General features: G+C 68.2%; 47 protein-coding genes and 1 tRNA gene (2 of these 48 cut by a window edge). 17 read left to right on the top strand and 31 right to left on the bottom strand.

Features of this window, described 5'->3' with window-relative positions; genetic code table 11:
* The 5 genes in view from mtgA to AC0IZS_RS04110 are tightly spaced (at most 45 nt apart) and all read right to left on the bottom strand, a layout consistent with a single transcriptional unit that may run on beyond the window.
* Positions 1 to 325: the beginning of a monofunctional biosynthetic peptidoglycan transglycosylase gene (mtgA, locus tag AC0IZS_RS04130; RefSeq protein WP_471634481.1), read on the bottom strand. The gene continues 410 nt to the left of window position 1, outside the view; 325 of the gene's 735 nt are visible here — the first part of the coding sequence; the start codon lies at positions 323 to 325; the stop codon falls past the left edge of the window.
* 26 nt (positions 326 to 351) lie between these two features.
* Positions 352 to 1212, bottom strand: a complete 861-nt coding sequence (aroE, locus tag AC0IZS_RS04125; protein ID WP_471634480.1) for a shikimate dehydrogenase — start codon at positions 1210 to 1212, stop codon at positions 352 to 354.
* Between the two features lie 12 nt (positions 1213 to 1224).
* Positions 1225 to 2085, bottom strand: coding sequence for an energy transducer TonB (locus AC0IZS_RS04120; RefSeq protein ID WP_471634479.1), 861 nt, complete (start codon positions 2083 to 2085; stop codon positions 1225 to 1227).
* The gene (locus tag AC0IZS_RS04115; RefSeq protein WP_471634478.1) at positions 2082 to 4154 is read right to left on the bottom strand and encodes a ribonuclease catalytic domain-containing protein; all 2073 of its coding nucleotides are present in this window, start codon (positions 4152 to 4154) and stop codon (positions 2082 to 2084) included. Before AC0IZS_RS04115 ends, AC0IZS_RS04120 begins: the two co-directional genes overlap by 4 nt.
* Before the next feature lie 45 nt (positions 4155 to 4199).
* Complete coding sequence (locus tag AC0IZS_RS04110; protein ID WP_471634477.1) at positions 4200 to 4724, bottom strand: pilin; 525 nt, start codon at positions 4722 to 4724, stop codon at positions 4200 to 4202.
* Positions 4725 to 4902: 178 nt separating this feature from the next.
* Between AC0IZS_RS04110 and AC0IZS_RS04105 the strand changes: the two genes are divergently transcribed.
* On the top strand, positions 4903 to 6489 hold the full coding sequence (locus AC0IZS_RS04105; RefSeq protein ID WP_471634476.1) for a PglL family O-oligosaccharyltransferase: 1587 nt from the start codon (positions 4903 to 4905) through the stop codon (positions 6487 to 6489).
* Here AC0IZS_RS04105 and AC0IZS_RS04100 read toward each other — a convergent pair.
* The gene (locus AC0IZS_RS04100; protein WP_471634475.1) at positions 6472 to 7056 is read right to left on the bottom strand and encodes a YqiA/YcfP family alpha/beta fold hydrolase; all 585 of its coding nucleotides are present in this window, start codon (positions 7054 to 7056) and stop codon (positions 6472 to 6474) included. The genes AC0IZS_RS04105 and AC0IZS_RS04100 overlap by 18 nt on opposite strands.
* Positions 7057 to 7182: 126 nt before the next feature.
* On the opposite strand from AC0IZS_RS04100, the gene AC0IZS_RS04095 reads away from it, so the two are divergent.
* From AC0IZS_RS04095 to AC0IZS_RS04065, 7 genes are all read left to right on the top strand, one after another.
* Positions 7183 to 9540 (top strand): HDOD domain-containing protein, encoded by a 2358-nt coding sequence (locus tag AC0IZS_RS04095; protein ID WP_471634474.1) that lies wholly within the window; start codon positions 7183 to 7185, stop codon positions 9538 to 9540.
* A 46-nt stretch (positions 9541 to 9586) separates the two neighbouring features.
* Positions 9587 to 10768, top strand: coding sequence for a rod shape-determining protein RodA (rodA, locus tag AC0IZS_RS04090; protein WP_471634473.1), 1182 nt, complete (start codon positions 9587 to 9589; stop codon positions 10766 to 10768).
* A 157-nt stretch (positions 10769 to 10925) separates the two neighbouring features.
* Positions 10926 to 11261 (top strand): YegP family protein, encoded by a 336-nt coding sequence (locus tag AC0IZS_RS04085; RefSeq protein WP_007854175.1) that lies wholly within the window; start codon positions 10926 to 10928, stop codon positions 11259 to 11261.
* Between the two features lie 66 nt (positions 11262 to 11327).
* Positions 11328 to 12812, top strand: coding sequence for a metalloprotease TldD (gene tldD, locus AC0IZS_RS04080; protein ID WP_322594644.1), 1485 nt, complete (start codon positions 11328 to 11330; stop codon positions 12810 to 12812).
* A 169-nt stretch (positions 12813 to 12981) separates the two neighbouring features.
* Positions 12982 to 13518: a hypothetical protein gene (locus AC0IZS_RS04075; RefSeq protein WP_471634472.1), complete on the top strand. Its 537-nt coding sequence runs from the start codon at positions 12982 to 12984 to the stop codon at positions 13516 to 13518.
* A gap of 281 nt (positions 13519 to 13799) precedes the next feature.
* The gene (locus tag AC0IZS_RS04070) at positions 13800 to 14921 is read left to right on the top strand and encodes a 3-deoxy-7-phosphoheptulonate synthase (RefSeq protein WP_471634471.1); all 1122 of its coding nucleotides are present in this window, start codon (positions 13800 to 13802) and stop codon (positions 14919 to 14921) included.
* A gap of 99 nt (positions 14922 to 15020) precedes the next feature.
* Positions 15021 to 15332, top strand: a complete 312-nt coding sequence (locus AC0IZS_RS04065) for a hypothetical protein (protein ID WP_057201705.1) — start codon at positions 15021 to 15023, stop codon at positions 15330 to 15332.
* Positions 15333 to 15335: 3 nt separating this feature from the next.
* Here AC0IZS_RS04065 and mpl read toward each other — a convergent pair whose 3' ends face one another.
* Complete coding sequence (mpl, locus tag AC0IZS_RS04060) at positions 15336 to 16757, bottom strand: UDP-N-acetylmuramate:L-alanyl-gamma-D-glutamyl-meso-diaminopimelate ligase (RefSeq protein ID WP_471634470.1); 1422 nt, start codon at positions 16755 to 16757, stop codon at positions 15336 to 15338.
* Positions 16758 to 16940: 183 nt separating this feature from the next.
* On the opposite strand from mpl, the gene AC0IZS_RS04055 reads away from it, so the two are divergent.
* From AC0IZS_RS04055 to AC0IZS_RS04025, 7 genes are all read left to right on the top strand, one after another.
* On the top strand, positions 16941 to 17546 hold the full coding sequence (locus AC0IZS_RS04055) for a hypothetical protein (RefSeq protein WP_471634469.1): 606 nt from the start codon (positions 16941 to 16943) through the stop codon (positions 17544 to 17546).
* Entirely contained in the window at positions 17543 to 18121 is a 579-nt protein-coding gene (locus tag AC0IZS_RS04050) for a TlpA family protein disulfide reductase (RefSeq protein WP_471634468.1), read from the top strand. The genes AC0IZS_RS04055 and AC0IZS_RS04050 overlap by 4 nt, the downstream gene beginning before the upstream one ends.
* 147 nt (positions 18122 to 18268) lie before the next feature.
* The gene (accB, locus tag AC0IZS_RS04045; protein ID WP_007861134.1) at positions 18269 to 18724 is read left to right on the top strand and encodes an acetyl-CoA carboxylase biotin carboxyl carrier protein; all 456 of its coding nucleotides are present in this window, start codon (positions 18269 to 18271) and stop codon (positions 18722 to 18724) included.
* 116 nt (positions 18725 to 18840) lie between these two features.
* Complete coding sequence (gene accC / locus AC0IZS_RS04040; protein ID WP_007861132.1) at positions 18841 to 20190, top strand: acetyl-CoA carboxylase biotin carboxylase subunit; 1350 nt, start codon at positions 18841 to 18843, stop codon at positions 20188 to 20190.
* Between the two features lie 82 nt (positions 20191 to 20272).
* On the top strand, positions 20273 to 21172 hold the full coding sequence (prmA, locus tag AC0IZS_RS04035; RefSeq protein WP_471634467.1) for a 50S ribosomal protein L11 methyltransferase: 900 nt from the start codon (positions 20273 to 20275) through the stop codon (positions 21170 to 21172).
* Positions 21173 to 21217: 45 nt separating this feature from the next.
* A complete protein-coding gene (locus AC0IZS_RS04030; RefSeq protein WP_471634466.1) occupies positions 21218 to 22981 on the top strand; it encodes a zinc-ribbon and DUF3426 domain-containing protein in 1764 nt (587 codons plus the stop codon).
* 51 nt (positions 22982 to 23032) lie between these two features.
* On the top strand, positions 23033 to 23929 hold the full coding sequence (locus AC0IZS_RS04025) for a carbohydrate kinase family protein (RefSeq protein ID WP_471634465.1): 897 nt from the start codon (positions 23033 to 23035) through the stop codon (positions 23927 to 23929).
* A gap of 135 nt (positions 23930 to 24064) precedes the next feature.
* On the opposite strand, the gene AC0IZS_RS04020 is transcribed toward AC0IZS_RS04025, so the two are convergent.
* From AC0IZS_RS04020 to AC0IZS_RS03985, 8 genes are all read right to left on the bottom strand, one after another.
* A complete protein-coding gene (locus tag AC0IZS_RS04020) occupies positions 24065 to 24691 on the bottom strand; it encodes a histone (RefSeq protein WP_471634464.1) in 627 nt (208 codons plus the stop codon).
* A 182-nt stretch (positions 24692 to 24873) separates the two neighbouring features.
* Positions 24874 to 26073: a ribonucleotide-diphosphate reductase subunit beta gene (locus AC0IZS_RS04015; RefSeq protein WP_471634463.1), complete on the bottom strand. Its 1200-nt coding sequence runs from the start codon at positions 26071 to 26073 to the stop codon at positions 24874 to 24876.
* Positions 26074 to 26208: 135 nt separating this feature from the next.
* Positions 26209 to 29145: a ribonucleoside-diphosphate reductase subunit alpha gene (locus AC0IZS_RS04010; protein WP_471634462.1), complete on the bottom strand. Its 2937-nt coding sequence runs from the start codon at positions 29143 to 29145 to the stop codon at positions 26209 to 26211.
* A gap of 424 nt (positions 29146 to 29569) precedes the next feature.
* A complete protein-coding gene (gene ampD, locus AC0IZS_RS04005; RefSeq protein WP_471634461.1) occupies positions 29570 to 30193 on the bottom strand; it encodes a 1,6-anhydro-N-acetylmuramyl-L-alanine amidase AmpD in 624 nt (207 codons plus the stop codon).
* A complete protein-coding gene (locus tag AC0IZS_RS04000; RefSeq protein WP_471634460.1) occupies positions 30177 to 31748 on the bottom strand; it encodes a sigma-54-dependent transcriptional regulator in 1572 nt (523 codons plus the stop codon). The genes ampD and AC0IZS_RS04000 overlap by 17 nt, the downstream gene beginning before the upstream one ends.
* Positions 31749 to 31764: 16 nt before the next feature.
* On the bottom strand, positions 31765 to 33468 hold the full coding sequence (locus AC0IZS_RS03995; RefSeq protein WP_471634459.1) for a sensor histidine kinase: 1704 nt from the start codon (positions 33466 to 33468) through the stop codon (positions 31765 to 31767).
* A gap of 10 nt (positions 33469 to 33478) precedes the next feature.
* On the bottom strand, positions 33479 to 33706 hold the full coding sequence (locus AC0IZS_RS03990; RefSeq protein WP_471634458.1) for a PP0621 family protein: 228 nt from the start codon (positions 33704 to 33706) through the stop codon (positions 33479 to 33481).
* Positions 33703 to 34500 carry a cytochrome C assembly family protein gene (locus AC0IZS_RS03985; RefSeq protein WP_471634457.1) on the bottom strand — a complete coding sequence of 266 codons (798 nt, stop codon included), beginning with the start codon at positions 34498 to 34500 and terminating at the stop codon, positions 33703 to 33705. The genes AC0IZS_RS03990 and AC0IZS_RS03985 overlap by 4 nt, the downstream gene beginning before the upstream one ends.
* A 90-nt stretch (positions 34501 to 34590) precedes the next feature.
* On the opposite strand from AC0IZS_RS03985, the gene ffh reads away from it, so the two are divergent.
* Positions 34591 to 35970: a signal recognition particle protein gene (ffh, locus tag AC0IZS_RS03980; RefSeq protein ID WP_057201719.1), complete on the top strand. Its 1380-nt coding sequence runs from the start codon at positions 34591 to 34593 to the stop codon at positions 35968 to 35970.
* Positions 35971 to 36019: 49 nt separating this feature from the next.
* On the opposite strand, the gene AC0IZS_RS03975 is transcribed toward ffh, so the two are convergent.
* The 16 genes from AC0IZS_RS03975 to AC0IZS_RS03900 all read right to left on the bottom strand — a co-directional run bounded on the left by AC0IZS_RS03975 (position 36020) and on the right by AC0IZS_RS03900 (position 55573).
* A complete protein-coding gene (locus tag AC0IZS_RS03975) occupies positions 36020 to 36721 on the bottom strand; it encodes a DUF1266 domain-containing protein (protein WP_471634456.1) in 702 nt (233 codons plus the stop codon).
* Positions 36718 to 37872, bottom strand: coding sequence for a hypothetical protein (locus AC0IZS_RS03970; RefSeq protein WP_471634455.1), 1155 nt, complete (start codon positions 37870 to 37872; stop codon positions 36718 to 36720). Before AC0IZS_RS03970 ends, AC0IZS_RS03975 begins: the two co-directional genes overlap by 4 nt.
* Entirely contained in the window at positions 37857 to 40181 is a 2325-nt protein-coding gene (locus AC0IZS_RS03965; protein WP_471634454.1) for a hypothetical protein, read from the bottom strand. The genes AC0IZS_RS03970 and AC0IZS_RS03965 overlap by 16 nt, the downstream gene beginning before the upstream one ends.
* Before the next feature lie 116 nt (positions 40182 to 40297).
* On the bottom strand, positions 40298 to 41149 hold the full coding sequence (locus AC0IZS_RS03960) for a C13 family peptidase (protein WP_471634453.1): 852 nt from the start codon (positions 41147 to 41149) through the stop codon (positions 40298 to 40300).
* A gap of 246 nt (positions 41150 to 41395) precedes the next feature.
* Positions 41396 to 43429, bottom strand: a complete 2034-nt coding sequence (gene mdoH, locus AC0IZS_RS03955) for a glucans biosynthesis glucosyltransferase MdoH (protein WP_471634452.1) — start codon at positions 43427 to 43429, stop codon at positions 41396 to 41398.
* Complete coding sequence (locus AC0IZS_RS03950) at positions 43402 to 44970, bottom strand: glucan biosynthesis protein G (protein ID WP_471634451.1); 1569 nt, start codon at positions 44968 to 44970, stop codon at positions 43402 to 43404. Before AC0IZS_RS03950 ends, mdoH begins: the two co-directional genes overlap by 28 nt.
* A 182-nt stretch (positions 44971 to 45152) precedes the next feature.
* Positions 45153 to 46586: a sigma 54-interacting transcriptional regulator gene (locus AC0IZS_RS03945; RefSeq protein ID WP_471634450.1), complete on the bottom strand. Its 1434-nt coding sequence runs from the start codon at positions 46584 to 46586 to the stop codon at positions 45153 to 45155.
* Between the two features lie 3 nt (positions 46587 to 46589).
* Positions 46590 to 47234 carry a hypothetical protein gene (locus AC0IZS_RS03940; RefSeq protein WP_471634449.1) on the bottom strand — a complete coding sequence of 215 codons (645 nt, stop codon included), beginning with the start codon at positions 47232 to 47234 and terminating at the stop codon, positions 46590 to 46592.
* Positions 47224 to 48684: a sensor histidine kinase gene (locus tag AC0IZS_RS03935; protein ID WP_471634448.1), complete on the bottom strand. Its 1461-nt coding sequence runs from the start codon at positions 48682 to 48684 to the stop codon at positions 47224 to 47226. The genes AC0IZS_RS03940 and AC0IZS_RS03935 overlap by 11 nt, the downstream gene beginning before the upstream one ends.
* Before the next feature lie 22 nt (positions 48685 to 48706).
* On the bottom strand, positions 48707 to 50047 hold the full coding sequence (gene miaB, locus AC0IZS_RS03930) for a tRNA (N6-isopentenyl adenosine(37)-C2)-methylthiotransferase MiaB (RefSeq protein WP_471634447.1): 1341 nt from the start codon (positions 50045 to 50047) through the stop codon (positions 48707 to 48709).
* 100 nt (positions 50048 to 50147) lie between these two features.
* A complete protein-coding gene (locus tag AC0IZS_RS03925; protein WP_471634446.1) occupies positions 50148 to 50600 on the bottom strand; it encodes a hypothetical protein in 453 nt (150 codons plus the stop codon).
* A gap of 165 nt (positions 50601 to 50765) precedes the next feature.
* Positions 50766 to 50842: transfer RNA gene (locus AC0IZS_RS03920), tRNA-Met, on the bottom strand.
* Between the two features lie 25 nt (positions 50843 to 50867).
* Positions 50868 to 51647 (bottom strand): enoyl-CoA hydratase, encoded by a 780-nt coding sequence (locus AC0IZS_RS03915; protein WP_057269027.1) that lies wholly within the window; start codon positions 51645 to 51647, stop codon positions 50868 to 50870.
* 92 nt (positions 51648 to 51739) lie between these two features.
* Positions 51740 to 53527: a M61 family metallopeptidase gene (locus AC0IZS_RS03910; RefSeq protein ID WP_471634445.1), complete on the bottom strand. Its 1788-nt coding sequence runs from the start codon at positions 53525 to 53527 to the stop codon at positions 51740 to 51742.
* A gap of 114 nt (positions 53528 to 53641) precedes the next feature.
* Positions 53642 to 54373 (bottom strand): DsbC family protein, encoded by a 732-nt coding sequence (locus AC0IZS_RS03905; protein ID WP_471634444.1) that lies wholly within the window; start codon positions 54371 to 54373, stop codon positions 53642 to 53644.
* A 66-nt stretch (positions 54374 to 54439) separates the two neighbouring features.
* Positions 54440 to 55573, bottom strand: coding sequence for an FAD-dependent monooxygenase (locus AC0IZS_RS03900; RefSeq protein ID WP_471634443.1), 1134 nt, complete (start codon positions 55571 to 55573; stop codon positions 54440 to 54442).
* A 91-nt stretch (positions 55574 to 55664) separates the two neighbouring features.
* On the opposite strand from AC0IZS_RS03900, the gene AC0IZS_RS03895 reads away from it, so the two are divergent.
* Positions 55665 to 56099: the 5' end (the start) of an MOSC domain-containing protein gene (locus tag AC0IZS_RS03895; RefSeq protein ID WP_471634442.1), read on the top strand. The gene runs 435 nt beyond the window's last position; 435 of the gene's 870 nt are visible here — the first part of the coding sequence; the start codon lies at positions 55665 to 55667; its stop codon lies beyond the right edge, outside the window.

Raw genomic sequence — 56099 nt, 5'->3', positions numbered from 1 at the left:
TGGCGGCCTGGGCTTCGGCCTTGGCATTGCGCTCCCAGGCTTTCTCGATGGCGGCCCAGTCCACGCCGTCGTGGTTGGCGAAGCCGTCGTCCTCCGAGGCGATCACGGCGCGCTTCAAGTGGTCAGATATCTCGCCATAGGGCATCCACTGCTGGCGCCAGCGCACCTGGCCGCTGCTGGACAGTTGCACCCAGGCCTCGGAGCGCTGGAAGCTGGTGGATTCGGGGTTGACCACCACCATGGCGGCAATGCGCAGCACGAAGAACAGCTGCAGCGCCACGGCGGCGAACACCACCAGGCACAGCCAGCGCAGCACGGCTTTCATGTGCGGGTTCTTTTTCTTGCCAGGGTTCAGTGCTGGGGCTGCAGCGCCAGTTGCGCCTGCAGCTCGGCCAGCACCTGGGCCGAAGGCGGGCGCACGCCGCGCCAGAACGCGAAGGCCTCGGCCGCCTGCTCCACCAGCATGCCCAGTCCATCGCGCGGCACCGCCCCATGGGCGGCAGCCCAGTCCAGAAAACCCTGGGCCGCGGGGCCGTACATCATGTCGTAGGCCAGGCCGCCGGGGCGCAGCACGCTGGCCGCCACGGGCACGGCATCGCCCGCCAGGCTGCTGGCCGTGGCGTTGATCACCACGTCGAAGTCGCCGGCCACGGCATCCAGGGTGCTGGCCGCCAGTTGCGCGCCCAGCTGTGTGGCCAGGGCCTGGTGCGACTGCACCAGCGCCTGGGCCTTGGCCAGGGTGCGGTTGGCAATGGCGATGCGCCGCGCGCCGGCCTGCAGCAGCGGGCCCAGCACGCCGGCCGCCGCGCCGCCGGCACCCACCAGCAGCACATCGCGGCCCTGCAGGGCCACACCGGCATTGCGCGTGATGTCGGCCACCAGGCCCAGGCCATCGGTGTTGTCGGCGTGGATGCTGCCGTCCGGGCGAAACGCCAGGGTATTGGCCGCACCGGCCAGTTGCACGCGCTCGCTGCACTGCGTGGCCAGCAAGGGCGCCTCGATCTTGAACGGCACGGTGACGTTGCAGCCGCACCCGCCTTGGGCCGCGAACGCGCGCACACCCTGGGCAAAGCCGTCCAGCGCCACCAGGCGCCGCTCATAGGCCAGTCGCTCGCCAGTCAGTTCGGCAAAGCGGGCGTGGATGGCCGGCGAGCGGCTGTGCGCCACCGGGTTGCCCATCACGCAATACAGGTCGACGGTGGCTTGGCTCATCTCGAAGGGGGTTCAGCGAACAGTGGTTTCCAGCGTCTGGTCACGGGTGAAGCGAAAGCGCGCCACCATGGCGATCTGGTCGGCCTTGGCGCGCATTTCCTGGTTGAAGGCGCCGAACGGGCCGGCGGCGCGCGCGATGGCCTCGGCGCGGCGGTCCAGCGTGGCATTGCCAGAACCCTGCACGATCTCGGTCTCCAGCACGCGGCCGTCGTGGTTCACGGTGACGATCATCGTCAGCTCGCCATAGAGTTTGCGGCCGGCCTGCTCGGGGAAGTTCTCGGTGCCCTTGTCCTCGACCTTGCGGCGCAGCGCGTCGTAGTAGATCGCGTAGGCCTCTTCGCGCGTGGCGGGGCTGATGTAGCGCTTCTTGGGGCGCGAGTTCTCTTCGTTGATGCGCTTTTCGATCTCGGCCAGCAACTTGACCAGTTGGCGGCGCTTTTCGTCCTGTGCCGACTGCTCGGCGCTCTGGCTGGGCTTGCGCGGATCGGGGGGCGGCATGCTGGCCAACTGCTTGCGCAGCTGCGTGAGCAACTGGGTCTGCTGCTCCTGCATCGCGTCCATCTTGCGCTGGGCTTCCTCGAAGTCGTCGCCCAGGGCGGTCAGCGCCGAGTAGGGCAGGGGGCTGGTGGCCCGGCCCTTTTCCGCATCGCCGCCGCCCGCCAGGTTGGACTGGGCGATGGCCTGGGCTTTCTCCGGCCGTTCGTTGGACTTGGCATTCACCAGGATGACTTCGAGCGGCGTGTCCTGGAACACGCGGTTGAAGCCCTCCGGGTCGATGAAGCGCACGGTGATGAGCGCCGCGTGCACGGCAATCGATACGCCGAGCGCAAGCTGCAGCGTGCTGAAGGTGCGAAGGAGGGCGGGCAGTTTCACGGCGTCAGATTATCAGCGCTGGCGGGCGCTTCGGCTTCGTTCATGTCCACGGCAATGGCGATCGGGCCGGCCACGGTCTCGTCATCCTCCTCCGCCGCCTCGTCGGCACCGGCCTCGGGCTCGTCGCTATCGAGGCGTTCCAGCACCGTGCCATGGATGTCCAGCGTGATCTCGTCGATCTCGCCGAGCTTCACGCGCAGGCGCGCACCGCGCGGCAGGTTCTGCGCGCCCAGCACCGGGAACACCAGCGGAATGTCGTCGGCCCGCACCAGAAAGCTTCCGCCCGGGCCTTCCTTGAAGACCGTGGCGGTCAGCTCGGTCAGGCCGTTCTGCTGCACGTACTTCAGGGTCCAGAAGCGCTCCATGCCGGCCTGGTAGCCGTTGTAGGCGCTGTAGGCGCCGTCGAAACTGCTGATGATGGAGAACAGGTCGGCATCCTTGGGCTTGAACGGCGCCGCCAGCGCCGCCGTCTTGCCGTGGCGCGCGCAGGCAATGATCTGCCACTGGTTCACGAGGTCGGTGTAGCGGCGCAGCGGCGAGGTGGCCCAGGAGTAGCTCTTCACGCCGATGCCGGCATGCGGCAGCGCCTTGGTGCCCATGCGCACCTTCACGCCCGGGGCCATGCTGGCCTGGCTGCGGTAGATGCCGGGCACACCCAGCTCGGCCATCCAGCTGCCCCAGGTGCTGTTGGCCACAATGGCGGCTTCGGCCACGATCAGGTCCAGCGGGGCGCCGCGCTGGCGCGTGGTGATCTGCACCGTCTCCGAACCGTTCGGCTCGCCGCGGTCGTTGCCCACCAGGCGGAAGTTGTAGTCCGGGCGGTTGAAGTTCTCGGGCTTGCCACGCACGACCTCGCGCTGCGCCTTGAGGCTCTTGGCCAGGCGGAACAGGAAGGACAGCTGCTCGCGCAGCTCAGATACGCGCTGCGGCGTGCCCTCGACCTGCACCGCCGGGTCGGTCAGCCAGGCCTCGGTCACGATGTGGTCGAGCTGGTCGTGGCGCAGGTTGGCCAGCACGGGCACCCGCTCCAGGCGGGTTTCGGTGGCAAGGATCTCCAGCGTCGTCTCGTTGACGGTGACGTACAGCGAGACCGCCGGGTTGGCGCGGCCTTCGTCCAGCGTGTAGATCTGCACCACCTCGTCGGGCAGCATGGTGATCTTGTAGCCCGGCATGTACACCGTGGACAGGCGGGCGCGGCCCAGCTGGTCGATGGCGCTGCCCGGCTGCACGGCCAGCCCTGGGGCGGCGATGTGGATGCCCAGCACCACGGTACCGGTGCCCAGGCCCTGGACGGAGAGCGCATCGTCGATTTCCGTGGTCTGCGAATCGTCGATGGAATAGGCCTGCACGCTGGCCAGCGGCAGGTCGTCCGGCGGCTGGGGGGCGGTCAGGGCCGGGAAGCCTGTGCCCTTGGGGAAGTTCTCGAACAGGAAGCGCTTCCAATGGAACTGGTAGGCCGAGTCGATGGCGCCGGCCTTTTGCAGCAGATCCAGCGGCGCAGTGTGCGTGGCGCGGCTGGCGTCGACCACGGCCTTGTACTCGGGCGCGTTCTTGTCGGGCTTGAACAATATCTTGTAGAGCTGGTCACGGATGGGCTGCGGGCATTCGCCCAGGCCCAGGGCTGCGGCCCATTCGTCGATCTGCGCCAGCACGGCCTTTTTCTTCTCGATGGCAGCCAGCGCCTGCTGCAGGATCTCGGCGGGTGCCTTCTTGAAGCGGCCCTTGCCCGCGCGGCGGAAGTAATGCGGCGCCTCGTACAGGCGGAACAGCGCGCCGGCCTGCTGGACCAGCGTGGCATTCTCGGAAAAATAGTCGCGCGCCAGGTCGGCAAAGCCGAAATCGTCCTCGGGCGCGAATTCCCAGGCCAGGTCCAGCTCGATGGTCTCGGCCACGGCCTGCGCCTGGGCCAACAACTCGGCGGGGGCGGGCTTTTCGAACTTCAACAGGACGTTGGCGGCCTTGACCTTGACCCGCTTGCCCGAATCGAGCTCGACTTGGGCCGAGCTCTCGGCTTCGGACAGGATACGGCCGGCCATGAACTTGCCGGCTTCTTCAAACAATGCATGCATGGGCGGCATTCTCCCATGGGTGCCTGGGCGTCTGCGGCGGCGGTGTCAGGACTTTGCCACGCCCATGCAGTCCAGGGGGGTGGCGATGGCCGGAATGTTGGTGGCGTCCGCGCCCTGGGCGGTCATCTTGTCCGGTACCTTGGCCTTGCCGCAGACCCAGGCAATGGGCACCTGGGGAAAATCCGGCACGATGGCCGGCCGCAGGGTCAGGACCTTGCCCGCGATGGCCTTGTTGGCCTTGTTGCCGTAGACGATGTTCACCGCCCCGCCGGCCACGGTGACCTTGGCCACGTGGGTGCTGACGATGCGGTCCTCGGGCGGCAGGCCGGCGGCGGCATTGTCGGCGGGCATGGTTTTCTTGAGCGCGTAGTGCACAGCCACGGCCTGTTTGACGAACTCCACCATGGCCTGGCCCTCCTTGACCTGGGTGCGCAGCACCCGGTCCTGGTACGAGGGCAGGGCCATCAGGGCCAGCACGGCGATGACGGCGACGACCATCATCATCTCGATCATCGTGAAGCCCCGCGGGCGAAGGGGGCGTGAAAAGGCTGTGCGCTGCGGGTGGGTCATGTCGGTGGTGCGTGCCGGGAGGTCAGGTGCTGCAGGAGGCATCGGTGGGGTGAATATAAGGGCTGCGCCCCGGCCCTGGGGGGCAAGCCCTGCGCGCGGCCGGCACGCCACGGGGCGGGGGCTCTATGATTCGCGGCTTCCTTCCCTGCGCAAACCGCCCTCTCGCCCCGCCTTCCCGATGCCGATCGATGCCATTGCTGCACCGCTGACTTTGCTGGCAGTGGCCCTGCCCTTCCTGTTCTCCATCACCACGCCGCCGTCCACCAATGTCTGGCCGTTGCTGGCCTCGTGGTCGTGCATCGCGCTGCTGGGGGCTCTGGCGTGGCTGCGGGCCCTGCGCTCGCGCCGCCACCCGGACCTGTGCGATGGCGGCGCCACGGCGGCGACCCGGCTGGCGCTGGGCTTGCTGCTGGCCGCAGTCGTGGGGGGCGTGATCTGCCTCGTGCAGTACTTCGGGGGCGATGTGGGCCTGGCGCCCTGGATCAATGCCTCCACCCCGGGCCAGGCGGTGGGCAACCTGCGCCAGCGCAACCAGCAGGCCACGCTGGTGGCGCTGGGGGCCTGGGCGCTGGCCTGGTCGGTGGCGCGGTGGCAAGCGCGTGCGCAGGCAGGGGCATCCCGGCGCCTGCCGCTGCCCGAGAGCCTGGTGGGAATGGCCTTCGGCATGGCATTGACCGTGCTGGCATTGGCCAGCGCCGCCACGTCCTCGCGCACCGGTGCCGTGCAGTGGCTGGTCATCGTGGTGCTGCTGCTGTGGTGGCGCCGCTCCCTGGGACGCATGGCGCTGGCCGTGGCGCTGGGCGGGGCAGTGCTGTACATCGCGGCGGCCTGGCTGCTGCCGCTGGCTTTGCACAGCTTCAGCGGCGTGCAGGCCGAGGGCCTGTTCAACCGGTTCTCCGGCGACTCCCACCAATGCACCAGCCGGCGCGTGCTCTGGTCCAACGTGCTGACCCTGATCGCGCAGAAGCCCTGGACAGGCTGGGGATGGAACGAACTCGACTACGCGCACTACATCACCCTGTTCCCCGGGGAGCGCTTTTGCGTGCTGCTGGACAACGCCCACAACCTGCCCCTGCACCTGGCCGTGGAGCTGGGCCTGCCGGCCGCTGTGCTGCTGTGCGGCGCTGCGATGGCCTTCATCGTGAAAGCACGGCCCTGGCGCGAGACGGACGCGGTGCGCCAGCTGGCCTGGGGTATCCTGGCCCTCATCGGCGCGCACAGCATGCTGGAGTTTCCACTCTGGTACGGGCCGTTCCAATTGGCGGCCCTGCTGGCACTGGCGCTGCTGTGGCCGCGCCGGCACCCGGCCTTGCAACCCCCCTCTGCGGCGGTGCTGGGTGCCACGGCCACGGTCCTGGTGGCGGGTGCCCTGCTGATCGCCTGGACAGCGCACGACTACCACCGCATCAGCCAGCTCTACAAGGTGCCGGAGCGGCGCGACCCGGTGTACCGTGACATGACCCCGGCGACCACGGCCCCCACGCTGCTGTTCTCGGACCAGGTGGATTTCGCCCGGCTGCCAGCCATGGTCCTCACCCGCGCCACAGCGCAGGAGGTGTACACCCTCTCAGGTGAACTGCTGCACTACTCGCCCGAGCCGCGTGTGATCGAGAAGCGCATCGAAAGCGCGCTCATGCTCGGCCGCGACGATGAGGCCGCCTACCACCTGCGCCGCTACCGCATCGCCTACCCCAAGGACCATGCGCGCTGGCTGAACAAGACACCGCCGGCCTCGCGCGCAACCGCATCAGAGCCGCAGGAATGAGTCCACCAGCGGCAGATGCACCTCGAAACCGGTGAGCGCATGGTCGCCGCCTTCGAGCAGCAGCAGCTGCGCGGCGGGGTAGCGCGCCACCATCTCGCGCCAGTCCAGCACCTCGTCGCCCTTGGCGATGATGGCCAGCTCCGGGCCTGCCGGCGGGCGGCCGCGCACAACCAGCGCCTGCAGCTCGTCGATGTACCCGGGCAGGAAGAAAAAGCGCTCGGCCGGGTCGTGCCAACTGGTCTGCTCGCCGATGTAGCGCGCCAGATCGCGCGCCGGGTCCACTGCGGGGTTGAGCATCACGCTCGGGCAGGAGAGCTGCTGCGCCACCCAGCTGGCATAAAAACCGCCCAACGAGGAGCCCACCACGGCACTCGACTCCCGGGGCCAGTGCGCCACCGCCTTGGCCACCAGGGCCATGGCCTCGCGGGGCGAGGGCGGCAGTTGCGGGCAGCAGAAATGCACGCCGGGGTGCTCGGCCGCGACGTGGGCGGCCATTTGCCGCGCCTTGGCCGACTGGGGGGAGGAGCGGAAGCCGTGCAGGTACAGAAGGTGGGTGGTGCGGTTCATGGCAAAGGCGTAACAGGCGTCGGGGGCAGGGGAATTACTGCCTTGGCAGGCCTTGCACAGGCATAAGATGTTGCAAAGTGTATGTCGCAGCCTGCGGTACCACGCCCAGTACTGATTCTCCCGACCATGACCGATTTTGCGCCGCTTTCCCCCGCCCGCCGTTCCGCCTGGGTGGTCGGAGACCGGGTGCCTGCGCCCCAGGGGCGCTTCGAGCTGCAGCAGGCGCTGGTGGCCAACGGGCAGTTCACCCAGTGGCGGGCGCTGGACCGGCGCGGGCAGCGCCCGGTCACCATCCGGCAGTGGGTGGCGGCACCGCCGCAAGCGGCGGCCGCGCTCGAGCGCTGGCTTGAGGCCGCCGAACGGGCCACCCGCCTGAGCCATGCCTTCATCGTGCCCGTGCTGGAGGCCGACGTCCTCGCGCGCCAGCCCTACATCGTGCACGAGCAGATGCACGGCCCCACGCTGGCCGAGCACCTGGCCCGCCAGGGCCGCTGCACGCCGCACGACGCGGTGGCGCTGGTGGTTGATGTGCTCGACGCACTGGAGGCTGCGCATGCGGCGGGCCTGGTGCATGGCCGGGTGGACCTGGACCATGTCGCCATGGACCCGCAACGCCACGCCCGGCTGCTGGGCCTGGGCTGGCATGCCCCGGCCTTTGTCGCCGGGGCGGTGGAGGCCAGCGCTGCGGACGACGTGCGCTCGGCCGCCCAGGTGCTGGTCCACCTGCTGACCGGCAGCCCCTGGGTAGGGGCCGCCGAGGCGGGGCGCGCCTTGCCCGCAGTGCTCGCAGACGCCCTGGACGAGGGCTTGCGCACCCTGCTGCAGCGCGCCCTGGGCCAGGACGGAGCGACCCCTTTCGCCGGCGCGACCGAGCTGCGCGATGCCCTGCGCGCCTGGGCTGCGCCCGCGAGCGCGCCGACGGCCGCCAGCAATGCCACGCTCGATTTTTTGCTGCGGCGCATGCGCCACAAGAGCGATTTTCCGGCCCTGTCCGACTCGGTGGCGCGCATCCAGCGCGTGGCGCATTCCGAGGACGACAGCATCAGTGACCTCACGCACGAGATCCTCAAGGACGTGGCGCTGACCCACAAGCTGCTGCGCCTGGTCAACAGCGTGCACTACGCCCACGCGGGGCGCGGCACCATCAGCACGGTATCGCGCGCGGTGAGCCTGGTGGGCTTCAACGCTGTGCGCAACATGGCCATGAGCCTGGTGCTGCTCGACCACATGCAGGACAAGGCCCATGCCGAGCAGATGCGCGAGGAGTTCCTGCGTTCCATGATGGCCGGCTCGGTGGCGGCCGAGCTGTGCGGGCCGGGGCAGGGGGCCGAGGAGGCCTTCATCGGCGCCATGTTCCAGAACCTCGGGCGCATGCTGTGCAGCTTCTACTTCCCCGAAGAGGCGCAGCAGGTGCGCAGCATCGTGGCCGGCGGCCGGCTCGAAGGCGGGGAGGAAGCCGCTGCCATGCAGGTGCTGGGCCTGGGCTTCGAGGACCTGGGTACCGGGGTGGCCCGTGTCTGGGGCCTGCCCGAGAGCCTGCAGCGCTGCATGCGCAAGCCCTTGGGATCGCCCGCCCAGCGCCCTCCCGAGCAGGGGGTGGAGCGCCTGCGCTGGGTGGCGCTGGCCGCCAATGAGGTGGCCGACATCCTGCTGCACAGCGACCCGGCCCGGCTCGACGAGCGCATGCAGGGCGTGGGCACGCGCTATAGCCGCACCCTGGCCCTGACGCCCGCCGCCATTGCCGAGGCCACGCTGCGCGCGCGCCACAAGCTGGTGTCGCTGGCCGAAACCCTGGAGCTGCGCGTGCCGCCGGGCACGCCCGCCGCCCGCCTGCTCCAACTGCCGCCTGCGGCAGACGATGGCGCAGCCGTGCCGGAGGATGCCCTGGCGCCCCATGAACTCAAGAGTGGCGAGGTGGACCCTCTGCCCGCCGTGCTGGCCTCGCAGGCCGGCGGGTCAGTGTCGGTGGCCCAGGTCAACGAAGTGCTGTCCGCCGGGGTGCAGGACGTGACCAATGCCATGGTGGACACGTTTGCGCTCAATGACGTGCTGCGCATGATCCTGGAGACCATGTTCCGCGCGCTGGGCTTTCGGCGCATGGTGTTCTGCCTGCGCGACGCCCGCACCGAGGTCCTGGTTGGGCGCTTTGGCCTGGGCGAGGGCAGCGAGGTCGCCGTGCGTGCCATGCGGGTACCGCTCAAGGTGCCCGGTGACCTGTTCGCCGCCGTCTGCCTGCGCGCCGCGGACACGCTGATCAACAATGCCACCGACCCGCGCATCCAGGCGCGCCTGCCCGAGTGGTACCGCGCGGGGCTCAACGCACCATCCTTCCTGCTGCTGCCGCTGCAGATCAAGGGCCAGACCTTCGCGCTGATCTATGCCGACCAGTCGGTGGCCGGCGGCATCGTGGTGGACGACAAGGCCCTGGGGCTGCTGCGCACCCTGCGCAACCAGGCCGTGATGGCCTTTCGCCAGGCAGGTTGAGCGGCCGGCGGCGGCCCGGCCCCGGCCAGCAGCCGATAATCGGAGGATGGCCGCCGTTTTTGACAAGCCCTCCTTTGCCCAGCGCTTCATTCCCCTGTTCCGCGGTTTCGATCTGCCGCTGGTGCTGATCATCCTGCTCCTGGCGGGGGCCGGCCTGCTGGCCATGTACTCCTCGGGCTACGACCATGGCACGCGCTTCATGGACCATGGGCGCAACATGCTCATCGCCTGTGCCATCCTGTTCGTGGTGGCCCAGGTGCCGCCCCAGAAGATCATGGTGTTCGCCGTGCCGCTGTATGCCGCCGGGGTGGCGTTGCTGGTGGCGGTGGCGCTGTTCGGCATCACCAAGAAGGGCGCGCAGCGCTGGGTGAACCTGGGCATCGTCATCCAGCCCAGCGAAATCCTCAAGATCGCCATGCCGCTGATGCTGGCCTGGTGGTTCCAGAAGCGCGAGGGCACCCTGCGCCCGCTCGATTTCGCTGCGGCCGGGCTGCTGCTGGCGATCCCCGTGGGCCTGATCATGAAGCAGCCCGACCTGGGCACTTCGCTGCTGGTGCTGGCGGCGGGGCTGTCGGTGATCTTTTTTGCCGGCCTGCCCTGGAAGCTGGTGCTGCCGCCGGTTGTGATCGGCGGCATCGGCATCGCCATCCTGGTGGTCATGGGCGACCCGTGGTGCGCCGACGGGGTGCGCTGGCCCGTGCTGCATGACTACCAGCAGCAGCGCATCTGCACCCTGCTGGACCCCACGCGCGACCCCCTGGGCAAGGGCTTTCACATCATCCAGGGCATGATCGCCATCGGCTCGGGTGGCATGTTCGGCAAGGGCTTCATGGCTGGCACCCAGACCCACCTGGAGTTCATTCCCGAGCGCACCACCGATTTCATCTTCGCGGCGTTTTCCGAGGAGTTCGGCCTGGCCGGCAACCTGTTCCTGATCACCTGCTTCCTGCTCCTGGTCTGGCGCGGGCTGGCCATCGCCATGGGGGCCACGAGCCTGTTCGGGCGCCTGATGGCAGGCGCCGTGTCCATGATCTTCTTCACCTATGCCTTCGTGAACATGGGCATGGTCAGCGGCATCCTGCCGGTGGTGGGGGTGCCCCTGCCCTTTGTCAGCTATGGCGGCACGGCCATGGTCACCCTCGGGCTGGCGCTGGGGATCCTGATGTCGGTGGCGCGCTCGCAGCGCACGGATCCCAAGGACGCTCCGCCCGCGATGCAGGCCGCCTGAGCGGGTGCGCGGGGGGCGGGCAAGGGATTGGCGCCATTGCCAGGGCGGGCGCTTGGGGTTACAACTGTCGGGCCTAGAGCCTGTTTGCGGCCTATCCGGCCCTGGATAGATGGCAAACAGACTCTAGCTGTTTCGACAACCCCGCGGAGGTGCTCCCATGGCGTCCAAGTTCGAGCTCAAGAAGTCCAGGAACGACAAGTTCGTCTTCAACCTGTTGGCTTCCAACGGCCAGGTGATCCTCACGAGCGAGTTGTACGAATCCCGGGCCAGTGCCTTGAACGGCATCGAATCCGTGCGCAAGAACGCGGCCGACGATGGCCGCTATGGCCGCCTGTGCGCCAAGGATGGCTCGCCCTACTTCACCCTCAAGGCCGGCAACGGCCAGGTGATCGGCCAGAGCCAGCGCTACTCGGGCGAAAAGGCGCGCGAGGCGGGGATCGAATCGGTCAAGGCCCACGCGCCCGACGCCGTGGCCGACGACCAGAGCGCCTGACCCCGCCCGCAGGGGATGGGTGCCCCTGCGCCGCACGGGGCCTGCCCGCGCGCCTAAAATGCCTGCATGACCTTCAGCTCCTCTACCGCCGCGCCACAGCGTGCCTCCACCACCCAGCGCATCGACGTTGCCCGGCAACTGCTTCTGGCGCCCTTCGGCCTGGATGAAAGCCACCTGGCCCGGGCGCTGGCCGAGATCCGCACGCACCAGGTGGACGATGCGGACCTGTACTTCCAGTACACGCGCAGCGAGGGCTGGAGCCTGGAGGAAGGCATCGTCAAGACCGGCTCCTTCAGCATCGACCAGGGCGTGGGCGTGCGTGCCGTGAGCGGCGAGAAGACGGCGTTTGCCTACTCCGACGACATTTCCGAGGCCTCGCTGCTCGATGCCGCGCGCACCGTGCGCACCATCGGCGCGGCATCGCAGGCCGGCCGGGTGAAGGTGGCGGCGCAGAAAATCGCCACCAGCCGCAGCCTGTACCCGGGTGTGGACCCGATCGCCACGCTCGACAGCACGGCCAAGGTGGCCCTGCTCGAGCGCCTGGAAAAGCGCGCCCGCGCCAAGGATCCGCGCGTGGCCCAGGTCATGGCCGGCCTGGCCAGCGAGTACGACGTGGTGCTGGTGGCGCGTGCCGACGGCACGCTGGCGGCCGATGTGCGTCCGCTGGTGCGCCTGTCGGTAACCGTGATCGCCGAGCAGAATGGCCGCCGCGAAATGGGCTCGGCCGGCGGCGGTGGCCGCTTCGGCCTGGCCTATTTCGACGACGAGCAGATGGGCCAGTACGTGGACGAGGCCGTGAATGCGGCCCTGGTCAACCTCGAATCGCGCCCCGCGCCGGCAGGCGAGATGACGGTGGTGCTGGGTTCGGGCTGGCCCGGCATCCTGCTGCACGAGGCCATCGGCCACGGGCTTGAGGGCGATTTCAACCGCAAGGGCTCCTCCGCCTTCAGCGGCCGGATCGGCCAGCGCGTGGCGGCCAAGGGCGTCACGGTGCTGGACGACGGCACCATCGCCGACCGCCGCGGTTCGCTCAACGTCGATGACGAGGGCAATGCCAGCCAGCGCAACGTGCTGATCGAGGACGGCATCCTCAAGGGCTACATCCAGGATTCGATGAACGCGCGCCTGATGGGCGTGGCGCCCACCGGCAACGGCCGGCGCGAGAGCTATGCCCACATCCCCATGCCGCGCATGACCAACACCTACATGCTGGGCGGCGACAAGGAGCCGGCCGAGGTCATCGCCAGCATCAAGAAGGGGCTGTACGCCTCCAACTTTGGCGGCGGCCAGGTGGACATCACTTCGGGCAAGTTCGTGTTCTCGGCCAGCGAGGCCTACTGGGTCGAGAACGGAAAGATCCAGTACCCCGTCAAGGGCGCGACCATCATCGGCAGCGGCCCCGAATCGCTCAAGAAGGTGACCATGATCGGTAACGACATGCGCCTCGATAGCGGCGTGGGCACCTGCGGCAAGGAAGGCCAGAGCGTGCCCGTGGGCGTGGGCCAGCCCACGCTGCGCATCGAAGGCCTGACGGTCGGCGGCACAGCCTGATCGGATCTGCCGCCAGGGGCGGCAGATCCGATCAGGGCATGCGGTGTTGTTGCGTGGCCACGCCATCGGCACCGCCCAATACCCGCAATTGGCCGGTCTTCACCCGCCAAATGGCATGCCTGGGGCTTGCACTTAGCCGCGCAGGGCCTGGGCGGCGCACAATCTCTCCATGCCTGCCACGCGACCCAGTCTGCAGCACACCCTCCAGTCGTTTGGCGACATCAGCCGGTTTCTGCGCGAGAGCGTGGCCGACGAGGATTCGCGCCAGCTGCGCGACAGCCTGAGCGGCCTGTCCAACCATATCGACGAGGCGGTGCGCACGCGCCGCACCAGCACCGATACGGCGGCCATCACGCGCCGGGTGGTGGCGCTGTCGCATTGCGCGCGCGAGCACCAGCTGTTCCTCACCGGGCTGGGCTCCGCCTGGCACGCGCTCTACGAGTTCGGCGCCTACCAGCGGGCCCTGCGCGAGCTGCGCAATGCCATCACCGCCTGGCAGCAGGCGCTGGAGCAGCGCAACACCCGCGAAAGTGCCTGTTTTGACCAGTTCGAATTGCTCGCCTGGCGCACGCTGGGCGAGGCCCTGCTGCTGGTGGACATGTACGAGCACCAGAGCGAGCCGGTGAGCGAGCTGCCCAGCGACGAGCCGCCCCCGCGCTCGGCCTTGCAGCGTGCAGCCGCCTGGCTGCGCCGCCTGCGCGGCTGATCTTTTTCGGCCCCTTGCCGCCCTGCGGGCCGCTGCGGCGTTGCAACTTCGCAACGCGTGGGGGTTGCTGCAATGCGGCAAGACTGTGCTACATTGAATCCCATGCAAGTTCGCAGCGCGTTTTATTTTTGGTTTTTTATCTCAGTCCCCGGCGGATGAGAGGCCAACGCGCAAGCAAACACAACCTCCCCATACCAACCGCCGACGCTGCAAAGCCCGGCGGTTTTTGTTTTTCTGCCCTCCCCATTTCCATCCACTTTGCAGCCCACGAGGAAGACAACATGACGGCCCATGCCAACCCCACCAGCGATGCCTGGTACCGCAGCGTCGAGAAAACCAGCCAGACCGACGACGAACGTATCAAGGACATCACCGTGTTGCCTCCTCCAGAGCACCTGATCCGCTTTTTCCCCATCAGCGGCACGCCGGTGGAAACGCTGATCACCCAGACCCGCAAGAACATCCAGAACATCATGGCCGGCGAGGACGACCGCCTGCTGGTCATCATCGGGCCCTGCTCCATCCACGACCCGGCCGCCGCGCTCGAGTACGCGCGCCGCCTCAAGGTGGCGCGCGAGCAGTACAAGGACACGCTGGAGATCGTGATGCGCGTGTACTTCGAGAAGCCCCGCACCACGGTCGGCTGGAAGGGCCTGATCAACGACCCCTACCTCGACGAGAGCTACCGCATCGACGAGGGCCTGCGCATCGCGCGCCAGCTGTTGATCGACATCAACCGCCTGGGCATGCCCGCGGGCAGCGAGTTCCTGGACGTGATCTCGCCCCAGTACATCGGTGACCTGATCTCCTGGGGCGCCATCGGTGCGCGCACCACCGAAAGCCAGGTCCACCGCGAACTGGCCTCGGGCCTGTCGGCGCCCATCGGCTTCAAGAACGGCACCGACGGCAACATCCGCATCGCCACCGACGCCATCCAGTCGGCCAGCCGCGGCCACCACTTCCTGTCGGTGCACAAGAACGGCCAGGTCGCCATCGTCAACACCAACGGCAACAAGGACTGCCACGTCATCCTGCGCGGCGGCAAGGCCCCCAACTACGACGCCGAGAGCGTGGCCGCGGCCTGCAAGGACCTGGAAGCCGCCAAGCTGCCCGCCACCCTGATGGTCGACTGCAGCCATGCCAACAGCAGCAAGCAGCACCAAAAGCAGATGGACGTGGCGCGCGACGTGGCCGGCCAGATTGCCGGCGGCTCGCGCAGCGTCTTCGGCCTGATGATCGAAAGCCACCTCACGGCCGGCGCGCAGAAGTTCACGCCCGGCAAGGACGACGCGGCGGCGCTGACCTATGGCCTGAGCATCACCGATGCCTGCCTGGGCTGGGACGATTCGCTGCAGTCGCTGGCCGACCTTTCGGCCGCAGTGCAAGCCCGCCGCGCTGCCTGAGCAACTGCCTGCGTGTAAGCTTCTGGCCATTGAGGGCCCTGTCCGCTGCCCGAGTGCAGCGGCGGGGCCTCCCACCCCTGCTTACAGAAAGGCATCCCCATGCACAGCGAAGTCTCCGTCCGCCTGGCGGGCAACCAGGAATTCCGCTTCGACCTCGCCAACGCGGAACCCATGACCCATGAGGAAGGGCGCCGCTGGCTCGACGACCAGTTCACCAGCCTCGATTGCGAGCCGCTGCGCGCCAGCGGCAAGGTGCTGCTGGCCGACAAGGTGCTCACCGTGGCCCAGGCGGCCGGCAGCCCGCTGATGGGCGATGTGCAGTGGTCGCGTGACTTTGCGCGCGCCGCCAGTGCGGCCCTCGCCAGGCCCGTGGTGCGGGTGGACGTGCCCGCCATGGCCGTGACCTTCTGATTCCTATTTCGCCAGCGCCAGCAGCAGGCGCGTGTGCACACCGCCAAAACCGCCATTGCTCATGCACACGATGTGGTCGCCGGGCCGCGCTGCGGCGCTGACCTGGGCCACCAGCGTGTCGATGTCGGGGGCGGTCTGCGCACGCTGACCGGGGCCCACGCCCAGGGGGGACAGTGCTTCGGCGGCGTCCCAGTCGAGCCCCGCCGTGTGACAGAACGCCAGGTCGGCGGATTCCAGCGCCCAGGGCAACTGGCTCTTCATGGCGCCGAGCTTCATGGTGTTGCTGCGCGGCTCGAACACCGCCAGGATGCGCGCGCTCGGGCCCAGGCTGCGGCGCAGGCCATCGAGCGTGGTGCGCAGCGCGGTCGGGTGGTGGGCGAAATCGTCGTAGACCGCGATGCCGTTCACCGTGCCGCGCAATTCCATGCGGCGCTTGACGTTCTGGAACTGGCCCAGGGCGCGCGCCGCCTGTTCGGGCGCCACACCCACGTGGTGGGCCGCGGCAATGGCGGCCAGTGCATTGAGCTGGTTGTGTACGCCCGTGAGCGCCCACTCCACCCGTGCCACGGTACGACCCTGCTGCACCACATCGAAAGCCTGGGGCTCGCCCACGGCAGAGAAATCACCCACGGCCGTGCCGAAGCTGCTCACGCTGCTCCAGCAGCCGGCATGCAGCACGCGCGCCAGGCTTTCTTCCAGCCCGTTGACCACCACGCGGCCCGAGGGCGGCACGGTGCGCACCAGGTGGTGGAACTGGCGCTCGATGGCGGCCAGGTCGTCGAAGATGTCGGCGTGGTCGAACTCCAGGTTGTTCAGCACGGCCGTGCGCGGCCGGTAGTGCACGAACTTGCTGCGCTTGTCGAAGAAGGCCGTGTCGTACTCGTCGGCCTCGATCACGAACAGGGGGCTCGCGCCCAGCGCCCCGTCACCAGCGTGCGGTCGTTCGGCCGCGCCCAGGCGTGCCGAGACGCCGAAGTTCAGCGGCACGCCGCCGATCAGGAAGCCGGGCTGCTGGCCTGCGCTCGCGAGGATCCAGGCCAGCATCGAGGTGGTGGTGGTCTTGCCGTGCGTGCCGGCCACGGCCAGCACATGGCGGCCCTGCAGCACTTGCTCGGCCAGCCACTGGGGGCCGCTGGTGTAGGGCAGGCCGGCGTCCAGAATGGCCTCCATCAGCGGGAATTTGGGGCTCCCATCGGCCAGCCGCACGCGGCTGACTACATTGCCCACCACGAACATGTCGGGCTTGAGGGCCAGTTGCTCCGGTCCGAAGCCTTCGATCAGGTCGATCCCGAGGGCGCGCAACTGGTCGCTCATGGGCGGGTAGACACCCGCGTCGCAGCCTGTGACCCGGTGGCCCGCCTCGCGGGCCAGGGCCGCAAGGCCGCCCATGAAGGTGCCGCAGATGCCCAGTATGTGTATATGCATGGGCGACGATTCTACTTTTCAAACCAAGGGCTTCGCACCGCAGGGGTGGCCTGCCTGGGGAGCTATGAAATTGATAGTCCTGTGCGTGCCATGGCCCTGTGGGCGGCGGTGCTGTGGGGGCATGCGGACGACCCCGAAGGCGCGTTCGCGCCACAATGGAGCCTCCACTGCCTGGTTTGCGCCATGAACACACCTCTGAGTGCCGAAATCGCCAATACCACCGCCCGCATCGTCGTCGAGGAAGGGATGGAGTGGGGCCCCGCCAAGCGCCGCGCGCTGCGTGAAATGGGTCTGCCTGCCCGCACGGCGCTGCCCGGCAACGACCAGGTGGAGGAGGCCGTGCGCGAGTACATCGCCCTGTTCTGTGCCGACACCCAGCCGCGCGAGTTGCGCGCGCTGCGCCAGCTGGCCCTGGTCTGGATGGAGCGCATGGCGGCCTTTCGCCCCCACCTGGGCGGGGCCGTGTGGCATGGCACGGCCACGCGCCTGTCGGACATTTACCTGCAGTTGTTCTGCGATGATTCCAAATCCGCCGAAATTGCGCTCATCGACCACCATGTGGACTACGAGCCGCGCACGGTGTCCGGCTTCCATGGCGAGTCGGTCGAGGCCCTGAGCCTGGGCAGCAAATCGCCTGAACTGGGTGAGATCATCGGGGTCCACCTGCTGATCTACGACCTCGATGACCTGCGCGGCGCGCTGCGGCCCGATGCCAAGGGGCGCTCGCCCCGCGGCGACATCACGGCCTTGCGCCGCCTGCTCCAAGATACGGAAACCCCTGCTCCATGACGATCCCCGCTCCCGAGATTTCACCTGCTACGCCTGCTGGCACCCCCGCCGACCCCGCCCGCCGCCGTTTGCTGTACGCGGGCGTGGCCGGCGCGGCCGCCGTGGGCGGCGCAGGCGTGGCGTGGTGGAAGTTCCAGCCCCATGCCATGGACAGCGGGGCAGAAAAGGCCCTGTGGGCCCTGGAATTCGAAACGCCGGACGGCGCCACCCTGGCGCTGCAGCGCTTTTTGGGCAAGCCGCTGCTCATCAACTTTTGGGCGACCTGGTGCGCGCCCTGTGTCGAAGAGCTGCCCATGCTCAATGCCTTTTACCGCGAACATGCGCCCAAAGGCTGGCAGGTGGTGGCCCTGGCCATCGATCAGCCGTCTTCGGTGCGCAAGTTCCTGGCCAAACTGCCGCTCGAATTTCCCGTCGGGCTGGCCGGCATGCAGGGCACGGACCTGGGTCGCTCGCTCGGAAACCTCACCGGGGGTCTGCCTTTTACGGTGGTGCTGGGCGGCGAAGGCCGGGTGCTGCACCGTAAAATGGGCCAGGTCACGGCGCAGGATCTGCAGCAGTGGTCGGCCCTGCGCTAGGCGGGGCGGGCCTTCGGGGCCCTTTATTCCGGGCCTGAATGGCCCTTCGACGCTCTGGCGTTCATCAAAATTGTGGCCCAAAGACGGGCATAGGCCGAATTTGGAGTAAATTCGCGCCCTGTTCAGTTTTTAGCCGTTGGAGCTTTCATGGATCTGCGAAAACTCAAAACCCTCATCGACCTCGTCTCCGAGTCGAATGTGTCCGAACTCGAAATCACGGAAGCCGAGGGCAAGGTCCGTATCGTCAAGAGCGGCGGTGCCGTGGTCCAGCAGTATGTACCAGCGCCGATGCAGCAGGCTCCCGCCCCTGCACAGGCTGCAGCCGCCCCGGTGGCCGAGCTGCCCGCACCGGCCCCGGCCGCGCCCGCAGGCCATGTCGTCAAGTCGCCCATGGTCGGCACCTTCTACCGTTCGTCCAGCCCCGGCGCCAAGGCGTTCGTCGAGATCGGCAGCCAGGTCAAGGAAGGCGAGACCATCTGCATCATCGAGGCCATGAAGATCCTCAACGAGATCGAGGCCGACAAGTCGGGCACGGTCACCCGCATCCTGGGTGAAAACGGCCAGGCCGTGGAATACGGACAACCGCTGTTCGTGATCGAATAAGGCGCGCATGTTCAAGAAGATTCTTGTAGCCAACCATGGCGGTCTTGCTGCAGGCAAGGCGAAGCAAATTGCGTTGGCACGCGCCAGCGTGCGGGCGATGAGCCGCGAGACAGCCTATGTTTAAAAAGATCCTTGTTGCCAACCGCGGCGAAATCGCCCTGAGAATTCAACGCGCCTGCCATGAGCTGGGCGTGAAGGCCGTGATGGTCTACTCCGAGGCCGACCGCGACGCCAAGTACGTCAAGCTGGCCGAAGAGGCGGTGTGCATCGGCCCTGCGCCCTCGCCGCTGTCCTACCTCAACATGCCGGCCATCATCTCGGCCGCCGAAGTGACCGACGCCGAGGCCATCCACCCCGGCTACGGCTTCCTGTCCGAGAACGCCGACTTCGCCGAGCGTGTCGAAAAGAGCGGCTTCCAGTTCATCGGCCCCACGCCCGAGTCGATTCGCATCATGGGCGACAAGGTCTCGGCCAAGCAGGCCATGATCCGCGCCGGCGTGCCCTGCGTGCCAGGGTCCGAGGGCGAGCTGCCCGAAGACCCGGTGCAGATCCGCCGCATCGCCAAGGCCGTGGGCTATCCGGTCATCATCAAGGCCGCCGGCGGCGGTGGTGGCCGCGGCATGCGCGTGGTGCATACCGAGGCTGCGCTGGTCAACGCCGTGCAGATGACCAAGGCCGAAGCCGGCGCTGCGTTCGGCAATCCTGCGGTGTACATGGAGAAGTTCCTCCAGAACCCGCGCCACATCGAGATCCAGATCCTCGCCGACAAGCACCGCAACGCGGTCTACCTGGGCGAGCGCGACTGCTCCATGCAGCGGCGCCACCAGAAGGTGATCGAAGAGGCGCCGGCCCCTGGCATCCCGCGCAAGCTGATCGAGAAGATCGGCGAGCGCTGCGTGGCCGCCTGCAAGAAAATCGGCTACCGCGGTGCGGGCACCTTCGAGTTCCTCTACGAAAACGGCGAGTTCTACTTCATCGAGATGAACACCCGCGTGCAGGTGGAGCATCCGGTGACCGAGTGGATCACGGGCGTGGACATCGTGCGCACCCAGATCATGGTGGCTGCGGGCGAGAAGCTGCCCTTCACCCAGCGCCAGATCGAGATCCGCGGCCACGCCATTGAGTGCCGCATCAACGCGGAAGATGCCTACAAGTTCACCCCCTCGCCAGGGCGCATCACCACCTGGCACCCGCCAGGCGGGCCGGGTGTGCGCGTGGACTCGCATGCCTACACCAACTACTTCGTGCCGCCGAACTACGACTCGATGATCGGCAAGATCATCGTGCATGCCGACACCCGCGAACAGGCGCTGGCGCGCATGCGCACCGCGCTGTCGGAGACCGTGATCGAAGGCATCAACACCAATGTGCCGCTGCACCGCGAGCTGATGGTGGACGCCAAGTTCATGGCCGGTGGCACCAACATCCACTACCTGGAAGAGTGGCTCTCGCAGCACAAGCGTTGAGCTGCCCTCCCGCTGGTTGATCCACATGCTGGCCCCTGGCAACGGGGGCCGGCATTTCATTTTTTCTGAGAGGCCTGCGCCCATGTTCGAGCTGATGCTGATGTGCCCTGAAGACCGGATCGAGCCGGTCAGCGATGCGCTGGATGCGCTGGACGCGCTGAGCGTCTCGGTGGAGGATGCCGACGCGCAGACCGATGCCGAGCAGGCGCTGTTCGGCGAGCCCGGCATGCCGCCGCCCAAGGATGGCTGGCAGCGCAGCCGCGTCGTGGCCCTGTTCCCTACGCGAGAGGCCGCCAGCGAGGCGCAACAGCTGCTGTCCGTGCAGGACTTCTTCGAGGGCTGCCAGGTGCTGGGCGTGGCCGAGGTGGCCGACCAGGACTGGGTGCGGCTCACGCAGTCGCAGTTCACCCCCGTCGATATCACCCCCGACTTCTGGATCGTGCCCACCTGGCACGAGCTGCCGGCCGCGGCCGTGCGCAGCATCCGCCTGGACCCCGGCCTGGCCTTCGGCACGGGCACCCACCCCACCACGCGCATGTGCCTGCGCTGGATCGCCCGCCAAGGTGCAGCAGGCGAAGGCGCTGCCGCCTTCGGCCGCGTGCTCGACTACGGCTGCGGCTCGGGCATCCTGGCCATTGGCACGGCCAAGTTCGGTGCCACTGACATCGATGCGGTGGACATCGACACAGCGGCCGTCGAATCGACGGTACTGAACGCAGCGGCCAACGGCGTGCAACTGCGTGCCGGCCTGCCCGACAAGGCCAGCGGCCAGTACCAGACCGTGCTGGCCAACATCCTGGCCACGCCGCTGCGCGTGCTGGCGCCCCTGCTGTGCAACCACGTTGCGCCCGGCGGCCATCTGGTGCTGGCCGGCATCCTGGCGCGCCAGGCCGATGAGCTCAAGGAAGCCTACGCACCCTGGGTGAAGCTCGAGGTGGCGGACACCGAGGACGGCTGGATCCTCATGACGGCATCGCGCTGATGCCAGGTGCGGGACTGCGTACGTCCCCCCTACAATCCATCGCAGATGAGCCAGATCACACGCTGCCCGGCCTGCGCGACCCAATTCAAGGTGGTCGCCGACCAGTTGCGCATTTCCGAAGGCTGGGTGCGCTGCGGGCAGTGCAAGGAGGTGTTCGACGCGGCGGAGCACCTGGTGGCCGCCCCGCCTCCGCCGATGCTGCCCGACGTGTCGCTGACCGACACGCGGCCGCCGCCCACGGTCGTGGCGCGGCAACCCGAAGCGCGTGGTGCCTGGGGGGTCTTCGACCCGCCGGAAAACAAGCCAGCGGGCCGCGTGCTCCAGCCACCGGTGCCCGTACCGGTCCCTGTGCCGGCAGCGCCCGTGGCGGCACCGCCTGCCGCTGCTGCAACACCGGGCTCCGGCGGCGCGGCTGGCGAGGTTTTCGATATCCCCGCACCCACCGTTCCGGCGTTCCTGTCGGCCACGCGCGCAGCTTCCACGGCACTCAGTGCCGATGATCTGAGCCTGGAGCCCTTGCAGACCTTTGGTTGGCGAGCGCCCGTACCGCCGCTGGCATCCCCCCGTGCGGCCTCCGCCGCGCCGCCGGCAGCGGCCATTCCCCCGCCGCCAGCGGCATTCGTGCCCCCGCCGCCACGCGAGGAGAGCCGGGTGATGCCCGGGCTGGCCGCGTCGCTGCTGGCCGACCTGGCCCCGGTGGCCAGCCCCGCACTGCCCAAGGGTGTGCTGGACCCCGCAGCCGAAGGCATGGCGCTGCCTGCCGGCTACGAGCTGCCCACGGCGGATTTTTCCGACTCCCTGCCCAGGGCCGAGGGCGAAGACCGCAGCGGCCGCGATGAGCGCGACGACGATGGCCCGGACACGGAAATCATGTCCCTGCCAGAGGACCTGGGCGACAGGGATCCTTATCCGCCCCTGGATCTCCCCAGCGCTGCGGCCAGGCGTGGGGCCTTGCCGCTGGACGACGAGGACGATGACGACCACGATGACGGCGTGCCGCTGTTCGGCCCTGCTGCCGTAGTGCCCGCGCCGGCTGTGGTGCCGGTGACCGCACCGGAGCCTGCACCCCGGCGCAAGCCGGTGGCCGCGCCATCGTCGGCGCCCACCAGTGATTTTTCCGAATCCGTGACGCCTTTTCCCGATGCGGACTTCGAGCTGATGCCCGATCCGGTCTTTCCGGTATCGGCACCGGCGCTCAGCCGCTCGGATGCCTCCGGGGCGGGGCGGGGGTCTGCAGCGGCGGCAGCGCTGGATGCCGACGAGGACGATCTGCCGGCCGGCCATTCCGGTGCCGAGGAGGTGAGCTTCGTGCGGGCTGCGCGCCGCAAGGCCTTCTGGCGCCGGCCGCTCGTGCGCACCCTGCTGGCGCTGGTGCTGCTGCTGTTGCTCGGGGTGCTGGCCCTGCAGGTCGCGGTGCATGAGCGCAACCGCATTGCCGCGATGGACAGCCGCTCGCGCCCCTGGTTGCAGCAGCTGTGCACCCACCTGGGTTGCACGCTGGCACCGCAGCGCCAGATTGCCGACCTGGTGATCGACAGCTCGTCCTTCAACAAGGCGCGTGGCGACGGCTACGTGCTGGCGCTCACCGTCAAGAGCCGTGCCGAGATACCGCTGGAAATGCCGGCGGTGGAGCTGACCCTCACCGATGCCCAGGACCAGCCCATCCTGCGGCGCGTGCTGCTGCCGGCCGACCTGGCGGCGCCTGCCGAGCTGGCGGCGCGCGGCGAGTGGAGCACCTCGGTCTCGGTGGTGGTGACTACGGGCGCCTCGCGGGTGTCGGGCTACCGGGTGATGACCTTCTACCCCTGATCCCTGCGGATCCGGGGCCTCTCTTTCCAACCCTTTACTTTCTTCCTACCTATGGCTGCCCTCATCTGCGGTTCCCTGGCATTCGACACCATCATGACCTTCGAGGGGCGCTTTGCCGAGCAGATACTGCCCGAGCAACTGCACATCCTCAATGTGTCGTTCCTCGTGCCCTCGCTGCGCCGCGACTTTGGCGGCTGCGCCGGCAACATCGCCTACAGCCTCAAACTGCTGGGCGGCGAGCCCGTGCCCATGGCCATGGTGGGCAGTGATGGTGCGGACTACCTGCAGCGCATGGACGACCTGGGCATCAGCCGCCGTTTCGTGGGCCAGGTCCAGGATGTGCATACCGCGCAGGCCATGATCATGACCGACCGCGACAACAACCAGATCACGGCCTTCCACCCCGGCGCGATGATGCAGGCCCATGCCAACCGCATCGAGTCCGGCGCGGGCATCCACCTGGCCATCATTGCGCCCGATGGCCGCGACGCCATGATCGAGCACGCTGCGCAACTGGTGGCCGCCGGTGTTCCCTTCGTTTTCGATCCGGGCCAGGGCCTGCCCATGTTCAACGGTGCCGAACTCTCGCGCTTCATCGAGCAGGCCACCTGGGTCACGGTCAACGACTACGAGGGCAAGATGCTCAGCGAGCGCACGGGCTTGGGCCTGGCCGAGATCTCGCAGCGCGTCGATGGCCTGGTGGTGACCTTGGGTGGCGAGGGTTGCGAGGTGTGGGTCAAGGGCGAGAAGACGCTGGTGCCTGCCGTGGTGCCGGCCGCCGTCGTGGATCCCACGGGCTGCGGCGATGCCTGGCGCGGTGCGCTGCTCTTCGGCCTGGAGCGTGGCTGGCCGCTGGTGAAGTGTGCGGAACTGGGCAACCGCGTCGGGGCCCTCAAGATCGCGCAGCGCGGCCCGCAAAGCTACACGCTGGACTTCCAGCCTGCGTGAGCTGAGCCTGGTGTCGTGCGTGCCTCGCCTGGGGTGGGGCACGGCGCGATGGCGCCGTCCTGCGCTTTCCGTCCGGGCATAAAAAAACCCGGTGCCGAAGCACCGGGTTGAGCGCGAAGCGCGTAAGGCAAAGACTTACGGCTTGGTGCCCGTGGGGAAGGGCCATGCTGCCTGAGGGTTCAGCGTGGTCTGCGCTGCGGGAGCGGCTGCGGCTGCAGCTGGCGCAGGGGCTGGGGCCTTGGCCGCTTTCTTGGCAGGAGCTGCCTTCTTGGCGGGTGCAGGGGCGGCCTTCTTGGCGGCTACGGCCTTCTTGGCAGGAGCGGCAGCCTTCTTGCTGGGCGCAGCTGCCTTCTTGGCAGGAGCGGCAGCCTTCTTGGCGGGTGCAGCTGCCTTCTTGGCAGGAGCGGCCTTCTTGGCTGGTGCTGCTGCCTTCTTGGCGGGAGCGGCCTTCTTGGCTGGTGCTGCTGCCTTTTTGGCGGGAGCGGCCTTCTTGGCTGGTGCTGCTGCCTTCTTGGCGGGAGCGGCCTTCTTGGCTGGTGCTGCTGCCTTTTTGGCGGGAGCGGCCTTCTTGGCTGGTGCTGCTGCCTTTTTGGCGGGAGCGGCCTTCTTGGCTGGTGCTGCTGCCTTCTTGGCAGGAGCGGCCTTCTTGGCTGGTGCTGCTGCCTTCTTGGCAGGAGCGGCCTTCTTGGCCGCTGGCTTTGCAGCTACAGCCTTCTTCGCGGGAGCTGCCTTCTTTGCAGCGGGTTTTTTCGCAGTTGCCATCATGTTCTCCTTGAGTCAATTTGCAAAGAGCACTTCGTGTCTACAGTGGACATGAAGCGATCCATGGAGATGGGGTTGACCCCATCTCCATGAACACGGGAACGCCCTGCACGGCAACGCGCTTGGGCGTTGTCCGTGCAGGGCGTGGTGTGGGGATCCATGGCGTGCGTGCACCTGCGAGGCTAGTCCCAGGACAATGCGCCACCCGACTGGTACTCGATGACACGCGTCTCGAAGAAGTTGCGTTCCTTCTTCAGGTCGATCATCTCGCTCATCCAGGGGAAGGGATTTTCTTCGTTGGGGAACAGCGTCTCCAGCCCGATCTGGGTGGCGCGGCGGTTCGCGATGTAGCGCAGGTAGCCCTTGAACATCGATGCGTTCATGCCCAGCACGCCACGCGGCATGGTGTCTTCGGCATAGCGGTACTCCAGCTCCACGGCCTGCATGAACAGGGCCTTGATCTCGGCCTTGAACTCCGCGGTCCACAGGTGCGGGTTCTCCAGCTTGAGCTGGTTGATCAGGTCGATGCCGAAATTGCAGTGCATCGACTCGTCGCGCAGGATGTACTGGTACTGCTCGGCCGCGCCGGTCATCTTGTTCTGGCGGCCCAGCGCCAGGATCTGCGTGAAGCCGACGTAGAAGAACAGGCCTTCCATCAGACAGGCGAAGACGATCAGCGACTTGAGCAGCGTCTGGTCGGTCTCGAAGGTGCCGGTGTGGAAGTTGGGGTCCATGATCGCCTCGATGAAGGGGATCAGGAACTGGTCCTTGTCGCGGATCGAGGGCACTTCCAGGTAGGCGTTGAAGATCTCGCCTTCATCCAGGCCGAGCGACTCCACGATGTACTGGTAGGCGTGCGTGTGGATCGCTTCCTCGAAGGCCTGGCGCAGCAGGAACTGGCGGCACTCGGGTGCGGTGATGTGGCGGTAGGTGCCCAGCACGATGTTGTTGGCGGCCAGCGAGTCGGCGGTCACGAAGAAGCCGAGGTTGCGCTTGATGATGCGGCGCTCGTCTTCGGTCAGGCCATTGGGGTCCTTCCACAACGCGATGTCGCGCGTCATGTTCACTTCCTGCGGCATCCAGTGGTTGGCGCAGGTGGCGAGGTACTTTTCCCAGGCCCACTTGTACTTGAACGGCACCAGCTGGTTGACGTCGGTCTGGCCGTTGATGATGCGCTTGTCGGCAGCGTTCACGCGGCGGTGCGCGGGTGCTGCGACTGGGGTGGCTTGCGGTGCTGCCGATGCCGTCATCGACGCATGCACTTCCTGAAGCGAGGGGGTCTGGAAAGACACAGGCGACTGTTCCGCCGGGTGGCTTTTGTGCAGTCCACCGTCCAGTTGATTTTGCGATGAGGGCTTGACTTCTTCGTCCCAGGACAACATAGATTTTCCAGTGTTCGGATTATGAAAGCAGTGCTGCAAAAAGGAAAGCACCGCAGCGTTGTGCAGCAACGTTTTGTTGCTTCACAGCACCGAAGCAGCGCACATGGGTCCGCATGCGCGCCGCTTCATGAGACCTTACTGGCAGGCCTCGCAGGTTGGATCATCGATGGCGCAGAACTTGACGTCGGTGGCGGGCAGTGCGGCGGCCTGCGCGGCAGCGGCTGCAGCGGCCGCTTCCATCGCGCTCGGCTTGGCCGGCGCGGCCTGTGCGGCACCCGCATCGCTGCCCGACGAAACGGAGTTGAGCTGGCGCGTGTTCACGGTGCTCATCTCCACGTGCGTAGCGCTTTGCGTGCGCAGATAGTAGGTGGTCTTGAGGCCACGCAGCCATGCCAGCTTGTAGGTGTCGTCGAGCTTCTTGCCCGATGCGCCGGCCATGTAGATGTTCAGGCTCTGGGCCTGGTCGATCCACTTCTGGCGGCGCGATGCGGCTTCCACCAGCCACTGCGAATCGACTTCGAAGGCCGTGGAGTACAGCGCCTTGATGTCGGCCGGCACGCGGTCGATGGGGTGCAGCGAACCCTTGAAGTGCTTGAGGTCCATGATCATCACGTCGTCCCACAGGCCCAGGCGCTTGAGATCGCGCACCAGCCCGCCGTTGATCACGGTGAACTCGCCCGACAGGTTGGACTTGACCGACAGGTTGCCAAACGAAGGCTCGATCGATGCGTCCACGCCGATGATGTTGGAGATGGTGGCCGTGGGGGCGATGGCGACGCAGTTGGAGTTGCGCATGCCGTCCTCGCTGATCTTCTTGCGCAGGGCATCCCAGTCGAGGGTGGCCGAGCGGTCTACTTCGACGTAGCCGCCGCGTGCCGTGGCCAGCATGTCCAGCGTGTCCAGGGGCAGGATGCCCTGGTCCCACAGCGAGCCCTTGTAGCTCTCGTACTGGCCGCGTTCACGGGCCAGCTCGGTCGATGCCCAGTAGGCGTAGTAGCAGATGGCTTCCATCGACTTGTCGGCGAACTCCACGGCCGCCTGCGAAGCGTAGGGAATGCGCAGCTCGTACAGGCTGTCCTGGAAGGCCATCAGGCCCAGGCCCACGGGGCGGTGGCGCAGGTTGGAGTCGCGCGCCTTGGTGACCGCGTAGTAGTTGATGTCGATCACGTTGTCCAGCATGCGCATGGCCACGGTGATGGTCTTGCGCAGCTTGGCGTGGTCGATCTGGCCGTCCTTCAAGTGCTGCAGCAGGTTCACGGAACCCAGGTTGCAGACCGCGGTCTCGGTGTCGCTGGTGTTCAGCGTGATCTCGGTGCACAGGTTGGACGAATGCACCACGCCGGCGTGCTGCTGGGGCGAGCGCACGTTGCAGGCATCCTTGAAGGTGATCCAGGGATGGCCGGTCTCGAACAGCATGGTCAGCATCTTGCGCCACATGTCGGTGGCCTGCACCGTCTTGGAGGGCTTGATCTCGCCGCGCGCGGCCTTTGCTTCGTAGGCCACGTAGGCCTTCTCGAAGGCGCCGCCGAACAGGTCGTGCAAGTCGGGCACGTCGGAAGGCGAGAACAGGGTCCAGGTGCCCTTTTCCATCACGCGGCGCATGAACAGGTCGGGGATCCAATTGGCCGTGTTCATGTCGTGCGTGCGGCGGCGGTCATCACCGGTGTTCTTGCGCAGTTCCAGGAACTCTTCGATGTCCAGGTGCCAGGTTTCCAGGTAGGTGCAGACGGCGCCCTTGCGCTTGCCGCCCTGGTTCACGGCCACGGCCGTGTCGTTGACCACCTTGAGGAAGGGCACCACGCCCTGCGATTCGCCGTTCGTGCCCTTGATGTGCGAGCCCAGGGCGCGCACGCGCGTCCAGTCGTTGCCCAGGCCGCCGGCGAACTTGGACAGCAGCGCGTTTTCCTTGATGGAGTCGTAGATGCCTTCCAGATGGTCGGGCACCGTGGTCAGGTAGCACGAGGACAGCTGCGAGCGCAGCGTGCCGCTGTTGAACAGCGTGGGCGTGCTGGACATGAAGTCGAAGCTCGAAAGGATTTCGTAGAACTCGATGGCGCGGGCTTCGCGGTCGGCTTCGTTGAGCGACAGGCCCATGGCCACACGCATGAAGAAGCACTGGGGCAGCTCGATGCGGGTCTTGCGCACGTGCAGGAAGTAACGGTCGTACAGGGTCTGCAGGCCCAGGTAGTCGAACTGCAGGTCGCGGTCGGCCTTGAGGGCGGCGCCCAGGCGGGCCAGGTCGAACGTCAGCAGGCGCGGGTCCAGCAGCTCGTTGTCCACACCCTTCTGGATGAACTGCGGGAAGTAGTCCACGTAGCTCTGGCCCATGTCGGCCTGGGTGACTTCACGGCCCAGCACTTCGCGCACGATGGTGTGCAGCAAGAGGCGTGCGGTGGCGTAGGTGTAGTCGGGGTCCTTCTCGATCAGCGTGCGGGCTGCCAGGATGGAGGCCTTGTAGACCTCGTCCATGGGGACGCCGTCGTACAGATTGCGCATGGTCTCGGCCACGATGGGCTGGGCCGACACGTCGGCGCCCAGGTTCACGCAGGCCGACTCGATCAGGCCACGCAGGCGCACCAGGTCCAGCACCACGCGCTTGTTGCCGTCCAGCACGTGCAGTGCGGGGGCGGGCGCGGCAGCCGTTTCCTGCTCGACGTGGCGGGCGCGCTCCTGGGTGCGGCTTTCGCGGTACAGCACGTAGGCGCGGGCCACCTCGTGGTGGCCGCCGCGCATCAGCACCAGCTCCACCTGGTCCTGCACATCTTCAATATGGAAGGTGCCACCGCCAGGGCGCGAGCGCGCCAGGGCGCGGGCGACGTTCTGGGTCAGCGTGTCCACCACTTCGCGCACGCTGGCCGACGCGGCGCCCTGGGTGCCATGCACTGCCAGAAACGCTTTCATCATCGCCACGGCAATCTTCTGCGGCTCGAACGGGACCACGGCGCCATTGCGGCGGATGATCTGGTAGTGGGAGTACGTGTTCGCTCCCTCTGGTGCAGCAGAAGATGCCTCGGGCGCATCCTGGGATGCGGGGCGGGTGGTGGATGAAGGCGTGTTCAAAGCAGCGTGCATGGATGTCCTCTTTTTGGGTGCTGTCTGGAATGTGCAGGCGGGTGGCAGTGCCGCCGCGAGGGAGAAGTGGTGCGCCAGTTTCTGGCCTGTCGCACACTATATATGGTGTGTCAGTTGCGTTCAATACGCTACCGGTAGTGTACCGCCGCCAGGGATGCCAAATTCCGAAACAGCATGTTTCCCCCACGCCGCATCGGCCTATGGTGCCTGTCGTACACGCGCCTTGTGTCCGATGGATGGCTGTGAAAACCACGCAGTGGCGCGTGATGCGGGCCAGTTTTGCATGGCAGACCGCGTGGAGATTGAAGCGGCCGGTTTGTGCATTCGCAGCAAAAAATATTTTTGCTGCAGCGGTGATGTGACGTGCTGCTGCGACATCCGCTGCGGGTGCTGCGGCCTGCGCGCACCGACCCGGTGCGTGGGGTCAGGCGCCGGTGGTGGAGGCCGGCCGCGTGTCGACCGGAAAGCACTCCGGTGGCCAGCCCAGCGACTGCTGCAGGCCCGCCCAGTCGAAGCCTGCACCCGGGTCGTGCTTGCGCCCCGGGGCGATGTGCTCGTGGCCGGCCAGGTGGGCGATGGGATAGCGCCGCGCGATGTCACGGCACAGCCAGGCCAGCGTGGCGTACTGGTCGGCCTCGAAGCGCTCGCCCTCCAGGCCTTCGAGCTCGATGCCGATGGAGTCGTCGTTGCATTGCGCGCGGCCCCGGTAGGCCGAGGGCCCCGCATGCCAGGCGCGCTGGTCGCAGTCCACGAACTGCCAGAGCCCCCCAGCGCGGTCGATGACAAAGTGCGCGGACACCGTGAGACCGCGGATGCCCTGGTAGTAGGGGTGTGCGTCCCAGTCAAGCGTGTTGGTGAACAGCTGGCGCACGGCCGGGCCCCCGTACTCGCCCGGGGGCAGGCTGATGGAATGCACCACGATCAGGTCGATCTGCGCCGCCGGCGGGCGCGGGCCGAAGTTGGGCGAGGGCTGGCGCACGGCCGACCGGTGCCAGCCCTGGTCCCATGGGGACCTGGCGGCGCCCGGCACCTCAGCCGATGTCGTCATGGGCATCCTGGTCATTGGGCACGGCGATGTTCAGGCGCGCAATGCGGTAGCGGATCTGGCGCAGGCTGATGCCCAGGCGCGCCGCCGTGGCCGTGCGGTTGAACCCCGCCTCGCGCAGTGCGCGCACCAGGATGTCGCGCTCCTGCTGGTCCAGCCAGGCCTGCAGGTCACTGGGCAGGGGTGTGCTGGCGCCTGGCATGGGGGAGCCGGGCGCAGCGCCCAGGGCCGGGCGGGGCGACGATGCGTCGTCCGCCTGCAGCGTGTCCGGTACGGCGGTGGGGGTGAACGCCGCGGCGTCTGGAGCCTGTGCAGGGGCCGGGCTGGCGCTGCTGGCGGCTGCAGGAAAGCCGCCCGCAGGCGGGGCCACGCCGTCCACGTGCAGCTCATCCCCTTCGCTCAGGGCCACGGCGCGGTGCAGCAGGTTTTCCAGCTCGCGCACGTTGCCGGTGAGGGGGTGGGCGGCAATCGCCTGGATCGCGTGCTCGGTCAGTGCCGGCACGGGCATGCCCGACTCCTGCGCGATGCGCGCGAGCAGGGCCCGGCACAGGGCGGGCAGGTCTTCGCGCCGCTCGCGCAGCGGCGGGATCACGACCTCGATCACGTTGAGGCGGTAGTAAAGATCCTGGCGGAAGCGGCCGGTCTGCACGTCGGCCGCCAGGTCGCGGTGCGTGGCGCTGACGATGCGCACGTCCACCGTCTCTTCCTGTGTGGAGCCCAGGGCGCGCACGCTGCGCTCCTGGATGGCGCGCAGCAGCTTCGATTGCATGGCCAGCGGCAGGTCGCCGATCTCGTCGAGGAACAGCGTGCCCCCGCGCGCTGCCTGGAAGTAGCCGTCCCGGTCCTGGCTGGCGCCGGTGTAGGAGCCCTTGCGCGCGCCAAAGAACTCGGCCTCGAGCAGGTTTTCGGGGATGGCGCCGCAGTTCACGGCCACCCAGGGGCCGTCGGCGCGCTGGCTGCTGGCGTGCAGGGCCTGGGCGACCAGCTCCTTGCCGGTGCCCGACTCGCCGTGGATCAGCACCGGCGCCATGCCACGCGCGACCTTGGCCACGCGCTGCTTGACGTTGCGCATGGCGGCCGACTCGCCGACCAGACGGTCCAGCGCCGACGACGAGGCCTGTGCATCGACCGTGCCGCTCTGGCGCCCGCCTGGGGTGCGTGCCGCGCGCGGTGCCGGCACCCCGCCCGTGCCCTGGATGGCCGAGGCCACCACGGAGCGGAACTGTTTCAGGTCCACCGGCTTGGTCAGGTAGTCGAAGGCACCGGAGCGCAGCGCCTCCACCGCATTTTCGGCCGAGCCGTAGGCCGTCATGACCACGCAGCGTTCCTTGCGCTGCTGGTCGCGCAGGTCCTGCAGCAGCTCCATGCCAAAGCCGTCGGGCAGGCGCATGTCGGTGATCACCGCGTCGAAGCGGTGCGCCTTGAGCTGCTCGCGCGCCTCCTGCACGCTGGCGGCCGTCTCCACGCGGTAGCCTTCGCGCAGCAGCGTGAGTTCGTAGAGCGTGCGCAGATCGGGCTCGTCGTCTACGACAAGGATGGAGGCAGCAGGGGCGTTCATGGGGGAGAAAAGGCTTTCAGACCACGATGGTGTCGAACAGGGAGGCGGGCTCGGACGGGCGCGTTGTGCGCCGAAAGCCGACTGTAAAGGCATTGCCGCCGGTATCACCGCGCTGGGTCAGGCGCACGACCCGCTGGTAGCCGATGGAGGCCCCATGGCGCTGGCACAGCTCGCGGCAGATGTACAGGCCCAGGCCGCTGGAGCGGCTTTCGGACGAAAAGAAGGGCTCGAACAGGTGGCGCTCCACCGATTTGTCCATGGGCGCGCCATCGCTCCAGACCTGCAGGCTGATCTGGCCGGTGATGCTGGTGCGCGTGGTGATGCACAGCGAGTCCAGCTCGGGACCTCTGTAGCGCAGGGCGTTGTCCAGCAGGTTCACCAGCACGCGGCGCAGGTGCTCGGGGTCGAACTCCACATGCGCATCGCCTGCCCCCAAGGCCACCAGTCCTTGCCGCTGGGCCGGGTCCTGGCCTTGCCAATCGTTCCAGACCTGCGCCACGGCCGTGTCCAGTTGCAGGGTGGAGGCGGGCGAATGGCTGATCTGGTGCTGTACGCGGGCGATGTCCAGCACCTCCTCGGCAATGCGCGCCAGGCGGTCCGCGTTCTGCTGCACCATGTGCGCCAGGCGTTTCTGGCCAGGGTCCGTCAGGTCTTCTTCCAGCAGGGCATTGGCCTGGACGATGGCCGCCAGGGGGTTGCGGATCTCGTGGGCCACGGCGGCCGACATGCGGCCCATGGCGGCCAGCTTCTCGGTGCGCAGGCGCGCCTGCATCTCGCGCAGGTCGTGCAGGAACATCACGCACAGCCGCTCGGTGCCAGACTCGCGGGCCAGGGTGCGTGACGAGGTCAGCCAGGTGCGCACGTGCAGGCCGGTCGGGCTTTCGCCCGGGTGCAGCAGGTCGGCATCGGCGGTCTGGGGCTGCTCCTGGCGGAAGGTGTGGCGTGCCAGCCTCACCAGGGGATCCCAGGCGGCCGCATGCGTCAGCGAAAAGGGCAGGGGCGGCAGGGGCGGCTGGCCGAGCAATTGCAGGGCCGCCGGGTTGGCCGTGCGCACGGTGTCGTTCTCGTCCACCACCAGCACGCCGTCCGTGAGGTTCTGGATCACCAGGGCGCTCACCTGCGTCTGCACCCGCGCCGTCATCTGGCTTTGCAGGGCCACTTCCTGCTCGCGCGCCAGGCGCGTGGCAAGCTGGTGCACCAGGTAGGAGACGATGAAATAGCCCGTGCCGGTGAGGGCGCTTTGCAGGTAGCGCTGGGGGTCGTCGACACCTGCACGCGAGCCCAGCCACGCCAGGCCCAGCAGCAGCAGGGTCACGCCCGCCGTGGTGCCCAGTGCCAGCGTGAGCGTGCCCAGCACGGCCGCCATCAGGATCGGCAGGCCGAACAGCGGGGTGTAGTTCAGGGCGCCCGAATGCAGCAGTTGCAAGGCGCACACCACCGCCAGGTCGACGCCGATGGAGGGCAGCCAGTGCATGCCCGTGCCCGGTGGCGGCGGCTGGTGGCGCGCCAGGATGCGCATCAGCAGGGTGGCGATCAGGTAGGCCACGGCGACCGCCAGCGTGGCCGGGTCCAGCGTCTGGTTGACGGCCTGCCCCAGGGTCTGCAGCAGGACCAGGGCGATCGCGACCATCACCCGGGCGGTCAGGAAGCCCTTCCACAGGCGCAGGAAAGGCGCATCCACCGTCACGAGCAGGTTGTTGCCCGGCGGGCTGTCTGCCATGGTCGTCGGTTCAGGGCTTGCCAAGGCGTTGGTGCTCCAGGCTGCAGTAGGCGCTGTCCCCCTGGATCTGGGCCTCGGCACGCGGCACATGCACGCCGCAGTGCGCGCAGGCCACGATGTCCTGGGGCAGGGCGGGGGGGCGGGCCTTGCCGGGCTGGGCTTCCTTGGGCGCGGCGCGGTTGCTGCGCCAGATGCCGATGGCCACCACCAGCACCACCAGCAGAACGAGGTACTTCATGCGCTGCGGCCCAGGATGACTTCGAGCACGAAGCGCGAGCCCACGTAGGCCAGCAGCAGCAGGCCGGCCCCGGCATAGAGCACGCCCACGGCGGTGCGGCCGCGCCAGCCAAAGCGCGCACGGCCCAGCAGCAGTGTGGCAAACGTGATCCAGGCCATCAGTGAGAAGATCGCCTTGTGGTCCCAGCGCCAGGCGCGGCCGTAGAGCGCGTCGCCGAACAGCCAGCCGGCCAGCAGCGTGGCGGTGAGCAGCACGAAACCGGCCGTCACGAAGCGGAAGGTCAGGCGCTCCAGCGTGAGCAGCGGAATGCCGCTGTGCGGGTCTTCGGCCTGGCGGATGTGGCGCTCGGCGCGTGTCATCAGCCAGGCATGCACCACGGCAGCGCCGAACAGGCCGTAGCAGGCAATGCCCAGGGCAAGGTGCAGCGGCAGCCAGGCCGACGCCGACACATGCAGCGGCTGGCCCGGGAACACCAGGGCCAGCACGATGGCCACCGCGCCCAGTGCTGCCAGCACCCAGCGCGCCTGCATCTGCGGAAACAGCTGCTTTTCGACCGCGTACACCGTGAGCACCAGCCAGGCCGTCATCGACAGGGCCGGCGCAAAGCCAAAGCGCGGTGCCTCGTTCCACAGGCCCAGCACCAGGGTGGCGCCATGCAGCAACCATGCGACCAGCAGGGCGTTGCGCATGCCCGCAGCCCCCAGGCGCGACGCCGCGGCAGCCGGCATGGCATAGGCCGCAGCTGCGGCAAGCGCGAGCAGCCAGCCAAGGGGAGAAGCACTGGGTAAAATCATGGCTTACAGTTTAGTTGTCTTTCGCCTTGCCGCCCGCGCCCTGGCGGCCTGCATGCACTCGTACTGCAGGCAAACCCGGAACAATCCCCTATGGCCTCCGCCCTTACCGACAAACTCACGCGCCTCGTCAAGGAGATGCGCGGCCAGGCCCGCATCACCGAATCCAACGTGCAGGACATGCTGCGTGAGGTGCGCATGGCCCTGCTCGAAGCCGACGTGGCCCTGCCCGTCGTGCGGGATTTCATTGCCCGGGTCAAGGAAAAGGCCCTGGGCCAGGAGGTGCTGGGCTCGCTCAAGCCGGGCCAGACCCTGGTCTCCATCGTCAACCGCGAACTCGCCGCCACCATGGGCGAGGGCATTTCCGACATCAACCTGGCCGCCCAGCCACCCGCCGTGATCCTGATGGCCGGCCTGCAGGGCGCCGGCAAGACCACCACCACGGCCAAGCTGGCCAAGCACCTGATCGAAAAACGCAAGAAGAAGGTGCTAACCGTCTCGGGCGACGTCTACCGCCCCGCCGCCATCGAGCAGCTCAAGACGGTGACGAAGCAGGCCGGCGCCGAGTGGTTCCCGAGCACCCCCGACCAGAAGCCGCTGGATATCGGCCTGGCTGCGCTCGACTACGCCAAGAAGCACTACTTCGACGTGTTGCTGGTCGACACGGCCGGTCGCCTGGCCATCGACGAAGTGCTGATGAAGGAAATCAAGGACCTGCATGCCGCCCTGAACCCGGTCGAAACCCTGTTCGTGGTCGATGCCATGCAGGGCCAGGATGCGATCAACACGGCCAAGGCCTTCAAGGAAGCGCTGCCGCTCACCGGCATCGTGCTGACCAAGCTCGACGGCGACTCGCGCGGTGGTGCCGCGCTGTCGGTGCGCCAGATCACCGGTGCGCCGATCAAGTTCGCGGGCGTCTCCGAAAAGCTCGATGGCCTGGAAGTGTTCGATGCCGAGCGCCATGCGGGCCGTATCCTGGGCATGGGCGACATCGTGGCCCTGGTGGAACAGGTCACGGCGGGCGTGGACATCGAGGCCGCGCAAAAGCTCGCCGCCAAGGTCAAGAGCGGTGACGGCTTCGACCTCAACGACTTCCTGTCGCAGCTGCAGCAGATGAAGCAGATGGGCGGACTGTCGAGCCTGATGGACAAGCTGCCCGCCCAGTTCACCGCCAAGGCTGGCGCCGTGGACATGGACAAGGCCGAGAAGGACATCAAGCGCAAGGAAGGCATCATCCAGAGCATGACCCCGCTGGAGCGCCGCAAGCCCGAGCTGATCAAGGCCACGCGCAAGAAGCGCATCGCAGGCGGCGCCGGCGTGCATGTCCAGGAAGTCAACCGCCTGCTCAAGGAGTTCGAGCAGATGCAGGACATGATGAAGAAGATGAAGGGGGGCGGCCTGATGAAGATGATGAAGAAGATGGGCGGCATGAAGGGCCTCGGGGGCGGCGGCATGCCCAAGATGCCGTTCTGACCCGGGCCTTCGATCACCCACAGCCCTGAATGAGCGCAGGCCGCGCTCTTCAGGGCTTTTTCATGGGCGGCGGTGGCAGCGGCCAGGGCAGCCAGTGCCAGGGATGGTCGCGGTTGGCTACCCATTGCGCCACGTCGTCTTCGGTGAAGGCCACGCCCAGGCTGTCCGCCCGCGAATGGGCCACCCACTGGCGGCGCCCGCGTGCGCAGGCGCTGCCGAAATCCTGCCAGCTGTGAAAGCAGTCGGCCGCGCGCTGTGCGTTGTGGTGCAGGATCTGCCACTGCGTGGCCTCGTCCAGCCAGCCCAGCAGGGCGGCGGTGCGCGTGGCGAAGGCTACGCGCGCACAGGCCAGGGCCATCGCGTCGCGCGGGGCATCGTCGGGGCGCAGGGCGTCCAGGCCCATGCGGAACCAGCGCTCGCGCAATTGCGCGGGCAGTGCGGCGCGGACCTGGTCGTCGGCCATGTCGCTGCGCAGGCCCAGCAGGTGCAGCAGGGCCGGGCGCAGGGACTGCTGCAGCGCATCGGCCAGGCGCGGCATGCGCGCATCGGCGAAGCCGCCCTGGATGCGTGCGAAGGCCATGGGATCGGCCAGGGCCAGGGTCCAGCTCCAGTGCGCGTCCAGGACGTACTGGCGGCGCAGGCGCGGTCGCCCGTACCAGCGCAGGAACGGCCCCAGCACCCACAGCAGCAGCAGCCAGGCCAGCCAGGCCACCAGGCAGAACCCGAGTGCGAAGACCAGCCAGGCGATCATTGGGGGCGCTCCGTGGCCTGCGTGCCACCGGCGCCCAGTGCCGCCGCCACGGAGGCCGCCAGCGGCAGGCCTTGCAGCAGCGCGGGGTCGCGCGCCGCCACCAGCCACTGCACCAGCGGTGAGGGGGCGGGCAGCTCGCGCACCAGCGCGGGCCGGGCCTGCACCAGGCGCAGTTGGTCCTGTTCATGCACCACGTCGCGCACGGCGCACCAGCCCTGGGCCGTGCGCACGATGCCCATCTGCAGCGCATCGGGTGGCGCCTCCTCGCAGGTGGTCAACTGGTTGAGCAGGGCCAGCACCTCGCCCTGGTAGCGCTCGATGGGCGGGCGGTTCTGCTTGCCCTTGATCTGGTCGATGGCCAGGCGGCCGTCCTCGCGCACATGGGCGCTGATCGTGATGTGCGGCACGTGGCTGGCCGTGCGGTAGGAGAACAGGCGCATGCGCCCCTCTTCGCAGGCCTTGGCATAGTGCTCGCCGTAGCCGCCGGCCAGGCTGCGCCGGCTCGCGAACTGGCCCAGGCAGTGGCGCATCATCTGGCTTTCATAGGCCATTTCCGCGCGCAGGTGCTCGCTGTCCGGGCGGAACTCGATGAAATGGCCCTGCTCGCCCTGCCATGCCAAGGCCACGGCATCGCTCTGGTGCTCGCGCCAGCCGGCAGCGGCTTTGGCTTCGTAGGCCGCATGTTCTTCGGCCCACAGGGCCAGCGCCTGCGGGGCGGTCACGCGCTGCAGCTTGCCTTGCAGCGCCGTGCCCTCGCGCGACAGCAGAAACTCCACAAGCCGGGCCTCCAGCGCCAGCACCGCTTCGGCTTCGGGGTCGATCCACCACAGCGGGGTTTCCGCCCCGGGGGCATGGCGCGCAGGGGCGTCGCCCAGCCGGGCCAGCGCCCAGGGCGGCACGGGCGCCGGCTTGAGCAGGGCCTGCGCCTGCCCACGCTGCGTGACGGCCTGCAGCACCGGTGCCGGCGCCTGCAGGTTGCCCACCACATGCCGGTAGAAGTGGTTGGCCAGCCAGGCACGCACCTCCTCGGGGTCGTTGCGCTCCTGGCTGCGGCGCTCGATCGCGCTGCGCAGGGCCGGCGCGTTGACCACGTCGCGCGCGCCGTACATGCTGCGTGCGGCTGCGCCCAGCGCCATTACCAGAGTTTCCACCAGGGCTTGCCGGCGGCCATGGCCTTCTTGCAGCTGGCGATGTCGTCGCGCGCGTAGCCGGCCTGCTCGGCATCGCTCTCGTCGCCCGGGCGCACCATCCTGAGCGACTCCTGGTAGAGCGCCATGGCAGGTTCGTACTGCTTGGTGTTCTCGTACACGTTGCCGGCCACGCGCCGCACGCCGGGCAGGGCATTGGCCCGCACGCGTGGCATCACCTGCTCGAGCCGCGCCAGGGCGTCGGCCGGCTGCGACCACGCCAGGTTGCGCAGCATGACCAGCAGGGCGCCGAGGTAGTCGTCCTCGTTCTCGGCCTGGTCATCGCGGTCCAGGCCGTTCCACCATTCATCCAGGCGCTGCAGCCAGATGTCGATCTCGTTGTCGCGGTCCAGCTCGTAGAGCGCGCGGCACACGCGCTTGAAGTAGTCCGTGGGATCGTGGCGCCCGTAGCCATGGTCCAGGGAGTAGTGCCACAGCTGGTCGGCCGCCGCGATGAGCTCGGCCTTGCGTTCCGACGCCGCGTAGCAGGACACGAGGCCGTTGTGGTGCTCCGCAAAGGGGCTGGTGGCCAGGCCCTTGTGGTGCAGTTCGATGGCCTTGTCGTACTCCTTGAGGTTACAGCGGTAGTAGATGGCCAGGTTGTTGCACAGCATGGAGTAGACGTGTACGTCGCCATCGCGGAACCAGCCTTCGCCGGTGGCGAAGAAGGCATCGAAATGCACCACGGCCGACTCGTAGTAGCGCGCCTTGAGGGCATCGATGTCGCGCTCGGGCCAGTCCTCGTCGTCGCTGGCGCCGCAGGCCTGCTGCAGGTTGAAGTCCAGCCACACGCCGATGTTGTAGCACCAGCCTGCGGCGGGCGATGCTGCAAACGGCTGTTGCAGCGCCTTGGTGACGCCATGCACCTTGATACGGCTGACCCACAGTGCCTGCAGCAGGTCGGGCGCGGCCATGGCGGGCTCGCGCACCGCCGCCTCCAGCAGTGGCAGGGCGCGCGCGTGTTCTCCAGCGGCGAACAGGCGCAGCCCGTCCAGGCACGCCAGCGCCGGGTGCTCCGGCACGGCGCTGCGCACCTGCGCGAGGTGGTGCCCGATGAAGGCCTCGGGGTCCTCGGTGTCTTCCACCCACCCGGCGTCGTTCATGGCGGCGCTGGCCAGTGCCAGGTGCCAGCCGGGGTGGGGCGTGGCGCCCCGGGACAGGTGCGCCTTCATTTGCGCGAGGGCCACCGTGCAGGCATGCGGTGTCGAAGCGGGGCGCTGGCTGCTGGCGCTCTCGAAGGCCAGTTGTGCCGCGTCGTCCAGCCTGCCGGCTTCGATCAGCAGGTCGAGCACGAAGATGCTGAAGCCGTCTTCCTGGTCGCCGGTCAGGCCGAAGCGGCCCTGCCTGGCCTTGACCAGGGCCTCGTCGAGGCGGCCCTGGCGCTGCAGGGCCCGGGCCTGCAGGCGGGCGCGGCGCACGGAGACGTCGCGCTGCAGCGGCCGCGACAGCTCGGCCGGCATGCGCGCCGGGATCTGCTGCACGATGGTGTCGATGCTCGTGGGGTCCAGTGCCACGAACTGCTCGCCCAGCTTCAGCCAGTCCTCGTGGTCCACGTCCTGCCCGGGCGCGGCATTGCGCAACTGGTCCATGGCCTGCTGCACCAACTGCTGCGCCTGCCTGGCATCGCCCTCGGCGGCCGCCACTTCGGCCAGGCGAGTGGCCAGCACGGCTTCATCCCAGGCGCGGTAGGCAGTGCGCTCGGGCTGTACCACCTGCAGCGCATAGCGGGCCTGGGCACAGCGGCGCCACACCCCGTAGTCCCTGCTGCGCTCGGCCTGGCCCGCCAGATGCTCCCAGGCCCGGTCGGACTGCTGGTCCAGCGGCGGCTGGGCCAGCAGGCGCGCCATGCCGTCGAGCGCCTGGTGCAGCAGCGCAGCCTGTTCGGGCAGGGCGCGCAGCGCCTGGGTGCGGGCAAAGCCGGCATGCACCTGTGCCTGGTGGCGCTCGGCGGCGGGCAATTCGTCCACCAGGGTGGCGGCATGGGTGTCGATGGCCTGCAGGGCCTGTGCCGGCTGGCCGGCCTGCATCCACAGTTCATGCACGCGGTGCAGCACGTCGAGCGAACCGGGCTGCAGCGACTGCAGGCCCAGCATGTCGGCCAGGGCCTGCATGCGCCGGGCATGGGCGGCTTCCTCGCTCTCCCCCTGGCCGTCCGCTGCGCCGTCCTCGTCATCGGTGGCCTCGAACAGGGCCTCGGCTTCGTCCAGGTAGGCATCCAGCAAGGGGCCGGACAGCGAGGTGGCGTGCAGGGTCGGGGCGGTGGCAGTCAGCATGGTGTGTGGCGAAAAAGGAGGGACGGAAACGCCGGGTGGTGTGCCCGGCATAAAGGCGTGCGGGCGTAGAACCTGTTCACTGTCTCGCGATCCCCTGAGAGACAGTGAACAGGTTCTCATGGCGCCTGCAGCCAGTCCTTGAGCGGCTGGCCGGCCCAGGCCTTGGCTTCGTCGCCGACGAAGGCCAGGGGCTTGGACGCGGGCAGCTTGCGGCGCTTTTCCTGCGCGGCGATGGATTTCTGGGCCTCGCCCATCCAGTCGGTGATCGACAGCTTCTCGGCACCCACCTGGCCGAACAGGGCCTCGGCGAACGGGGTGTTGTTGCCGGTGTACTGGCACTTGAACGAGGTGGCGCGCACGTCGGTCGCGGTCAGCACCACGCGGTTGGGGGCCTTCAGTGGCTCGATGAAGGCACCGCTGTAGCAGGCGGACAGCACCACCAGCGTGGGCACCTTGGCCAGCGGGGCCAGGGCGTCGCTGAGGATCTTGGGCGTGATGGGCTGCTGGTTCTTGCCGCCCGCGTTGACGCTGAGCAGGCCGGGGTTGGCGTGGGTGGAGATGAACAGCAGCACGCGGTCACGCGGGCGCGCCACCTCGGCCGTCCTGGCCATCACCAGCGCGAAGTTCTCGGCCGTGGCCTGCGGCCAGTCGGCGCTCTGGTCCTTGGCCGGGTTGGCCAGCCGCAGCATCAGGGCATTGGGGTCGATCTCGCTGACCAGCTTTTCGGCCAGCTGCACATCGTTGCGGAAGGCCTTGGACTGCGAGTGCATCGCAAAGCCGGCAAAGATGATGCGGCCTGGCGGCTCGGCCGGCGGGGGCGGCTCGGGGGCGGCCTGGGGTGCAGGCGCGGGGGACTCGGTCACCTGGGCAGGGGGCGCGGCACAGCCGGCGGCTGCGAGGGCCAGGGCCAGGGCGCTGGCGTGCAAGAAGCGCCGCGTGGCGGCGTGGGAGGCAAGAGGCGATGGCATCGATGGTGTTTCCACGGTAGGCAGGAATCGGGCGCCACCGGGCGCGGCGCGCAGGTGGTTCCGAAGCGTGCGTATCGTAAGGGAGTGCCATGGCGAGTCCAGCGCCTGTTTGGGTGAGTGGCCATGCCGGTGATTGCGTTGTCATCTACGGCCATTGGCAATTACATGCTATCAAATGAGTAGCAAATAACAAAAAGCCGGTGCATGCACCGGCTTCCAGTTTGTGTGGCATAAGTCACACTTTGATCATGCTGCAGCCCTCAACGCCGGCCGCGCCAGGCGACTGGCATGCAGCCACGCACGGCGCAGCACCGGCGGCGACCACGACTCCTCGGGGATCAGCAGCAGGCGCTGCGCACGCATCGCCTTGCCCAGCGCGATCTGGCTGGTCAGCACCGCCAGCGGAATGGCCAGCGCCAGCGGCAGGCCCACGGGCATGAGCCACAGCAGGGCGCTGCCATCGACGAAGGCCACGCCCAGCGCCAGGAGGGCGATCACGGCGGTCATCGGGGCGAGCTGGCGCGTGGCCTGGCCCCAGGGCACGGCATTGGCTTCGCGCGGGGGCGACTTCCATTGCAGTTCCAGGCCGGTGATCGCCAGCAGCACGAACAGCGAGTGGGCCAGCATGCGCACGGGCGCCTGCAAAATGGCCAGCACGCTTTCGACCACGGCGCTCTTGACCAGACTCCAGCCGCCACCGTACTGCGCCTGCTCGCGGCGCATGAAAACCGCGGACACGCCCAGGATGCGCGGCAGGAACAGCATGGACACCGTCCAGCCCCACAGGCCCAGCAGCTCGGCCGGCAGGATGTGCCAATTGGCCACCACGGGTGCGCCCGACAGCCACAGGGCCGTGCCCAGCGTCAGGAAGGCCAGCCACAGCGGGGCCGACAGGTAGGCCATGGCGCCGGTCACGAACATCGAGCGGTGTACGGCATGGATGCCGGGCTCGGCCATCAGGCGCGCGTTCTGCAGGTTGCCCTGGCACCAGCGGCGGTCCCGCTGCAGCTCGGCCAGCAGGTCCGGCGGTTGCTGCTCGTAGCTGCCGATCAGGTCGGACACCAGCCACACGTGGTAGCCGGCGCGGCGCATCAGCGCGGCCTCAACGAAGTCGTGCGACATGATGCCACCCGACAGTCCGCCCTTGCCCGCGATGGGGGCCAGCGCGCAGTGCTGCATGAAGGGTTCCATGCGGATGATGGCGTTGTGGCCCCAGTAGTGCGACTCGCCCAGCTGCCAGTACTGCATCCCCAGGGTGAACAGGCGTCCGGTGACGCGCGAGGCGAACTGCTGCGCGCGGGCGTGCAGCGTGACGTGGCCGATGGCCTGCGTGGCGGTCTGGATGATGCCGGCGCTGGGGTTGGCTTCCATCAGTTTGGCCATGGAGACGATGCAGTCGCCGCTCATCACGCTGTCGGCATCGAGCACCACCATGTAGCGGTAGTCCTTGCCCCAGCGGCGGCAGAAGTCGGCCACGTTGCCGGCCTTGCGGTGGCTGCGGCGCGTGCGCAGGCGGTAGTACACCTGCACCTGGGGCTGCTGGCCGTGCTCGGCCAGCGCGCTGCGCAGGTCTTCCCAAGCGGCACGCTCGGCCCGGGCGATGTCCTTGTCGTAGCTGTCGGACAGCACGAACACGTCGAACGTGGCGCCGTGGCCTGTGGCCGCCACCGATTCGCAGGTGGCACGCAGGCCGGCAAACACCGTGGCCACGTCCTCGTTGCAGATCGGCATGATGATGGCCGTGCGCGCCTCGGGCGAGAGTTGGGCGGATGCCACGCTCTTGGCCGACAGCGCATGGCGGTCACCGCGCAGCATGACCCAGAAGCCCATCATGCCGGTCATGAAGCCGGTAACCACCCAGGCCGAGAGCAGCGCGAACAGCGCCATCTGGCCGTAGCCCAGCCAGGCGTTGTCGTAGTCGGGCTGCACACCGGCGAACAAGGTGGTGGCCAGCGTGGTGCTGAGCACCGTGAGCAGTGCGAAGGTCCAGCGGCGGCGCTGGGCGGCGCCCTGCCAGGCCTCGTGCTGCATGCCGGCCGGGGTGGCCGGTGGAGCGCTGCCGGGGCGGCCGGTCAGGCGCAGCAGCAGCGCGGTGCCGATGCTGTTCCAGAAGCCGCGCCAGGGCAGGGGCACCATGGAGCCACGGTGGAGCGGCGGCGCGGTCACGGAATTGGGGTGGCGCTCCTCACGCAGCGTGCTGCGCTGCGTGCGAGGGGCACCACGGTCTTCAGAGGCGAGGGGCTCTGACGGGCTTACTCGGGAAGAATGATGTGCGTCCATGTTTCGCTCACAGCGTGGTTGTCGTGTTGAAGGAAGGCGCGCAGCTCGATCGGGCGATCGGCCTGCTGGCGCTGTACGCGCACGGTCATGCGCCACTGCCCGGTGGCAGGGTTGCGGTAGGCCGCGTTTTCGAGAACCTTGCCGTTGGCATCGGCGGTGACCACGGCCTTCACGGCCGCATCGGTGGGCAGGGCGGCCAGCGCCGGGCCGGTGAAATCGACCACGTACTGCACCTGCTGGCGCAGCTCCTGCGCGCTTTGCTTGGTAAAGCCCATGCCGCGGCGAGACTGCGTGGCCCAGCTGCCCGGCGGGCGCTGCTGTTCATCGCCCTGCCAGCCGAGCTCGTACGAGAACTCCAGCGGCGTGCCGGGGACGGGCAGTTTGGCCGGCACCCAGTAGGCGACGATGTTGTCGTGCGTTTCGTCGGGCGTGTTGTTCTGCACCAGCTCCACCCGGCCCGGGCCCCAGTCGTGCAAGGGGCGCACCCAGGCGCTGGGGCGGCGTTCATAGCGGGCTTCCACGTCCTCGTAGCTGGCCCACTGGCGGTCACGCTGCATCAGGCCGAAGCCCTTGGGGTTGGTGGTGGTGAACGAGGTCACCAGCGTGCTGCCCGGATTCTGCAACGGGCGCCACAGCCATTCACCCTCGCCCGTGGCGACCATCAGGCCATCGGAGTCGTGCACCTCGGGGCGAAAGTCCTGCTTGCGCGGCTGGTTCTCGCCAAAGAAGAACATGCTGGTCAGCGGCGCCACGCCCAGCGTGCCGATGGGCTTGGCGGCGTTGCCACGCACGAAGACCCGGGCGCGCACGGTGGTCACGGTCTGCGGCCCCGGCGTGATGTCGAAGCGGTAGGCACCGGTGGCGCGGGGCGAGTCGAGCAGCGCAAACACCGTGACCTGCTTGCCTTGGGGCTCGGGCTTGACCAGCCAGAAGTCGGTAAAGCGCGGAAACTCCTCGCCCATGCCGCCCACGGTGTCGATCGCCAGGCCGCGCGCCGACAGGCCGTACTGCTGGCCGGCGCCCAGCGCGCGGAAATAGCTCGCGCCCTGGAACACCGCCAGCTCGTCCTTGTACTCGGGCGAATTGAGGTGGTTGTGCAGGCGAAAGCCCGCAAAACCGAGGTCACCCCAGGCCTGGGGCTGAACTGTGTTCTTGCCGTAGTCGAAGTCGGCGCGGCTGTAGCTGATGTCGCGCGTGCCCGAAGGCGTCACCTCATGGATGCGCACCGGCTGGGTCTGGTACAGGCCCAGGTGGAAGAACATGGCCTCGAAGGGCAGCTTCTCGGCGCGCCACAGGGCACGCTCGGGCTTGTAGCGGATGTCGCGCACCTGGTCGTAATTGAGCTGGGCCAGGTCGGCGGGTAGCTTGTCGCTGGCAGCAACGAAAGGCTTGTCGGCGCGCTCACGCGCCAGCTTTGTCAGGCTCTCGAAATCGAACGCCTGTGCCTGCGCCACGCTGGCCGCCAGCAGGGCGGACAGCGCCAGCGTGGCTGCAGCGCTGCAGCGCAAGCTGCGTGAAAAAGAAGGAAAGACAGCATCCATGCCGACATATAGGGCAAACCCTGTGCCAGCTTGAAAAAATGCTTGTATATCAATGACTTAGGGGTGATTGCGCCTGTAAGCAAGTGTGCAGTGCAGCAAAACGGCCTCAAAAGGCCGGTTTTTGTCGCCGGATGGCGACAGGGGGATGGCTGCGCATCGCCAATCCCTTTGAAATCAAGGACTTACTCCTGTCGCTCATCGGCGACGTCATCGCCCGGGCCTTCGTCCGGCGTGGCGTCGCTCTTGAAATGGCCAGGGGTCAGCGCATGCTTTTGCAGCAGCCGGTAGAACTCCGTGCGGTTGCGCTGGGCCAGGCGCGCGGCGTCGGCCACGTTGCCATCGGTCATCTTGAGCAGACCCACCAGGTACTCGCGCTCGAAGCGCTGGCGTGCATCGGCAAAGCTCAGCACCGGGGCCGAGGGGATGCGCAGCGCACGCTGCACCAGGGTCAGCGGCACCAGCGGCGTGGTGGACAGGGCACACACCTGCTCCACCACGTTGAACAGCTGGCGCACGTTGCCGGGCCAGGCCGCCGTGGTCAGAGCCTTGAGGGCCTCGGGTGCAAAGCCCGACAGGCGCTTGTCGTACTTGCGCGCCAGCCGGTCCAGGAAATGGTTGGCCAGCAGGGCGATGTCCTCGCGCCGCTCGGCCAGGGTCGGCAGTGCCAGGGTGACGACGTTGAGGCGGTAGTACAGATCCTCGCGGAACTGGGCCGTGGCCATGGCGGCCTCCAGGTCGCGGTGGGTGGCCGAGATGATGCGCACGTCGATGGGCGTGGACTGGCTCGAGCCCACAGGCCGCACGGCCCGCTCCTGCAGCACGCGCAGCAGCTTGACCTGCAGCGCGGGCGGCATGTCGCCGATCTCGTCGAGCAGCAGGGTGCCGCCCTCGGCGGCCTGGAACAGGCCCTTGTGGTTGCTGGTCGCGTCGGTGAAGGCGCCCTTGACGTGGCCGAACAGCTCGGACTCCAGCAGCGCCTCGGGAATGGCGCCGCAGTTGACCGCCACGAAGGGCTTGGCCGCGCGCGGGCTGGCCCGGTGGATGGCTTGGGCCAGCAGCTCCTTGCCGGCGCCGCTGTCGCCCAGCAGCAGCACGCTGGCGTCCGACTGGGCCACCATGTAGGCCTCGGCCAGCAGCTCGGTCATGCGGTTGGAGCGGCTCACGATGTCGGCGCGCCAGGCCTCGTTGGCATGCGCCTGGGCCACCACCGGCGCGCTCAGCGCCAGGGCCTGGCCGATCTTCTCGAGCAGGTCCTTGCCGTCGTAGGGCTTGGTCAGGTAGGTGAACACGCCGCGCGAGGTCGCCTCCACCGCATCGGGGATGGTGCCGTGCGCGGTCAGCAGAATCACCGGCAGCGAGGGGTGGCGCTCGCGCACCTCGTCGAACAGGGCCAGCCCATCCTTGCCCGGCAGCCGCACGTCGCTGAGCACCAGCTGGGGCCGCGCCATTTCGAGCTGGGCCAGCGCGGCCTCGGCCGAGCCCACGGCGATCACCTCGTAGCCCGCGCCCTTCAGGCGCAGGGAGAGCAGGCGCAGCATGTCGGCATCGTCATCCACCACCAGGATGCGTTGCTGGCCGCTGGCCGGGGTGCCGGGGGTCTTGGTCGATGCGGGCATGGTTCAGCGGGCCTCGCTGGCGGCTGGTGCGGGGGGCCGGGCCGTCATGCTGCGCTCGATGGCGCGCACGGCCTCCAGGCGCTCGTTGAGCTGGTCGGTGCGGCGCTGGGCGTCGCGCAGCTGCTGGGCCTGCCGTTCCAACTGCTCTTCCAGCCGGCGCTGCTGCAGCAGGCGCCCTTCCAGCAGGCGGGCCAGGGGGTGCAGGGGCTGGGTGCTCGCATCGTTGTGGCCCAGCAGGCGCTGCACCATGGCCAGGGCGCGGGCGGTGTCCACGGGTTGGCGCGTCTGTGCCAGCGCCAGTGCCAGGTTCAAGGGGCTGGCGGCCAGGGTGTCCTCGGCCTCGCCCAGGCGGGCAATCTCGCGCGTGAGTTCGGCAGGCGGCATGCGCTGCACGCGGTCCGCATAGGCCAGCGCCAGGGTGACCTGCGCCACCTCGGGCACGGGTGCGCTGGCAGGCAAGGCGGGCAGTGGCACTGGCTCGACGGGCGGCGCCACGGGCAGCGGTGCAGGCACCACCACGGCCACCGGGGCGGGTGGCGAGCGCGGGGGCGCGGGACTGGTGCAGCCCGCCAGCAGCACCGCGGGGGCCAGCACCAGGGTGCCGATCTGAAGCCGCGCAGTACGGGTCGGTGACAAGCTAGGAAGCATGGGGCAGTTCGATGCGAAAAAAGGAATGGTCGCCATCTTCCACCAGTTCCACCCGGCCGCCGTGGGCGCCGATGTATTCCTGGACGATGGACAGGCCGACCCCGGTGCCGCGCACGGCATCCTCGGGCTGGCGGGCGCCGCGGTAGAAGGGTTCGAAGACATGGGGCCGGTCGGCAGGGGCCACGCCCGGGCCCTGGTCGAGGACGTCGATGCGCACCCGTCCCGGAACCCGGGACACTTCAAGGCGCACCGTGCCCTGCTTGGGCGAGAAGCGGATGGCGTTGGACAGCAGGTTGCCGATGGCCGAGGCGATCTTGTCGCCGTCGAGCGCCAGCGACACGGGTGCGCCCTGCACCAGCACGCGCAGGCCGCGGGCCTGCCACTGCAGGCGCTGGGACTCCACCTGGGCCTCCAGCAGCGCGATCAGGTCGGTGTCGCGCCGGTGCAGTTGCCGGGCCTCGAAGGCGGCGGCGTTGAAGCGCAGCAGCGCCTCGATCTCGTTTTGCAGCACGATCGTGTTGTGGTGCAGGATCTGCGCGACCTCCTGCTGCCCGGGGTTGAGCTCGCCGGTCACACCGTCCTGCAGCAGGGCCACGCCCTCGCGCATGGAGGCCAGGGGCGTCTTGAGCTCGTGCGATACGTGGCGCAAAAAGCGCGCCTTGTCCGAGTCGAGCTCCAAGAGGCGCAGGCGCAGCCATTCAAGCTGCAGGCCCACGCGGCGCACGTCGGCCGGGCCGCTGATCTGGATGGGCTGCTCCAGGTCGTTCTCGCCGAGCAGGCGGATGGCCCCTTCGAGCCGCTTGAACGGCCGCGCCAGCCAGATGCCGAACGAAAGCGCCAGCACCAGCGCCAGCACGATCACGCCCACCACCTGGTGCGTGACCTCACGGCGGCTGGCGTCGACCTTGGCCTGCAGGGCGCTGTTGCGCTCGGCGTTGAGCTCCTGCACTGCTTGCACGATGGCGTTGTGCAGCGTGTCGAGCGCGGCGAATTCCTCGGCTGCGGCGCGCTCGTTCTCCAGCGACACCGCGGCCGGGGCCGCCATCAGCGACTGCACCGTGGCCAGGTGGGCGCGCCACTGGGCCACGTGCCTGGCCGGCAGGCCGCCGTCCTGCAGCTGCTGCAGGGTCTGCTGGGCGTCGCGCGCCATGTCGTCGAAGCCCCGGCGCAACTGCGCGTCGCCCAGCACCAGCGACTGCCGCGCTGCCCGCTCCATGGTCTGGCCGCGCTGGCCCAGGGCCTGCGCAGCGGCGCTCAGGCGCGTGGCCTGCACGGCGCCCTCGCGGCTTTGCACCATGAGCTGCTCCAGCGAGTACAGGGCCCCCAGCGAACTGGCGCCCAGCAGGCCGGCAATCAGCAAAAAGGCCAGCAGCAGCAACTGCTGGAACGACAGGCCATGCAGGCGGTTCCTGCCCGGTTCACTCACGCGTGAAGCACTCGATTCGGCCATGGAGAGTGGGATGGGCCGCAGCTCAGGCCGTGGCTGTTTCTTGCACCACGACTTCGCCGCGCAGCGTATAGGCCTTGGCCTCTGTGATGGTCACGTCCACCATCTGGCCGACCAGGCGCGGCTGGCCCACGAAGTTGACCACACGGTTGCACTCGGTGCGACCCATGAGCTCGCTGGCGTCGCGCTTGGAGGCGCCTTCGACCAGGATGCGCTGCACCGAGCCCACGCGGCTTTCGCTGATGGACTTGATGTTGGCGTTGATCACCGACTGCAGGTGCTGCAGGCGGCGCAGCTTCACCTCGTGCGGCGTGTCGTCGTGCAGGCCGGCGGCGGGCGTGCCGGGGCGTGGGCTGAAGATGAAGCTGAAGCTGTTGTCGAAGTGGACGTCGTCGATCAGCTTCATCATCTTGCCGAAGTCTTCTTCGGTCTCGCCGGGGAAGCCGACGATGAAGTCGCTGCTCATGGCCAGGTCGGGGCGGATGGCGCGCAGCTTGCGCACCGTGCTCTTGTATTCCATGGCGGTGTAGCCGCGCTTCATGGCCATCAGGATGCGGTCGCTGCCGTGCTGCACCGGCAGGTGCAGGTGGTTGGCCAGCTTGGGGATGCTGGCGTAGGCGGCGATCAGGCGCGGCGTGAACTCGTTGGGGTGGCTGGTGGTGTAGCGGATGCGCTCGATCCCGGGGATCTCGGCCACGTACTCGAGCAGTAGCGCAAAGTCGGCGATCTCGGCCGTGCCGCCCATCTTGCCCAGGTAGGCGTTCACGTTCTGGCCCAGCAGCGTGATCTCCTTCACGCCCTGGTCGGCCAGGCCTGCCACTTCCACCAGCACGTCGTCGAAGGGGCGGCTGACCTCCTCGCCGCGCGTGTAGGGCACCACGCAGTAGCTGCAGTACTTGCTGCAGCCTTCCATGATGGAGACGAAGGCGCTCGCGCCCTCGACCCGCGCCGGGGGCAGGTGGTCGAACTTCTCGATCTCGGGGAAGCTGATGTCCACCTGCGGGCGGTCCAGGCGCTCGCGCTGGTTCAGCAGCTCGGGCAGGCGGTGCAGGGTCTGGGGGCCGAACACCACGTCGACGTAGGGCGCGCGCTTGATGATCTCGGCGCCCTCCTGGCTGGCCACGCAGCCGCCCACGCCGATCTTCACGCCGCGCGCCTTCAGGTGCTTGATGCGGCCCAGGTCGCTGAACACTTTTTCCTGCGCCTTCTCGCGCACCGAGCAGGTGTTGAACAGGATCAGGTCGGCCTCGTCCACGTTCTGCGTGGGCTCGTAGCCCTGTGCGGCGTGCAGTACGTCGGCCATCTTGTCCGAGTCGTACTCGTTCATCTGGCAGCCGAAGGTTTTGATGAAGACTTTTTTGGCCATGGCAGTCAATTCTCGTGTCCGAATGGGGATGCGGCGGCACGCGTGGGGCGGCCGCTCTGGGTGGGGGGGTGGGCGCGCGCGTGGCCCACCGGGACCGGGCTTACTTCTTGACCGGGTCCGAGTCGGTGCGGAAGTTGAACTGGATCGTGTCCCCAGGACCTTTGCGGGGCTGGGCCGCCTCGCCCTGGGTCAGGATCCAGGCGGACAGCAGCATGCCCGTGCTGTTCTCGATCAGGTAGTTGACCTTGAAGGTCTGGCCCTGCACGGTGTGCAGCATCACCAGCGTGTTCTGCGGGGTGAACAGGCGCATGCCCGGCGCCATGCGGATGGCGTTGCCATTGAGCTTGGCCTCGGATCCGGCCAGCACGGTCAGGTTGCCGCGCAGCGATGCGTCGGGGAAGTTGCGCATCTCGCCCATGCCGCCGGGCACCTGCTGGGCCTTGACCGGGGTGGCGGCGCACAGCAGCGCGGCGAGGCCGGCGGCGGCCAGGGCGCGCAGCGGGGATCGGCCTTTGCGGGCTTGGGAAGTCAGGGCAGGGGTGCAGCGGTTCATGGTGTGTATCCAGAGGCTGTGAAGCAAGGTGGGGAAGGCGATTTTACCGGCCGGCGCGCTGGCAAAGGCCTTTTGGAACAAGCCCTTACCGTACACACCATGCGCCGAAACAACGCCGGCCCAAGAAAAAACCCGCAGCGCCAGGGCGCAGCGGGTTTTTGAATGTGGTGGTGGTAGGTGGACTTGAACCACCGACATCAGCATTATGAATGCTGCGCTCTAACCAACTGAGCTATACCACCGCAGACCGAAATTATAGAACAAAAATTATTGGTGTGTAAAGTTCGCGGCGCGTTTGTTCACGAAAGCGTCCATGCCTTCCTTCTGGTCCTGGGTGGAGAACAGGGCGTGGAACAGGCGGCGCTCGAACATCACGCCGTCCGACAGGCTGCCTTCGAAGGCGCGGTTCACCGATTCCTTGGCGGCCATCACGGCGATCTGCGAGAAGCCCGCGATGACGAGGGCGGCGCCCAGGGCTTCGTCGGCCAGCTTGTCGTAGGGCACGACGCGGCTGACCAGGCCGGCGCGCTCGGCTTCGGTGGCGTCCATCATGCGGCCCGTGAGGGCCATGTCCATGGCCTTGGACTTGCCCACCGCGCGCGGCAGGCGCTGCGTGCCGCCGGCGCCGGGGATCACGCCGAGCTTGATCTCGGGCTGGCCGAACTTGGCGTTGTCGGCAGCGATGATGAAGTCGCACATCATCGCCAGCTCGCAGCCGCCACCCAGGGCGAAGCCGCTCACGGCCGCGATCACGGGTTTGCGGATGGAGCGGATGGTTTCCCAGTTGCGCGTGATGTAGTCGCCCTTGTAGGTATCGGCAAAGCTGTATTTGGCCATGGCGCCTATGTCGGCGCCCGCAGCGAACGCGCGCTCGCTGCCGGTCACGATCACGCAGCCGATCTTCTCGTCGGCGTCGAAGGCCTTGAGGGCCTGGCCCAGCTCGTCCATCAGCTGGTCGTTGAGCGCGTTGAGCTGCTTGGGGCGGTTGAGCGTGACGATGCCGACCTTCTCGGCTTCGGTGCGCACTTCAATGGTTTCGTAGGCCATGGAATCGGATCTCCTGTGGTTGTTGGTGTGTCAGTTGCTCTGTGCCGGACGACTATACCCAAGCGGGGCCGACCCAGGCGGTGCGGTGGGTCTCAGGCCAGCCAACGGCCTACGGAGGCACTGTTGGAGATGCCCAGGCTGATGGTGTCGGGGTGCGCGCCCTTGCGCTCGGCCGCATCGGCCGGTAGCGCCAGTGGCAGCTGCAGCAGCCGGCCATCGCGCGCCACCACGGCCACCAGCTTGTGCCCGGTGCCCGCATAGAAGGCCACGTCGTCGAGCTTTTGCACGCGCCAGCCCTGCCCGTCCACCAGCACGCCCAGCCACTCGTCGCCCGCGGCGATCCCGGCCTTTTCGGCCGCGCCGCCGCGCAGCACGGTCTTGACCTGCACGCTGTGGTTTTCCGCCACGCGCAGGCCCAGCCGCTGCGCCAGCTGAGGACGCTCGGCCTTGAGCAGCACGCCATGGGCGGCCAGCAGCTCGGCCAGGGGCAGCTCGCCCGTGCCGTGTACCCAGGCATCGATCTCGCTGTCGAACGGCCGGTGCGCCAGCTCTTTGAGGACTGCGCGCAGGTCGGCTTCGGTCATCGGGCCGCCCTCGGTGCGTTTCCACAGCGCGCGCATCACCTCGTCCAGCGTGGTCTTGCCTTCGCGGCGCAGGGCCAGGTCCAGGCACAGGCCGACCAGCGATCCCTTGGTGTAGTAGCTCACCGTGGAGTTGGGCGTATTCTCGTCCTGGCGGTAGTACTTGACCCAGGCATCGAAGCTGGCCTGGGCCACCGTCTGCACATGGCGCCCAGGCGTTTGCAGCACCTGGTTGACGGTCTTGGTGATCAGCCGCAGGTAGGCCGCATCGTCGATCAGGCCCGCACGGCGCAGCAGCAGGTCGTCGTAGTAGCTCGTGAAACCTTCAAAGAACCACAGCAGCTGGGTGTAGTTCTCGCGGCCGTAGTCGTAGCGGGTGAGTTCCGCCGGGCGCAGGCGCTTGACGTTCCAGGTGTGGAAGTACTCATGGCTGACCAGGCCCAGCAAGGTGGTGTAGCCATCGCTGGCGCGTGCCTCGCCCTGGCGTGGCAGGTCGCGGCGGCCGCAGATCAGCGCGGTGGAGTTGATGTGCTCCAGCCCGCCATAGCTGTCGCCCACGGCGTTGAGCATGAACAGGTAGCTCTTGAACGGCGCCTTGGCCTTGTCGCCGTGCCAGAAGGCCATGGCCGTCTCGCAGATCTTCTGCGTGTCGGCCAGCAGGCGCTTGCCATCGAACGAAGGGGCCGCACCCGCGACCACGAAACGGTGTGCAACGCCACCTGCAGTGAAGCGGCCACTCCAGAAGGTGCCCATTTCCACCGGGCAGTCCACCAGTTCGTCGTAGTGCGCGGCGCCATAGGTGCCAAAGCCCGCCTTGTCGGTGGCCCGGGCCGTGAGCCCGGTGGCGACGGACCAGTGCGCGGTGGCGGCCGTGCTGGCCACCTCCAGCGTGTGCTCGCCGTCTTCCTGGCCCTGCACGCGAAGGCACAGGCTGGTGCCGTTGAAGAAGCCGCGCGCCGCGTCCAGCCAGGCGGTGCGCACCGAGTTGTCGTAGGCGCAGACCTGGTACGTCAGCACCAGGGGCTGGCCGGGGCGGCACTCGGCCTGCCAGCGGTTTTTTTCGAGCTGGGTCAGTGGCACCGTGCGCCGGCCCTGGCGCGCCTGCAGGTGCTGCAGGTTCTTCGCGAACTCGCGCACCAGGTAGCTGCCCGGGATCCACACCGGCAGCGACAGTTCCTGCCGCTCGGCGGGCGCCGCGACCGTGAGGGTGACCGAGAACAGGTGGGCGTTGAGGTCTGCCGGCTCGACGCGGTAGTGAACGGGGGCGTGGGACGTGTCTTCGGTGCGCTGGGTGGCCATGGGCGGTGCTTTGCGTGGCGCGGGGCCGGGGCACCTCGGGGAGGGGCCTGACCCGCTCGGTTCGAAATCAGGGGCTGCCGGGCGCGGGGGCCCGGCGCGTCCTGCCGGTGTCGGTCAGTTCGTCGTGGGGGTCTCGGCGGCTTCCGCCAGGCGCTTTTCCACATCCTGCGCGCCAATGGCGCCTGGCACGCGGATGCCGTCGGCAAAGATCAGGGTCGGCGTGCCGGTGATCTTGTGCTTCTTGCCGAATGCCAGGTTGCGCTGTAACGCGTTGGTGTCGCAGCTGGCGGCCGCAGGGTTCTTGTCGCGCACCATCATGTCCTGCCAGGCGGCGACCTTGTCCTTGGCGCACCAGATGTTGCGCGACTTCTCGGCCGAATCGGGGCTCAGGATGGGGTACAGGAACAGGTACACCGTCACATTGTCCACCTTCTGCATGTCGCGCTCGAAGCGCTTGCAGTAGCCGCAGTTGGGGTCCTCGAACACCGCCACCTTGCGCTTGCCATCGCCGCGCACGATGGTGAAGGCGTCCTTGATCGGCAGGGCCGAGAAGTCCACGGCCGTGATCTTGGCGATGCGGTCTTCGGTCAGGTTGCGGCGCGCCTTGGTGTCGATCAGCTCGCCCTGGATCAGGTAGTTGCCCTTGGCATCGGTGTAGAACACGTCGGTGCCGATGCGCACCTCGTACAGCCCCTGCATGGGCGTGGGGCTGACCTCGTCGATCTGCTTCATCTGCGGAATGCGCTCGGCCAGGGCCTTGCGGATGACCGCTTCCTGGGCCATGGCCGACGACAGGCCCAGCAAGGCCAGTGCAGCGCCTGCCAGCACGGTGGAAATCAGTTTCATGGTGTTCTCGTTCGCTTGGATTCGGGCGGGGTGGCCACGCTGCTCCGCCCCTGCGTAATAGGTAGGTTAACGGATCCCCATGGCCTGGCGGGCCACGAAGTTCTTGATCGGTCCGCTGCGCTCGAAGCCCTTCATGCCCCAGTTGCGCAGCGCCTGCCAGGGTCCATCCTGGCGCGCGAACAGCTGCTGCAGCCCGTCGGTGGCCAGCCCCATGGGCAGCAGCGCGGCCTTGCGCTCCCTTTCGTAGCGGCGCAGCAGCTTGGGGTCGGCCACGCTGCGCCAGTAGTCGCGTGCGTGCAGCAACCCGGCCAGGGCCTGGGCATCGGCCAGCCCCAGGTTCAGCCCCTGGCCCGCCAGCGGATGCACGTTGTGGGCCGCATCGCCGGCCAGCACAAAACTGCGCAGTTGCTTGCCCTTGGGGGGCAGGGCGCCGCACCAGCGGTCGGCCCGGGCCTGCTGCAGCGGCCAGGAGGCGCGCTCCCCGGTCAGTTGCAGGCCGCCCAGGGTGCGCTGGCTCGCCACTTCCAGGCGCTGCGCGAATTCCTCGGGGGCCAGCGCCAGCAAACCCGGCACCTGCTCCTTCTGCACAGACCACACGACGGCCACGGAGTTCCCCCCGGGCCCGCCCAGGGGCAGAAAAGCCAGGATGCCGTCGGGCAAAAACCATTGGCGGGCCACCTGGCCGTGCGGCTGTTCGCAGGCCAGGCGCGTGGCAATGGCGTGCTGTTCATAGGGCGTGACCTCGAAATCCACGCCGAATTCGGCGCGCGTCTGGCTGGCGCGGCCCTCGCAGACCACCGTCAGCGCGGCGTCCACCGGCTCGCTGAGTGTCTCGACCTGGGGCTGGTAGCGCACGGCCTCGGCCAGGCGGGTCTCCAGCGCCGGCACGTCCACGATCCAGGCCAGCGCATCCACGCCCTGGGCCTGGGCCTCGAAACGCACGGCGCCGCCCTGGTCGCCGGCCACCTGCATGCTCGTGACCGGCGTGGCATGTGTTGCGTCGGGCCAGCTGCGCAGGCCCTCCAGCAGCGTGCGCGAGGCGCTGTTCAGGGCATAGGCACGCACGTCGGCGTTGGCGCCCGACGCCGGGGCCGGGCCGGCCACCAGGGCCACGCGCAGCCGCTCGCGCGCCAGCAGCAGGGCCAGGGTGCGGCCCACGATGCCCGCGCCACGAATACAGATATCAAAGGTTTGCGCCATGCGGGCCATTGTAGAAGCCGGGGCATGGCCGCGTGCGCAGTGCAAAATTGCGGGCGTTTTCCCCGTTTGTCTTTTTCCAGGAGCCCTGCGCGTGACCTTCAGCACCGAATCCGACCTGTCGGGCACCATTGCCCGCCTGTTTGTCTATCCCATCAAGTCCTGCGCCGGCATCGAGGTGCGCGAAGCCCTGCTCACCGAAACCGGCCTGGACCTGGACCGTGCCTGGATGGTGGTCGACCCCGAGGGCCAGTTCATCACCCAGCGCGAGTTGCCGCGCATGGCGCTGATCCGCCCCCAGCTCAAGAGCGAGGAGATGGTGCTGCGCGCCCCCGGCATGCTGGCCCTGCACGTGGGCATCGACGTGGTGGAAGAGCCCATGACCGTGACGGTATGGCGCGACACCGTGCCCGCCTGGGACATGGGCCCCGTGGCGGCCCAGTGGTTCACCGACTTCCTGGGCACGCCCTGCCGCCTGGTGCGCTTCGACCCCGAGGTGCGCCGGCTGTCGAGCATGGACTGGACGGGC

The sequence above is a fragment of the Acidovorax sp. AC410 genome (assembly GCF_979253235.1).
The sequence above is the reverse complement of the archived record's forward strand: the minus strand, read 5'-3'. Positions and strand labels throughout refer to the sequence as shown.

What these genes read in the sequence shown, in the direction of transcription:
- aroE (WP_471634480.1), bottom strand. Translation starts at nt 1,212, where the DNA reads ATGAGCCAAGCCACCGTCGACCTGTATTGCGTGATGGGCAACCCGGTG.
- AC0IZS_RS04115 (WP_471634478.1), bottom strand. Translation starts at nt 4,154, where the DNA reads ATGCATGCATTGTTTGAAGAAGCCGGCAAGTTCATGGCCGGCCGTATC.
- AC0IZS_RS04110 (WP_471634477.1), bottom strand. Translation starts at nt 4,724, where the DNA reads ATGACCCACCCGCAGCGCACAGCCTTTTCACGCCCCCTTCGCCCGCGG.
- AC0IZS_RS04105 (WP_471634476.1), top strand. Translation starts at nt 4,903, where the DNA reads ATGCCGATCGATGCCATTGCTGCACCGCTGACTTTGCTGGCAGTGGCC.
- AC0IZS_RS04100 (WP_471634475.1), bottom strand. Translation starts at nt 7,056, where the DNA reads ATGAACCGCACCACCCACCTTCTGTACCTGCACGGCTTCCGCTCCTCC.
- AC0IZS_RS04095 (WP_471634474.1), top strand. Translation starts at nt 7,183, where the DNA reads ATGACCGATTTTGCGCCGCTTTCCCCCGCCCGCCGTTCCGCCTGGGTG.
- rodA (WP_471634473.1), top strand. Translation starts at nt 9,587, where the DNA reads ATGGCCGCCGTTTTTGACAAGCCCTCCTTTGCCCAGCGCTTCATTCCC.
- AC0IZS_RS04085 (WP_007854175.1), top strand. Translation starts at nt 10,926, where the DNA reads ATGGCGTCCAAGTTCGAGCTCAAGAAGTCCAGGAACGACAAGTTCGTC.
- tldD (WP_322594644.1), top strand. Translation starts at nt 11,328, where the DNA reads ATGACCTTCAGCTCCTCTACCGCCGCGCCACAGCGTGCCTCCACCACC.
- AC0IZS_RS04075 (WP_471634472.1), top strand. Translation starts at nt 12,982, where the DNA reads ATGCCTGCCACGCGACCCAGTCTGCAGCACACCCTCCAGTCGTTTGGC.
- AC0IZS_RS04070 (WP_471634471.1), top strand. Translation starts at nt 13,800, where the DNA reads ATGACGGCCCATGCCAACCCCACCAGCGATGCCTGGTACCGCAGCGTC.
- AC0IZS_RS04065 (WP_057201705.1), top strand. Translation starts at nt 15,021, where the DNA reads ATGCACAGCGAAGTCTCCGTCCGCCTGGCGGGCAACCAGGAATTCCGC.
- mpl (WP_471634470.1), bottom strand. Translation starts at nt 16,757, where the DNA reads ATGCATATACACATACTGGGCATCTGCGGCACCTTCATGGGCGGCCTT.
- AC0IZS_RS04055 (WP_471634469.1), top strand. Translation starts at nt 16,941, where the DNA reads ATGAACACACCTCTGAGTGCCGAAATCGCCAATACCACCGCCCGCATC.
- AC0IZS_RS04050 (WP_471634468.1), top strand. Translation starts at nt 17,543, where the DNA reads ATGACGATCCCCGCTCCCGAGATTTCACCTGCTACGCCTGCTGGCACC.
- accB (WP_007861134.1), top strand. Translation starts at nt 18,269, where the DNA reads ATGGATCTGCGAAAACTCAAAACCCTCATCGACCTCGTCTCCGAGTCG.
- accC (WP_007861132.1), top strand. Translation starts at nt 18,841, where the DNA reads ATGTTTAAAAAGATCCTTGTTGCCAACCGCGGCGAAATCGCCCTGAGA.
- prmA (WP_471634467.1), top strand. Translation starts at nt 20,273, where the DNA reads ATGTTCGAGCTGATGCTGATGTGCCCTGAAGACCGGATCGAGCCGGTC.
- AC0IZS_RS04030 (WP_471634466.1), top strand. Translation starts at nt 21,218, where the DNA reads ATGAGCCAGATCACACGCTGCCCGGCCTGCGCGACCCAATTCAAGGTG.
- AC0IZS_RS04025 (WP_471634465.1), top strand. Translation starts at nt 23,033, where the DNA reads ATGGCTGCCCTCATCTGCGGTTCCCTGGCATTCGACACCATCATGACC.
- AC0IZS_RS04020 (WP_471634464.1), bottom strand. Translation starts at nt 24,691, where the DNA reads ATGGCAACTGCGAAAAAACCCGCTGCAAAGAAGGCAGCTCCCGCGAAG.
- AC0IZS_RS04015 (WP_471634463.1), bottom strand. Translation starts at nt 26,073, where the DNA reads ATGTTGTCCTGGGACGAAGAAGTCAAGCCCTCATCGCAAAATCAACTG.
- AC0IZS_RS04010 (WP_471634462.1), bottom strand. Translation starts at nt 29,145, where the DNA reads ATGCACGCTGCTTTGAACACGCCTTCATCCACCACCCGCCCCGCATCC.
- ampD (WP_471634461.1), bottom strand. Translation starts at nt 30,193, where the DNA reads ATGACGACATCGGCTGAGGTGCCGGGCGCCGCCAGGTCCCCATGGGAC.
- AC0IZS_RS04000 (WP_471634460.1), bottom strand. Translation starts at nt 31,748, where the DNA reads ATGAACGCCCCTGCTGCCTCCATCCTTGTCGTAGACGACGAGCCCGAT.
- AC0IZS_RS03995 (WP_471634459.1), bottom strand. Translation starts at nt 33,468, where the DNA reads ATGGCAGACAGCCCGCCGGGCAACAACCTGCTCGTGACGGTGGATGCG.
- AC0IZS_RS03990 (WP_471634458.1), bottom strand. Translation starts at nt 33,706, where the DNA reads ATGAAGTACCTCGTTCTGCTGGTGGTGCTGGTGGTGGCCATCGGCATC.
- AC0IZS_RS03985 (WP_471634457.1), bottom strand. Translation starts at nt 34,500, where the DNA reads ATGATTTTACCCAGTGCTTCTCCCCTTGGCTGGCTGCTCGCGCTTGCC.
- ffh (WP_057201719.1), top strand. Translation starts at nt 34,591, where the DNA reads ATGGCCTCCGCCCTTACCGACAAACTCACGCGCCTCGTCAAGGAGATG.
- AC0IZS_RS03975 (WP_471634456.1), bottom strand. Translation starts at nt 36,721, where the DNA reads ATGATCGCCTGGCTGGTCTTCGCACTCGGGTTCTGCCTGGTGGCCTGG.
- AC0IZS_RS03965 (WP_471634454.1), bottom strand. Translation starts at nt 40,181, where the DNA reads ATGCTGACTGCCACCGCCCCGACCCTGCACGCCACCTCGCTGTCCGGC.
- AC0IZS_RS03960 (WP_471634453.1), bottom strand. Translation starts at nt 41,149, where the DNA reads ATGCCATCGCCTCTTGCCTCCCACGCCGCCACGCGGCGCTTCTTGCAC.
- mdoH (WP_471634452.1), bottom strand. Translation starts at nt 43,429, where the DNA reads ATGGACGCACATCATTCTTCCCGAGTAAGCCCGTCAGAGCCCCTCGCC.
- AC0IZS_RS03950 (WP_471634451.1), bottom strand. Translation starts at nt 44,970, where the DNA reads ATGGATGCTGTCTTTCCTTCTTTTTCACGCAGCTTGCGCTGCAGCGCT.
- AC0IZS_RS03945 (WP_471634450.1), bottom strand. Translation starts at nt 46,586, where the DNA reads ATGCCCGCATCGACCAAGACCCCCGGCACCCCGGCCAGCGGCCAGCAA.
- AC0IZS_RS03940 (WP_471634449.1), bottom strand. Translation starts at nt 47,234, where the DNA reads ATGCTTCCTAGCTTGTCACCGACCCGTACTGCGCGGCTTCAGATCGGC.
- AC0IZS_RS03935 (WP_471634448.1), bottom strand. Translation starts at nt 48,684, where the DNA reads ATGGCCGAATCGAGTGCTTCACGCGTGAGTGAACCGGGCAGGAACCGC.
- miaB (WP_471634447.1), bottom strand. Translation starts at nt 50,047, where the DNA reads ATGGCCAAAAAAGTCTTCATCAAAACCTTCGGCTGCCAGATGAACGAG.
- AC0IZS_RS03925 (WP_471634446.1), bottom strand. Translation starts at nt 50,600, where the DNA reads ATGAACCGCTGCACCCCTGCCCTGACTTCCCAAGCCCGCAAAGGCCGA.
- AC0IZS_RS03915 (WP_057269027.1), bottom strand. Translation starts at nt 51,647, where the DNA reads ATGGCCTACGAAACCATTGAAGTGCGCACCGAAGCCGAGAAGGTCGGC.
- AC0IZS_RS03910 (WP_471634445.1), bottom strand. Translation starts at nt 53,527, where the DNA reads ATGGCCACCCAGCGCACCGAAGACACGTCCCACGCCCCCGTTCACTAC.
- AC0IZS_RS03905 (WP_471634444.1), bottom strand. Translation starts at nt 54,373, where the DNA reads ATGAAACTGATTTCCACCGTGCTGGCAGGCGCTGCACTGGCCTTGCTG.
- AC0IZS_RS03900 (WP_471634443.1), bottom strand. Translation starts at nt 55,573, where the DNA reads ATGGCGCAAACCTTTGATATCTGTATTCGTGGCGCGGGCATCGTGGGC.